General features: G+C 72.4%; 36 protein-coding genes and 1 other RNA gene. 18 read left to right on the forward strand and 19 right to left on the reverse strand.

What is annotated here, in order from left to right:
• The coding region (locus tag EKO23_RS20735) for a carboxyl transferase domain-containing protein (RefSeq protein ID WP_134720282.1) at window positions 1–4,656 on the forward strand (4,656 nt) is incomplete at its 5' end.
• 43 nt (window positions 4,657–4,699) lie between these two features.
• On the opposite strand, the gene rnpB is transcribed toward EKO23_RS20735, so the two are convergent.
• Together rnpB and map are read right to left on the reverse strand one after the other, a co-directional pair.
• Window positions 4,700–5,098, reverse strand: an RNA gene (rnpB, locus tag EKO23_RS20740) — RNase P RNA component class A.
• A 45-nt stretch (window positions 5,099–5,143) separates the two neighbouring features.
• Window positions 5,144–5,992 (reverse strand): type I methionyl aminopeptidase, encoded by an 849-nt coding sequence (gene map, locus EKO23_RS20745; protein ID WP_134720284.1) that lies wholly within the window; start codon window positions 5,990–5,992, stop codon window positions 5,144–5,146.
• Between the two features lie 24 nt (window positions 5,993–6,016).
• Between map and EKO23_RS20750 the strand changes: the two genes are divergently transcribed.
• Together EKO23_RS20750 and EKO23_RS20755 are read left to right on the forward strand one after the other, a co-directional pair.
• A complete protein-coding gene (locus EKO23_RS20750; protein ID WP_134720286.1) occupies window positions 6,017–6,211 on the forward strand; it encodes a hypothetical protein in 195 nt (64 codons plus the stop codon).
• Complete coding sequence (locus EKO23_RS20755; protein WP_134720288.1) at window positions 6,212–6,511, forward strand: hypothetical protein; 300 nt, start codon at window positions 6,212–6,214, stop codon at window positions 6,509–6,511.
• A 21-nt stretch (window positions 6,512–6,532) separates the two neighbouring features.
• On the opposite strand, the gene EKO23_RS20760 is transcribed toward EKO23_RS20755, so the two are convergent.
• The 5 genes from EKO23_RS20760 to panB all read right to left on the reverse strand — a co-directional run bounded on the left by EKO23_RS20760 (window position 6,533) and on the right by panB (window position 10,846).
• Window positions 6,533–7,750 carry a PQQ-dependent sugar dehydrogenase gene (locus EKO23_RS20760; RefSeq protein ID WP_134720290.1) on the reverse strand — a complete coding sequence of 406 codons (1,218 nt, stop codon included), beginning with the start codon at window positions 7,748–7,750 and terminating at the stop codon, window positions 6,533–6,535.
• 30 nt (window positions 7,751–7,780) lie between these two features.
• Complete coding sequence (locus EKO23_RS20765) at window positions 7,781–8,278, reverse strand: VOC family protein (protein WP_134720292.1); 498 nt, start codon at window positions 8,276–8,278, stop codon at window positions 7,781–7,783.
• Between the two features lie 22 nt (window positions 8,279–8,300).
• Window positions 8,301–9,113: a maleylpyruvate isomerase family mycothiol-dependent enzyme gene (locus tag EKO23_RS20770; RefSeq protein ID WP_217702731.1), complete on the reverse strand. Its 813-nt coding sequence runs from the start codon at window positions 9,111–9,113 to the stop codon at window positions 8,301–8,303.
• 149 nt (window positions 9,114–9,262) lie between these two features.
• Window positions 9,263–9,922 (reverse strand): nitroreductase family protein, encoded by a 660-nt coding sequence (locus EKO23_RS20775; RefSeq protein ID WP_134720295.1) that lies wholly within the window; start codon window positions 9,920–9,922, stop codon window positions 9,263–9,265.
• Window positions 9,923–9,973: 51 nt separating this feature from the next.
• Window positions 9,974–10,846: a 3-methyl-2-oxobutanoate hydroxymethyltransferase gene (gene panB, locus EKO23_RS20780; protein ID WP_134720297.1), complete on the reverse strand. Its 873-nt coding sequence runs from the start codon at window positions 10,844–10,846 to the stop codon at window positions 9,974–9,976.
• A gap of 488 nt (window positions 10,847–11,334) precedes the next feature.
• Between panB and EKO23_RS20785 the strand changes: the two genes are divergently transcribed.
• Genes EKO23_RS20785 through EKO23_RS20795 form a run of 3 tightly spaced genes read left to right on the forward strand, consistent with a single transcriptional unit; the run spans window position 11,335 to window position 15,051 of the window.
• Window positions 11,335–12,225, forward strand: a complete 891-nt coding sequence (locus tag EKO23_RS20785; protein ID WP_167880578.1) for an endonuclease/exonuclease/phosphatase family protein — start codon at window positions 11,335–11,337, stop codon at window positions 12,223–12,225.
• Window positions 12,226–12,250: 25 nt separating this feature from the next.
• Window positions 12,251–12,922: a class I SAM-dependent methyltransferase gene (locus EKO23_RS20790; protein WP_217702732.1), complete on the forward strand. Its 672-nt coding sequence runs from the start codon at window positions 12,251–12,253 to the stop codon at window positions 12,920–12,922.
• 29 nt (window positions 12,923–12,951) lie between these two features.
• The gene (locus EKO23_RS20795; protein ID WP_134720302.1) at window positions 12,952–15,051 is read left to right on the forward strand and encodes an NAD(+) synthase; all 2,100 of its coding nucleotides are present in this window, start codon (window positions 12,952–12,954) and stop codon (window positions 15,049–15,051) included.
• 18 nt (window positions 15,052–15,069) lie between these two features.
• On the opposite strand, the gene EKO23_RS20800 is transcribed toward EKO23_RS20795, so the two are convergent.
• Entirely contained in the window at window positions 15,070–15,534 is a 465-nt protein-coding gene (locus EKO23_RS20800) for a hypothetical protein (RefSeq protein ID WP_246051216.1), read from the reverse strand.
• A 115-nt stretch (window positions 15,535–15,649) separates the two neighbouring features.
• Here EKO23_RS20800 and EKO23_RS20805 point away from each other — a divergent pair, with 115 nt between their 5' ends.
• The 8 genes from EKO23_RS20805 to EKO23_RS20840 all read left to right on the forward strand — a co-directional run bounded on the left by EKO23_RS20805 (window position 15,650) and on the right by EKO23_RS20840 (window position 25,636).
• Complete coding sequence (locus tag EKO23_RS20805; RefSeq protein ID WP_246051217.1) at window positions 15,650–16,375, forward strand: helix-turn-helix transcriptional regulator; 726 nt, start codon at window positions 15,650–15,652, stop codon at window positions 16,373–16,375.
• Between the two features lie 389 nt (window positions 16,376–16,764).
• On the forward strand, window positions 16,765–17,346 hold the full coding sequence (locus EKO23_RS20810) for a hypothetical protein (protein ID WP_134720304.1): 582 nt from the start codon (window positions 16,765–16,767) through the stop codon (window positions 17,344–17,346).
• Window positions 17,347–17,461: 115 nt separating this feature from the next.
• Window positions 17,462–18,802 (forward strand): glutamine synthetase family protein, encoded by a 1,341-nt coding sequence (locus EKO23_RS20815; protein WP_134720306.1) that lies wholly within the window; start codon window positions 17,462–17,464, stop codon window positions 18,800–18,802.
• A 10-nt stretch (window positions 18,803–18,812) separates the two neighbouring features.
• Window positions 18,813–19,526, forward strand: coding sequence for a type 1 glutamine amidotransferase (locus tag EKO23_RS20820; protein WP_134720308.1), 714 nt, complete (start codon window positions 18,813–18,815; stop codon window positions 19,524–19,526).
• A complete protein-coding gene (locus EKO23_RS20825) occupies window positions 19,523–22,519 on the forward strand; it encodes a bifunctional [glutamine synthetase] adenylyltransferase/[glutamine synthetase]-adenylyl-L-tyrosine phosphorylase (RefSeq protein WP_134720310.1) in 2,997 nt (998 codons plus the stop codon). Before EKO23_RS20820 ends, EKO23_RS20825 begins: the two co-directional genes overlap by 4 nt.
• Window positions 22,520–22,553: 34 nt before the next feature.
• Complete coding sequence (locus tag EKO23_RS20830; protein ID WP_134720312.1) at window positions 22,554–23,336, forward strand: isocitrate lyase/PEP mutase family protein; 783 nt, start codon at window positions 22,554–22,556, stop codon at window positions 23,334–23,336.
• A 33-nt stretch (window positions 23,337–23,369) separates the two neighbouring features.
• Window positions 23,370–24,098 (forward strand): hypothetical protein, encoded by a 729-nt coding sequence (locus EKO23_RS20835; protein ID WP_134720314.1) that lies wholly within the window; start codon window positions 23,370–23,372, stop codon window positions 24,096–24,098.
• A 125-nt stretch (window positions 24,099–24,223) separates the two neighbouring features.
• Window positions 24,224–25,636, forward strand: coding sequence for a PepSY-associated TM helix domain-containing protein (locus EKO23_RS20840; RefSeq protein WP_134720316.1), 1,413 nt, complete (start codon window positions 24,224–24,226; stop codon window positions 25,634–25,636).
• A gap of 35 nt (window positions 25,637–25,671) precedes the next feature.
• Here the strand turns inward: EKO23_RS20840 and EKO23_RS26540 are convergent, their stop codons facing one another.
• Both EKO23_RS26540 and EKO23_RS20850 read right to left on the reverse strand, forming a co-directional pair.
• Window positions 25,672–28,578 carry a helix-turn-helix transcriptional regulator gene (locus EKO23_RS26540; RefSeq protein WP_134720318.1) on the reverse strand — a complete coding sequence of 969 codons (2,907 nt, stop codon included), beginning with the start codon at window positions 28,576–28,578 and terminating at the stop codon, window positions 25,672–25,674.
• A gap of 87 nt (window positions 28,579–28,665) precedes the next feature.
• On the reverse strand, window positions 28,666–29,769 hold the full coding sequence (locus EKO23_RS20850; protein WP_217702733.1) for a hypothetical protein: 1,104 nt from the start codon (window positions 29,767–29,769) through the stop codon (window positions 28,666–28,668).
• Window positions 29,770–29,897: 128 nt separating this feature from the next.
• On the opposite strand from EKO23_RS20850, the gene EKO23_RS25720 reads away from it, so the two are divergent.
• Window positions 29,898–30,818, forward strand: a complete 921-nt coding sequence (locus EKO23_RS25720) for a hypothetical protein (protein ID WP_175582727.1) — start codon at window positions 29,898–29,900, stop codon at window positions 30,816–30,818.
• Between the two features lie 2 nt (window positions 30,819–30,820).
• Here EKO23_RS25720 and EKO23_RS20860 read toward each other — a convergent pair whose 3' ends face one another.
• Window positions 30,821–32,374, reverse strand: coding sequence for an LVIVD repeat-containing protein (locus EKO23_RS20860; RefSeq protein ID WP_134720320.1), 1,554 nt, complete (start codon window positions 32,372–32,374; stop codon window positions 30,821–30,823).
• A gap of 141 nt (window positions 32,375–32,515) precedes the next feature.
• Here EKO23_RS20860 and EKO23_RS20865 point away from each other — a divergent pair, with 141 nt between their 5' ends.
• The gene (locus tag EKO23_RS20865; protein WP_134720321.1) at window positions 32,516–33,241 is read left to right on the forward strand and encodes a DUF305 domain-containing protein; all 726 of its coding nucleotides are present in this window, start codon (window positions 32,516–32,518) and stop codon (window positions 33,239–33,241) included.
• Between the two features lie 23 nt (window positions 33,242–33,264).
• Here the strand turns inward: EKO23_RS20865 and EKO23_RS25450 are convergent, their stop codons facing one another.
• Window positions 33,265–33,567 (reverse strand): hypothetical protein, encoded by a 303-nt coding sequence (locus tag EKO23_RS25450; protein ID WP_167880579.1) that lies wholly within the window; start codon window positions 33,565–33,567, stop codon window positions 33,265–33,267.
• A gap of 164 nt (window positions 33,568–33,731) precedes the next feature.
• Between EKO23_RS25450 and EKO23_RS20875 the strand changes: the two genes are divergently transcribed.
• Window positions 33,732–33,956, forward strand: a complete 225-nt coding sequence (locus tag EKO23_RS20875; RefSeq protein ID WP_134720325.1) for a hypothetical protein — start codon at window positions 33,732–33,734, stop codon at window positions 33,954–33,956.
• A gap of 180 nt (window positions 33,957–34,136) precedes the next feature.
• Here the strand turns inward: EKO23_RS20875 and EKO23_RS20880 are convergent, their stop codons facing one another.
• On the reverse strand, window positions 34,137–34,778 hold the full coding sequence (locus EKO23_RS20880; protein WP_217702734.1) for a response regulator transcription factor: 642 nt from the start codon (window positions 34,776–34,778) through the stop codon (window positions 34,137–34,139).
• Entirely contained in the window at window positions 34,775–36,574 is a 1,800-nt protein-coding gene (locus tag EKO23_RS20885; protein WP_134720327.1) for a sensor histidine kinase, read from the reverse strand. Before EKO23_RS20885 ends, EKO23_RS20880 begins: the two co-directional genes overlap by 4 nt.
• Before the next feature lie 184 nt (window positions 36,575–36,758).
• On the opposite strand from EKO23_RS20885, the gene EKO23_RS20890 reads away from it, so the two are divergent.
• A complete protein-coding gene (locus tag EKO23_RS20890) occupies window positions 36,759–37,097 on the forward strand; it encodes a hypothetical protein (protein WP_134720329.1) in 339 nt (112 codons plus the stop codon).
• Window positions 37,098–37,291: 194 nt separating this feature from the next.
• Here the strand turns inward: EKO23_RS20890 and EKO23_RS20895 are convergent, their stop codons facing one another.
• The 5 genes from EKO23_RS20895 to EKO23_RS20915 all read right to left on the reverse strand — a co-directional run.
• Entirely contained in the window at window positions 37,292–37,798 is a 507-nt protein-coding gene (locus EKO23_RS20895) for a hypothetical protein (RefSeq protein ID WP_134720331.1), read from the reverse strand.
• Entirely contained in the window at window positions 37,791–38,279 is a 489-nt protein-coding gene (locus EKO23_RS20900) for a DUF1269 domain-containing protein (protein WP_134720333.1), read from the reverse strand. The genes EKO23_RS20895 and EKO23_RS20900 overlap by 8 nt, the downstream gene beginning before the upstream one ends.
• A complete protein-coding gene (locus EKO23_RS20905) occupies window positions 38,276–39,154 on the reverse strand; it encodes a hypothetical protein (protein ID WP_134720335.1) in 879 nt (292 codons plus the stop codon). Before EKO23_RS20905 ends, EKO23_RS20900 begins: the two co-directional genes overlap by 4 nt.
• Before the next feature lie 71 nt (window positions 39,155–39,225).
• On the reverse strand, window positions 39,226–39,942 hold the full coding sequence (locus EKO23_RS20910) for a DedA family protein (RefSeq protein WP_134720337.1): 717 nt from the start codon (window positions 39,940–39,942) through the stop codon (window positions 39,226–39,228).
• 8 nt (window positions 39,943–39,950) lie between these two features.
• Window positions 39,951–41,120 (reverse strand): HAD-IC family P-type ATPase (locus EKO23_RS20915; protein ID WP_134720339.1); only part of this gene is annotated, 1,170 nt, incomplete at its 5' end.

Consider the following 41,120-nt stretch of genomic DNA (forward strand, 5'->3'; position numbering starts at 1 on the left):
GAGGTCAACACCCGCCTCCAGGTCGAGCACTCGATCACCGAGGCCACCACCGACGTCGACCTGGTCAAGGCGCAGATCCACGTCGCCGACGGCGGCCGTCTCACCGACCTCCACGCCACCAAGCCGGGCGAGATCGGCCACGCCGTGGAGGCCCGGCTGAACGCCGAGGACCCGGACCGCGACTTCGCCCCGGCGCCTGGCCGGATCGTGCGCCTGGACCTGCCCGCGGGACCCGGCGTGCGCGTCGACACGGGCGTCGCCGAGGGCGACACCATCCCGCCCGACTTCGACTCGATGATCGCCAAGATCATCGCCTACGGCCGCACCCGCGACGAGGCGCTGGCCCGGCTCCGCCGCGCGATGACCGAGACCACGGTCGTCATCGAGGGCGGCACCTGCAACAAGAGCTTCGTGCTCGACCTGCTCGCGCAGCCGGAGGTCGTCGACGGCACCGGCGGCTGGGCGGACACCAGCTGGATCGACCGGGTCCGCGCCGAGGGCCGCCTGGTCGCCCAGGAGCACGCCGGCGTCGCGGTCGTCGCCGCCGGCATCGAGGCGTACGCCGACGAGGTCGAGCTCGAGGTCGCCCGGCTGCTCGAGACCGCGCACGGCGGGCGTCCGCAGGTCCAGCACAGCTCCGGCCGACCGGTCGAGCTGAAGCTGCGCGGCACCGTCCACCAGGTCTCCACGGTCAACACCGGCCCGTCCCGCTACCGGGTCACCGTGACCTCCGGCGGCACCAGGCAGACCGTCGAGGCCGAGCTGGAGCGGATCGACGAGTTCCACCGCCGGCTGGTGGTCGGCGGCCGCCGGCACCACGTCGTCACCGCGACGTACGGCCCGACGACGCTGGTCGAGGTCGACGGGGTCGCCCACCGGGTCAGCCGGGACGAGGGCGGCGTGCTGCGGTCGCAGGCGCCGGCGCTGGTCGTGGCCACCCCGGTCGCCACCGGCGACGAGGTCGAGGCCGGCGCACCCGTGCTGGTGCTCGAGTCGATGAAGATGGAGACGGTCCTGCACGCGCCCTTCGCGGCCCGGGTGAAGGAGCTGCTGGTGATCACCGGCAGCCAGGTCGAGACCGGCGCACCGCTGGTCCGTCTCGAGCCGCTCGGCGACGGTGACGACGCGGCCGAGGCCGCCGAGACCGGGCCCGAGCTGGAGCTGCCCGCGCCCTCCGGCGACCGTCCGCCCGCCGAGCGGCTGGCCCGGGCCCGGGCGGACCTGGTCGCGGTGGTCCTCGGGTACGACGTCCCGCCGGAGCACCAGGACGACGCGCTGTCCCGCTACCTCGCGGTGCGCGAGGAGGTCCGGTCCGGGGGAGTGTCGGTGCTGGAGGACGAGCTCGACCTGCTCGGCACGTTCGCTGACCTCGCGGAGCTGAGCCGCAACCGGCCGGCCGACGAGGAGCGCCAGACCGAGCTGCGGGTGCACAGCTCCCGCGAGCACTTCCACACCTACCTCCAGAGCCTCGACGTCGAGCGCGGCGGGCTGCCGGAGCACTTCAGCGACCGGCTCGGTCGGGTGCTGCGCCACTACGGCGTCCACGACCTCGAGCGCACCCCGCAGCTGGAGGAGGCGGTCTTCCGGATCTTCCTGGCCCAGCAGCGGTTCGCCCCCGAGGTGGCGATCGCGACCGCGCTGCTCGGCTGCTGGATCGCCGAGCCCGCACCGACCGGCGACCTGGCCGCGCACGTGCGGCAGCTGCTGGAGCGCCTCGGCCGCGCCACCCAGCTCCGGTTCCCGGTGGTCGGCGACCTCGCCCGCAGCGTCCGGTTCCGCTGGTTCGACCAGCCGCAGGTCGACGCCGAGCGCACCGACGTGCTGGCCGGGGTCCGCGACGAGCTCACCGCCCTCGCCGCCAACGGCGGCCTCACCGACCGGGCCGAGCGGATCGAGTCGCTGGCCCTGATCCCCGAGCAGATCGTGAAGTTCCTCGCCGAGCGGATGGTCGACGGCCTGCCCGCCAAGGAGCCGATGCTCGAGGTGCTGGCCCGACGCCACTACCGCGAGTACGACCTGCACGACCTGCAGTCGGTCGACCTGCAGGTCGACGGCGCCGGCCGCCCGTTCGTGGTCGCCGAGTACACCCTCGACGACCGGCCCACGCGCCTGGTCTCCACGATCGGCACGTACGCCGAGCTGGCCGAGGCCGCGGGCGGGCTCGCGACCGCGATCGACGAGCGCCTGGCCGGCCGTGGCGAGGGCCACGAGGCCGTCGTCGACCTCTACCTGCACTGGCCGGAGGCCCCCGAGGACGCCGAGCAGGCCAGTGCGGCGCTGCGCCCGCTGGTGGAGGCGCTGCCGTTCTCCCAGGCCGCGCGCCGGATCTCCGTGGCCGTGTGCGCCGGGGCCGAGCGCCCGGTCGGCTACTTCGCGTTCCGTCCCGACGGCGAGGGCGGCAACGCCGAGGACGACCTGACCCGCGGCGTGCACCCGATGGTCGGGCGCCGCCTCAACCTGTGGCGGCTGCGCGAGTTCGACATCACCCGCATCCCGGCGCCCGAGGACGTGCTGCTCTACGAGTGCGTGGCCCGCGAGAACCCGACCGACCGGCGGCTGGTCGCGCTCGCCCAGGTCCGTCAGCTCGCGATCACCCGCGACGAGGAGGGCAGGGTCAGCGGCCTCCCGCACGCCGAGCGGGCCGTCGAGAACTGCCTGGAGGCGATCCGCCGGGCCCGGGTCTCCCGCGGTGCCGCCGGCAGCAAGCTGGACACGAACCACGTGTGGGTCCAGGTCTGGCCGGTGGTCGAGATCGACAGCGACGGTCTGGCCGCGCTCGGCAACAAGATCCGCCCGCTCACCGACGGCGCCGGCATCGAGGAGGTGCTCGCGCAGGGCCGGATCGCCGGCCCGGACGGCACCCCGGTCCCGGTGTGCGTCCGGTTCGGCGCGCAGCCGGGCGCCGGCGTGGTCACCTCGGTGGAGGAACCGCCGACGGAGGTGCTCAAGCCGCTCGACGACTACGCCGCGAAGGTGCTCCGGGCCCGGCGTCGCGGGCTGGTCTACCCGTACGAGCTGGAGGCGGTGCTCACCGGTCCCGGCGGCTCGCTGGTCGAGCACGACCTCGACGACACCGGCGCGCTGGTGCCGGTGGATCGTCCGCGGGGCCTGAACAAGGCCGGGATCATCGTCGCGGTCGTCACCACGCCGACCCCGCTCCACCCCGACGGTGTCACCCGCGTGGTGCTCTGCGGCGACCCGACGAAGTCCCTGGGCTCGGTGTCCGAGGCCGAGTGCAGCCGGATCATCGCCGCGCTCGACCTGGCCGAGCGGATGCAGGTCCCGGTCGAGTGGTTCGCGCTGTCGGCGGGGGCCCGGATCTCGATGGACTCCGGCACCGAGAACATGGACTGGGTCGCGGCCGCGCTGCGGCGGATCGTGGTGTTCACCCAGGACGGCGGCGAGATCAACGTGGTCGTGGCCGGCATCAACGTCGGCGCCCAGCCCTACTGGAACGCCGAGGCCACGATGCTCATGCACACCCGGGGCATCCTCGTGATGACCCCGGACAGCGCGATGGTGCTGACCGGCAAGCAGTCGCTGGACTTCTCCGGCGGTGTCTCGGCCGAGGACAACTACGGCATCGGCGGCTACGACCGGGTGATGGGACCGAACGGGCAGGCGCAGTACTGGGCGCCCGACCTGGCCGGTGCGTTCGACGTGCTGATGGCCCACTACGAGCACACGTACGTCGCGCCCGGCGAGAGCGGCCCCCGGAGGGCGGCCACCACCGATCCGGCGGACCGCGACATCTCGTCGTACCCCCACCAGGCGGACGGCAGCGACTTCACCACCGTCGGCGAGATCTTCTCCGCGGCCACCAACCCCGACCGCAAGAAGGCCTTCGACATCCGCACGGTGATGAAGGCGGTCGCCGACCAGGACCACCCGACGCTCGAGCGCTGGGCGGGCATGGCCGACGCCGACACCGCGGTGGTGCAGGACGCCCACCTCGGCGGCCACCCGGTGTGCCTGCTCGGGATCGAGTCCAAGCCGATCCGCCGGCGCGGCTTCCCGCCCACCGACGGCCCGGACACCTACACGGCCGGCACCCTGTTCCCGCGGTCCTCGAAGAAGGCGGCCCGGGCGATCAACGCGGCCAGCGGCAACCGCCCGCTGGTGGTGCTGGCGAACCTCTCCGGGTTCGACGGGTCGCCGGACTCGATGCGCAACCTGCAGCTCGAGTACGGCGCGGAGATCGGCCGCGCGATCGTGAACTTCCGCGGCCCGATCGTGTTCTGCGTGATCTCGCGCTACCACGGCGGTGCGTTCGTGGTGTTCTCCAAGGCGCTCAACCCGCGGATGACGGTGCTCGCGATCGAGGGCTCGTTCGCCTCGGTCATCGGCGGCGCCCCGGCCGCGGCGGTCGTGTTCACCGGCGAGGTGGAGAAGCGGACCGCCGCCAGCCCGGCGGTCCGCGACCTCGAGACGCGGGTCGCCGAGGCCACGGGCGCCGAGCGCAGCAGGCTGGTCGTCGAGCTCGCGGACCAGCGGGCGGCGGTGCGCGCGGAGAAGATCAGCGAGGTGGCCGCGGAGTTCGACGGCGTCCACAACATCCACCGGGCGGTGGATGTCGGCTCGGTGGACGCAGTCATCCCGGCGTCCCGGCTGCGGCCGGAGATCATCGCCGCGATCGAGCGGCCCACCTCGCAGTAGACCCGCGCGGCAGGCGGTCCGCACCCCCGGTGGGCCGGGGGTGCGGACGAGCTGGCTCATAGGCCGGGTTCTGTTCGCCGGCCGGCCTCGCGACCGGCCGGTTGGCGACCATCCATCTTGGACGACCGTTGCCGGCCGCCTCGTGCGATCCACCCGCACACTCGGGCGGGCCGCCCTCGAACGTGTGCGCACCGGGCCCGGAGGCCCGGCTTCTCGATCTTGCTCCAGGTGGGGTTTACCGAGCCGCTCCGGTCACCCGGAGCGCTGGTGGTCTCTTACACCACCGTTTCACCCTTGCCCCTCCGGGGAGGGGCGGTCTGTTCTCTGTGGCACTGTCCCGCGGGTCACCCCGGGTGGGTGTTGCCCACCACCTTGCCCTGCGGAGCCCGGACCTTCCTCGACGCACCCGCCAGGGGTGCGCCGCGGTCGCCCGGCCAGCTCGTCCGCGGGACAAGGATAGCCACGCCGGACCCGGCCCGCGCACCGGTCAGGGGTTGGTCAGCACCTCGGCGCCGATGGGCGTCACCAGGATGGTGTGCTCGAACTGGGCGCTGCGCCTGCGGTCCTTGGTGACGACCGTCCAGTCGTCGTCCCACATGTCCCACTCGTGGGTGCCGAGGTTGAGCATCGGCTCGATCGTGAAGGTCATGCCGACCTCGATCACGTCGTCGAACTGCGCCTCGTCGTAGTGCGGGATCACCAGCCCGCTGTGGAACGACGTGCCGATGCCGTGCCCGGTGAACTCGCGGACCACGCCGTACCCGAACCGCCGGGCGTAGGACTCGATGACCCGGCCGATGACGTTGATGCGCCGCCCCGGCCGCACCGCCTTGATGCCGCGGTCCAGCGCCTCCTTCGTGCGCTCCACCAGCGCCCGGGTCTCCTCGTCGACGTCGCCGGCCAGGAAGGTGGCGTTGGTGTCGCCGTGCACGCCGTCGAGGTACGCCGTGATGTCGATGTTCACGATGTCGCCGTCCGCGACGACCGTGCTGTCGGGGATGCCGTGGCAGATGACCTCGTTGACGCTCGAGCACAGCGACTTGGGGAAGCCCTTGTAGCCCAGCGTCGAGGGATAGGCGCCGTGGTCGCAGAGGAACTCGTGGCCGATCCGGTCGAGCTCGTCGGTGGTGACCCCGGGCACCACGTACGAGCCCACCAGCTCCCGTGCCTGGGCGGCCAGCCGGCTGGCCACGCGCATCCTCTCGATGGTCTCGGCGTCCTTGACCTCGGAGCCCGTGAACCGCTCGGGGCCGGGCCGACCGACGTACTCCGGCCGTGGGATGTGGGCGGGCACGGGACGCGGCGGCGAGATGACTCCGGGTACTACTGCGGACATGGGGGCGAGTGTAGTTTCAACGACATGAGCGACAGCGGCGAGTACTGGTTCTGCCTGAAGCACCACACCGTCGAGGGAAACGACGGCTGCCGCAACGCGGACCGGCTGGGGCCCTATGCCACGGCCGAGGAGGCCTCGCGTGCGCTGGAGAAGGTCCAGGAGCGCAACGAGGAGTGGGACAACGACCCCAACTGGAACGACGAGCAGCTCGAGGACTGAGTGGCCGCGCCCGGGCGGTCCGACGGGGTCCGGCCGCCGAGCTCGCGCGCCGTCTCTCCGTGGCCGTTCGTCGGCATGGTGCTGATGGCGTGCGCGTTCTTCCTGTACGCCGCCTCCGGCCTGGTCGCGCCCGTGTGGGGCGTGGTGGTGCTGATGCTGATCTGGCTGGCGCTGTTCGTCCTGTGCTGCGCGTGGTGGACCCCGCACCCACGCCGGCTGCCGTTCGTTGCCGTCGGCGCGATGGTGCTCTGGTTCGCGGCGGTGACCGCGGGCGGGGCGTGGCTGGGGTGGACCGCCTGAGCCGCTGGGCCGACGCCGGGGTCAGCCGCGCGGGCGGACCCGCAGCACGGAGTCCCGCGAGCCGTTGGCCGTGGTGATCACCAGGTCGCCGTTGGGAGCACGCGTGACCGACCGCAGCCGGCCGAACTGACGCAGCGCCGACGGGACGAAGGTGCGGACGAGGCGGCCGTGGGAGTCGAACTTCATGAACACCACCCGGCTGCCCTTGAGCGCGGCCACCGCGAGCGTGCCGTTCAGCGCCCCCCAACGCTTGCCGTAGACGAACGCGCCGCCGCTGGTCGCGATGGTCGGGTTGCCGCTGCGCCAGCGGGCGGCGATCTGGGGTCCCGGCAGCGACTGGTCGGTCATCGGCACCTCTTCGTTGTACGACGGGTCGCCCGGGTCGTTGGGGACCGGGTTCCAGCCGTAGTCGCCGCCCTTGCGGACGATGTTGACCTCGTCGTCACGGTAGGAGCCGTGCTCGATCGACCACAGCGTCCCGTCCTTGCGCCGGGCCAGGCCCTGGATGTTGCGGTGCCCGTAGTTGAGCACGTAGCGCTGGCGGACGCTGGTCGCGTTCGGCCACGGGTTCTCCGGCCACGGCTTGCCCGTGAGCCGGTTCAGCCGGAGCACCTTGCCGTTCAGCGAGCGGCGGTTGCGCGGGTTGGTGCCGACGGCGGCGTCGCCGGTGCCGACGAGGAGCGAGCCGTTGGGCGTGATCAGCAGCCGGCAGCCGCCGTGCCGACCACTGGTGGCCTGGATTCCTTTGAGGAGGGTCCGGACCCGCCGGGCCCGGGTCTGCGCGTCGTTGAGGGTGTAGGCGACCACCCGGACGTCGTGCCCGCCACCGTGCCTGAACCCGCCGTGGCAGGCGTAGAAGCGGCCGTTGCGCCGGAAGTTCGGATCGATCTCCAGGGACATCAGCCCGGTCTCTCCGGACGCCCACACCGACGAGCTCGGGAACGCGATCCGCCGGACCCGGCCGTCCTCGACCCGGAGCAGCCGCTTGCGGTCGCGCTCGGTGACCAGCCACGCGCCGCCGCCGATCGGCTGGGCGTCCCACGGGAGCGCGAGGCCACGGGCGTCCCGGGTCACCCGCAGGCGCGGCACTGCGGCCCGCTGCGAGGGCGCCCTCTCCGGCACGGTCGGCACGGCCCGCGCGGTGGGGGCGGCCGGGCTCGCGTGCGCCGCAGGTCCGGCAGTGGGGGAGAGGGCCGTTGCGGTCAGCGCCACCAAGGTGGCAGCCACGAGACTCTGCATGGAGTCACGGTACGCGCCCCCGGCGCTCCCTCAGAGCACCTTGGTGCCGTACATCTCGCCCAGTGGATCGGCGATCAGCTCCAGCCGGGCGCCGTTGGGGTCGCGGAAGTAGATCGACGTGCCGCTCTCCTCGAGGTACTCCACCCCGGCCGCGTCGAGGTTCGCGCGCAGCCGCTCCCACACGTCGGGCGCGACCGAGATCGCGATGTGGTGCAGGCCGCCGAGCACCTCGGCGTACGGGCCGACGTCGAGGCCCGGGAAGTCGAAGAACGCGATCAGGTTGTCGTGCCCGACGTCGAAGAAGAAGTGGTTCGAGCCCGGGTAGTCCCGGTTCTCGAAGATCTCCGTCAGCGGGAAGCCGAGCACGTCCTGGTAGAAGCGGATCGTCTCCTCCACGTCCGAGCAGACCAGGGCGAAGTGGTGCAGCCCGCGGGCGGTCGACGCCGGACGCTCCGCGTCCGGCTTGAGGTGGGCGGTGCGGATGCGGTCCCGCTCGGCGTCGATCGCGGCGAGGTCGAGGTCGGTCATGGGGCGGTGGGTTCCTCTCGTCTCAGATCCGGAAGAAGTGGTTGAGGTAGCGGTCGGCGACCGCACGCTCACCCCTGATGGTGCCCGAGTTGCTGCGCCCGAACGCGGTGAGCACGAAGCTGCCGGGGTCGAACTCGAGGGTGGTGATGTCGTCGACCGGCCCGCCGGCGTACTGCAGGCCGTCCTGCCCGATCGTCACCCGGGTGTCGCCGGCGTTCGGGCCGGAGGTGATCCGGATGCCGACCTCGCAGTCCTGTCCCTCCTGCGGCGAGGTGGTCGCCTGCCACAGCACGAACATGAACGGCGTCAGGAGGTCGGCGGCCTCGCCCGAGAGGCCGTGTGCGCGGCCGGTGCCCTGCCGGACGTCCCAGGAGTGCACGCCGTAGTCCATGAGCTGGAAGGCCGGGTAGAAGAACGCCGGCAACGGCCCCATGTAGAAGTGCGGGACCAGCAGGTCGGTCCAGTCCTCGGCGGTGAGCGCCTCGAAGGTCCCCATCATCTTGGCGAAGTCCTCACGGGCACGGTCGACGAGCTCGGTCCGCGGCAGGTCCCGGAACGCCTGCGCCTGGGCGTCGACGCGCGCCGCCATCCCCGGCAGGCCGTACGCCGGGTCCACGTCGGCGTGGCTGCGGGCGGCGTCGAAGGAGACGAAGTACGCCTCGGTGGTGTCGACGAGGTGGCCGACGACGTCGCGCACCTGCCAGTGACCCGCACCTGTCGGGGCCTCCCAGCAGTCGTCGCTGTCGACCATTGTGAAGAACTGCTCGGCTTCGTTGCGCACGACCCGGAGGATCGTGTCCTTGCCCTCGTGGGACATGGCGTTCCACTGGCTCATGTCCACCCTCCCGTCGGTGAGAGAGGTCTCGTGGTCCGGGTCGGGGCAGGCCCGGCGTGGGCTGCGCCTCGCTCCGGCGGGCGGACCGCGGCGAGTCTTGGTTGATGCCTAAATTACACCGGCGAGGGGTGGGTGGCAGCGGGCCGCGGTCAGAGCGGCCCGCCGCTCCAGTCCTCGCGGTGGGTGAGCTCCGCGATCGCGACCCGGGACAGCTTCGTGGGCTGGTGCTCCGGCCGGCCGAGCGGCACGACGCAGGCGACGGCGTACGGCGCGGGGATGCCGAGCAGCTCCTTGAGCCGCGGCTCCTCGGCCACCGCCATCGTCGTGATCGTGCCGCCGAAGCCCTCGTTGCGGGCGGCCAGCAGGATGTTCCAGACGAGCGGGTAGACCGACGCCCCGCCGACAATCCCGATCCGGTCGAGGTCCCGGTCCAGTGCGGCCACCACCCGCAGGTCGACCACGACCACCAGCACCACCGGGGCGGTGAGCAGCGGCCGGGTGAAGTCGGAGGGTACGGCGGTCGCGGCGACCTCCTCGTCGGTGACCGCGCTCGGGTCGACGGTGTTCCACGGGTTCTCGCCGGCCAGGCGCTGCGCCATGTAGCGGCGTACCGGCGGCTCGGTCAGCTCGACCAGCGCACGGCGGGTCGCCTCCGCGCGCACCACGACGATCCGGGTGCCCTGGCGGTTGCCGCCGCTCGGGGCGAACCGGGCGTTCTCGAGGATCAGCCGGAGCGTCTCGTCGGGCAGCGGGTCGTCGGTGAACCGCCGGACCGCCGAGGTGGTCCGCATGACGTCGTACAGCTCCACGGGACCTCCTCGGTCGGCCTGGCTCGTTCCGGTGCTCGGGTCAGGCGGGGCTCAGAACGTGTGCTCCGGGCCGGGGAAGGTGCCGGCCCGCACGTCGGCAGCGAAGTCCTGCGCGCCCTTGAGCAGCACGCCGTGCACGTCGGCGTACTGCTTGACGAACTTGGCCATCCGGCCGGTGCGCAGGCCGAACGCGTCCTGCCAGACCAGCACCTGGCCGTCGCACTCGACGCCGGCACCGATCCCGATGGTCGGGATCGCGAGCTCCTTGGTCACCTGCGCGGCGACGTCGCCCGGCACCATCTCCATGACCAACGCGAACGCGCCCGCGGCCTCGACCGCCTTCGCGTCGTCGATGATCCGGCGAGCGGTGTCGCCCCGGCCCTGGACGCGGTAGCCGCCGAGACTGTGCTCGCTCTGCGGGGTGAAGCCGATGTGCGCCATCACCGGGATGCCGCCGGTGGTCATCTTCTCGATCTGCGGCACCATCTCCTGGCCGCCCTCGAGCTTCACGCAGTGCGCGCCGCCTTCCTTCATGAAGCGGACGCCGGTGTGGTACGCCTGCTCCGGCGAGGCCTGGTAGGACCCGAACGGCAGGTCGCCGACGACCAGCGCCCGTCGTACGGACCGGCTGACGGCGCGGGTCAGCGGGATCAGCTCGTCGACGGTCACCGGAAGGGAGGTCTCGTTGCCGTAGACGTTGTTGGACGCGCTGTCGCCGACGAGCAGCACCTCGATGCCGGCCTCGTCGAAGGTCTGGGCGGCGTACTGCTCGTAGGCGGTCAGCATCGCGAACCGCTCGCCACGCTCCTTCATCTCGCGCAGGTGGTGCGTGCGGACCCGCTTGACGGGTGCCGCGGTGGACGGCGACGTCGCTCCCGACGCCGCCTGCGGACCGGTGCCGTACGGCGCGGTCTCCTCGCTCATGTCGAGCTCCTTCGGACGTTGTTCTCGTGGCTCCTCGGTCGGAGTCCCCGGACGTCTCTCAGGCTAGACCTGCACCCGCCCGGTCCTCCCTGTGTCCCTCGTCACCCCACCTCTTGTCCCGACCCCGCCGAGCGGCCAGGTCTTGTGCCCCGCTGGTTGAGGAGCAAGCGCCGGCGAGCGTCTCGAAACCACGGGGGTGTGTCCGGCGGTGCCCGCGTGTCGCACGTCCTGGTCGATATCCGCGCGGATCTCCAGCCGCACAGGGCGACACGCCGTACGGCGGCACAGGTCAGGCGATCCGTGCATTCGTCGGGTGATCCGGCCTCGAGGACATGACGTGCGCACGGCGTCTGGGCTCTGGGGCGGGAGTCGGGCAGGATGTCCGCTCGATCACTTCGCGGATCGCCGTGCGGCCCGCAGATCGGAAAGTTATGCTTGCCGTTAGCGGGCCGGGACCGCCTCGCCCCGCAGCCTTCTCGGAGGTTCCGATGACCCGAAGCCGATGGACGCTCCCCGCTGCCCTCGTGGTGGCCCTGGGCCTGGCCGCGCCGCTGGCGACCGTTCCCGCAAGCCAGGGCGCGGTTGCTGCCCAGACCGTGACGACCCGGATGGGCACCTACAACATCCGTGCCGGGGTCAGCACGGCGACCTTCGAGCGTGCCGTGCGCGACCTGGCGACCCGGGTCGACGTGGCCGGTCTGCAGGAGGTCAACCACCGTGACAAGGAAGCCGTGCTGGCGAACCTGCCCGGCTTCGGCTACTTCCGTCCCGCGCGCGGCTACGGCGAGCAGAACCCCGTCATCTGGGACAGCAGTCGCTTCACGAAGCTCTCCGCGACGCACCGGCGGCTGAGCGCCCGCACCTACATCGGCAACGAGCTCGGCAGGCCCGGGCAGTACGTCGCTCCGATCTTCTCGGCGGTGGTCCGGCTGCGTGACGACACCACGCGCCAGCGGCTGACCGTGGTCAACGTCCACCTGACCCCCGGCGCCGTGTACGGCGGCAACCCGGTGCCCGGGCGACCCCGGGTCTGGCGCCTCTTCACCCGTCAGATCGCGAACCTGATGGACGTCGTGGCGGCCGAGAAGCGCAGCGCCAAGGTCTTCGTCACCGGCGACTTCAACGTGGGGTGGGTCGCCGACGAACGGACCCGGCGCACGAAGCTGCCGTTCATGAGCTTCCGCCGTCAGAGCTTCGCCTCCAACTGGGCGACGCGGCACGACTGGAATCGCGGCACCCACTCGAAGTCGCTGATCGACCAGGTCTGGACGAACCAGCGCGCGGCGACGGCCTCCGTCATCTTCTCGATGGGCTACTCCGACCACTACCCGGGGATCGGCACCTACCAGCTCCCCGTCGCCACCACCACGGCCGGCTGACGGTCGGGTAGGCGACGATGGGGGCATGACTCCGACGAGCGAGCCCCGGGACTGGGACGTCCGGGCCGACGAGCTGGCCACCGCCGCGATCGGGCGGGAGCAGCCGACGGCCTGGTTCGACGAGCTGTACGCCGAGGGGCTTGCCGGCGCGGTCAGCATGCCGTGGGACCGGGTCGAGCCCCAGGTCCTGCTGAAGGAGTGGGCCGGCCGCCAGGGCCTGGACGGGACCGGCCGGACAGCGGTCGTGGTCGGCTGCGGCCTCGGCGCGGACGCGGTGTACCTCGCGTCGCTCGGGTTCACCGTGACCGCCTTCGACGTGGCCCCCACCGCCGTCGAGGTGGCCCGCGAGCGGTTCGCCGGGTCCGGCGTCGACTTCCGGGTCGCCGACCTGCTCGCGCTGCCGCCGGAGTGGCAGCGGTCCTTCGACCTGGTCGTCGAGATCTTCACCCTGCAGGCGCTGCCCGAACCGCCGCGCTCCGCGGCGGCGCAGGCAGTGACCGGGCTGGTCGCGGACGGCGGCACGCTGCTCGCCATCGCGTTCCGGGCCGACGGGTCGTCGCCCGCCGACGCCGGCCCGCCGTTCCCGCTGGAGCGCGGGTTCGTGGAGGGCCTGGCCCGGGACGGGCTGGAGGTGGTCCTGATCGAGGAGCTCGACGGCGCCCGGGCGGCCGCGTGGCGCGCGACGTACCGCCGGTGAGCGGCGCACGCCACCCCTAGACTCGAACCGTGGACTTCTACAGCGCCTACGCCCACGGCTTCGCGCGGGTGGCCGCATGCACGGTCCCCGTCACGGTCGCGGACCCGGCCGCGAACGCCGCCGCGGTGCTTGCCGAGGCCCGGGCCTGTCACGAGGACGGCGTCGCGGTCGCGGTGTTCCCGGAGCTGGCGCTGAGCGGCTACGCCATCGACGACCTCTTCCTCCAGGACACCCTGCTCGACGGGGTGGTCGCAGCGGTGGAGGAGATCGTCGCGGCGAGCGTCGACCTGCGTCCGGTGATCGTGGCCGGCGCGCCGCTGGTGCACGGCACCCGGGTGCTCAACTGCGCGGTGGTGATCCACCGCGGCGCGGTGCTCGGCGTCGCTCCCAAGTCCTACCTCCCGACGTACCGCGAGTTCTACGAGCGCCGGCACTTCGCCCCCGGCGACGACCGGCGCGGGTCCACGATCGTGCTCGGCGGCCGCGAGGTGCCGTTCGGGCCGGACCTCATCTTCAGCGCCACCGACGTGCCCGGCCTGGCGCTGCACGTCGAGATCTGCGAGGACATGTGGGTGCCGGTGCCACCGAGCGCCGAGGCCGCCCTGGCCGGGGCCACCGTGCTGGCCAACCTGTCCGGAAGCCCGATCACAGTCGCGAGGGCCGAGGACCGGCGGCTGCTGGTGCGCAGCGCCAGCGCGCGGTGCCTCGCGGCGTACCTCTACGCCGCGGCCGGACAGGGCGAGTCCACCACCGACCTGTCGTGGGACGGTCAGACCCTGGTCTACGAGGTGGGTGACCTGCTCGCCGAGACCGAGCGGTTCCCCGAGGGGGCACGGCGCAGCGTCGCCGACGTCGACCTCGACCGGATCCGGCAGGAGCGGCTGCGGCAGGGGACGTTCGACGACAACCGGCGGACGCTGGGGATCGGGCCGGATGGTGGTCTCGAGACGCTCGCTGGCGCTCGCTCCTCGACCACCGGGGAGGGCGGCAGGTCGTTCCGGCGGATCGGGTTCAGAGTCAGCCCGCCGGAGGGCGACATCGGGCTGCGGCGCAAGGTCGACCGGTTCCCGTTCGTTCCGGACGACCCGCAGCGGCTGGCCCTGGACTGCTACGAGGCCTACAACATCCAGGTCTCCGGGCTCGAGCAGCGGCTGCACGCGATCGGCCAGCCCAAGGTCGTCATCGGCGTCAGCGGCGGCCTCGACTCGACGCACGCGCTGATCGTGGCCGCCCGCGCGATGGACCGGCTGGGCCGCCCGCGCAGCGACATCCACGCGTTCACGATGCCGGGCTTCGCGACCGGCGAGACCACGAAGTCCTACGCCACCCGGCTGTCCAAGGCGCTCGGGGTCACCTTCGAGGAGCTCGACATCACGCCGGCCGCGCGGCAGATGCTGCACGACCTCGACCACCCCTTCTCCGAGGGAGAGCCGGTCTACGACGTCACGTTCGAGAACGTGCAGGCCGGGCTGCGCACCGACTACCTCTTCCGGCTGGCCAACCACCGCGGCGGCATCGTGCTCGGCACGGGCGACCTGTCGGAGCTCGCACTCGGCTGGTGCACGTACGGCGTCGGGGACCAGATGTCGCACTACGCCGTCAACACCGGCGTGCCCAAGACGCTGATCCAGCACCTGATCCGCTGGGTGATCTCCGAGCGTGAGTTCGACGACGACACCAACGAGGTGCTCGGGGAGATCCTCGACCAGGAGATCACCCCCGAGCTGATCCCCACCGAGGAGGGCAAGAAGCCGCAGGCGACCGAGGACTCCGTCGGGCCCTACTCGCTGCAGGACTTCACGCTGTTCCACGTGCTGCGGCGCGGGGCCCGGCCGGGCAAGATCGCGTTCCTGGCCTGGCACGCGTGGCACGACCCGGAGGCGGGGGAGTGGCCCCCGGGCTTCCCGGTCGAGCGCCGCACGGCGTACGACCTGGCCGCGGTCCGCCACTGGCTCGAGGTCTTCGTGAAGCGGTTCTTCTCCAGCCAGTTCAAGCGATCGGCGCTGCCGAACGGACCCAAGGTGAGCGCCGGCGGGTCGCTGTCGCCGCGCGGTGACTGGCGGATGCCGTCGGATGCCGGCGCGGCGGCCTGGCTGGCCGAGATCGAACGCAGCGTCCCGACCGCCTGACCGCCGCACCCGTGCAGGTCAGGTGGTCTCCTCCCGGTGGTGGAACGTCGCGGCCAGCCGGGCCAGGGCCAGCGCGGCCACGAGCAGGCCGACGTCGCGCAGTGCGATGTCGTAGTACTCGCCGGTCGACACGAGGTTGACGATGATGCCGGCCAGCCACAGGGCGACGACGTACCCGCCGATCCGGGGCGCCAGCGCGACCAGCACGCCGGCGAGGATCTCGACCACGCCGACGGCGTACATCGCCTGCTGGGCGGTGCCCGGGACGAGGTCGTTCACCCAGCCCGCGAGGTAGCCCGCCCAGTTGTCGGTGAGCACCTCGGCGAACTTGTCGACGCCGAACAGGATCGGGGCCACCACGAAGGTCGCCCAGAGCATGAGGAAGGCCTGGCGGGCCGGTGCCACGTGCGTGATCGTCGCGATGTCGTGCATCTCGCCGCGCATGTCCTCGACCATGTCGTGCCAGGTGTGGGTGAGGGCCATCTCTGCCTCCGGTCTATGAGAAGTTGATTTCGACGATAGACCTGCGAGACTCTTTCAGCAACGGGTCTGTCCGTTAGACTTCCGGGGTGGTCCGGGGTCTGTTAGAAAGGGGCCCATGTCCATGGACGAGGCCTTCGGTCGCCGTGTGACCAAGCTGGGGGCGCTCGCGGATCCGGTCCGCCGGGCGCTCTACCGCTTCGTGGCCGACCAGCCGGGCGCAGTGAGCCGCGAGCAGGCCGCCGACGGCGTCGCCGTGCCCCGTCACACCGCCAAGTTCCACCTCGACCGGTTGGTCGACGAGGGCCTGCTGGTCACCGAGTTCCGCAGGCTCACCGGTCGCACCGGCCCGGGTGCCGGACGCCCTGCCAAGCTCTACCGCCGCTCGGGCAAGGAGGTCGCGGTCAGCCTGCCGCACCGCAGCTACGACCTCGCCGGCGACGTGCTCGCCGACGCGGTCGAACGCTCCCTGGCCGGTACGCCGATCGAGGACGCCGTGCGCGCGGCCGCCGGCGACGCGGGCGCCCGGGCGGTCGAGGCGAGCGAGCCCGACCCCGGTGCCACCGATCTGGACCGGGTGGCCGGCGTGCTCGCCACGTTCGGCTTCGAGCCCCGCGTCGACGGTGACCTGCTGCTGCACAATTGCCCCTTCGACCGGCTCGCCTCGGACCACACCGAGCTGGTCTGCGGGATGAACCTGGCCTTCGTCGAGGCGGTCGCCGACGGGCTCGGCTGCACCGGGGTCGAGCCCGGGCTCGACCCCGATCCGGCCCGCTGCTGCGTCCGGGTCCGCGACGGTGCGGCAGGCGGCGCGCCCGAACGTGGACGGGGCGCCACCGCCTGAGGCCGTCGTTGCTGGGACCACTCGCCACTGCAACCAGGCAACCGGGTGGGCCAGCGGCGGGTACTGCCGCCGCGTGGGACCGGGATCGCCGTGGTATCGACCGCGTTGACGGCGCCAGGGCGCCGCAGGACTCTGAACCGGTAGGCAACAGGGCGCTCGCCCGCTGACGGTGGACAGCTCGGAGACTGGGGCGGGAGGCGGATCGAGACGTCCCCCCGGGGCCACCTCTTGCGAGAGCGCGCGGAGGACGACTCGCCGCAGACCCCGGTGAACCCTGTGACTGCGCTGGCCACGCAGTCGCGACGGTCCGTTCGGCGCCCCCCGGAGGCGGCCCAGCCTGGCGTCGACACGAAGGAACACGAAGGAGAGAAGTCAAAGGAGAATTCGACATGACGAACAAGGTGCGCGGAACGTCACTCCGCGGCGCGAGGGTGCTCCTGGCCATTGCCCTCGCATCGACGATGCTCATAGGTGGGAGTGCTGCCTTGGCGGGCGGGGACAGGAAACCTGTCTTCGTCTCCGGTAACAGCACGGCTTCTGACTGCGGACTCCCAGGGTCGGACTTCGCGCTCGCGTTGACCGGAGACCTCGTGGGCTGCTGGAGCGGCTTCGTCCAGAGCTACAAGTGCACAGAGCTCGACGACTACGACCTGTACTTCGAGAAGGGTCGCGAGGTCTTCGCCGGCAAGCTCCGGGGGGAGCGAGGCAGGTTCCGGACGAGATACACGTTCGAAGGGGCCTATGCCAAGGGCTTCTGCCGGTCCTCTGACCCTGCCCTGGAGGTGGGTGGAGGCTGCAGTCACAAGATCATCGGCGTGAGCGGTGTCTTGGCGGACGCCCACGGGTTGGTCAAGTTCATCGATGTGATTGCCGGCGTGAAGGGCAATCCGACGACCGGGGAGTTCCAGGCAGGCAGCGGAGGAAACAACTTCCTCTACTACGGCCGTATCGATCTCGATCACGACGGCTGATCAGCACTGGTTCGCACGTGGTCCCCGGTGGTGACGCTGCGGACCACATGCGGAGCGTGCGTCGCTCCGTGAGTACTTCTCAGCAGCCGAGGGGGATAGCCCTACGCTTGCCCACATGGGTAAGCAGGAAGACTTCGTGCTGCGCGCGCTCGAGGAGCGCGACGTCCGCTTCGTCCGGCTCTGGTTCACCGACGTGCTGGGCTTCCTCAAGTCGGTGGCGGTGGCGCCCGCCGAGCTCGAGGGCGCGTTCAGCGAGGGCATCGGCTTCGACGGCTCGGCGATCGAGGGCTTCGCCCGCGTCTACGAGGCCGACATGCTCGCGAAGCCCGACCCGTCGACGTTCCAGATCCTGCCGTGGCGCAGCGGCGACGGCCCGTCCACCGCGCGCATGTTCTGCGACATCGTGATGCCCGACGGCAGCCCGTCGTACGCCGACCCGCGCTACGTACTCAAGCGGACCCTCGGCCGGGCCGCCGAGATGGGCTTCACCTTCTACACCCACCCCGAGATCGAGTTCTACCTCTTCAAGGACACCCCGCAGCCCGGCGCCGAGCCGGTCCCGGTCGACCGCAGCGGCTACTTCGACCACACCGCCCAGTCGATGGGCGCCGACTTCCGCCGCGAGGCGATCACGATGCTCGAGTCGATGGGCATCTCGGTCGAGTTCAGCCACCACGAGGGCGGACCGGGCCAGCAGGAGATCGACCTGCGGTACGCCGATGCGCTGAGCACGGCCGACAACATCATGACCTTCCGCACCGTGATCCGGGAGGTGGCGCTGAGCCAGGACATCTGGGCGACGTTCATGCCCAAGCCGTTCACCGGCCACCCCGGCTCCGGCATGCACACCCACGTCTCGCTGTTCGAGGGTGACCGCAACGCGTTCTTCGAGGCCGGTGCGGAGTACCAGCTCTCCAAGACCGGCCGCCAGTTCATCGCCGGCGTGCTCACCCACGCCGCGGAGATCACCTGCATCACCAACCAGTGGGTGAACTCCTACAAGCGGCTGATCGGCGGCGGCGAGGCACCGTCGTACATCTGCTGGGGTCACAACAACCGCTCCGCGATGGTGCGGGTGCCGATGTACAAGCCGAACAAGGGCCAGTCCACCCGCATCGAGCTGCGCACCATCGACGCGGCCTGCAACCCCTACCTCGCGTTCGCGGTCACGCTGGCCGCCGGGCTCAAGGGCATCGAGGAGGGCTACGACCTCCCGCGAGAGGCCGAGGACGACGTGTGGTCGCTGACCGAGCGCGAGCGCAAGAGCCTCGGCATCCAGCCGCTGCCGAAGAGCCTCTACGACGCGATCGGGATCGCCGAGAGCTCCGAGCTGCTCGCCGAGACGCTCGGCGAGCACGTCTTCGACTTCTTCCTGCGCAACAAGCGCTCGGAGTGGGACGACTACCGCGGCCAGGTCTCCGTGCACGAGCGGGACCTGATGCTGCCGGTCATCTGAGGCCGTCGCCGTGACGTCCCCCGTCGTCCTGGTGGTCGAGCACGAGGCCGCCTGCCCGCCCGCGCACGTGGGCCGCTGGCTCGCCGACGCCGGCTGCGTGGTCGAGGTGTGCCGCCCGTACGCCGGCGACGCGCTGCCGGCCCTGGCGCCGTACGACGCGCTGCTGGTGCTCGGCGGGTCCGTCGGCGCCAACGACGACCTCGACGCGCCCTGGCTGCCGCAGGTGCGGACGATGATCCGCGAGGCCGTCGACACGATGCTGCCCACGCTCGGCATCTGCCTGGGCCACCAGCTGATCGCGGTCGCCCTCGGCGGCACCGTCGAGAAGAACCCGCGCGGCCAGCAGGTCGGGCTGATCGAGCACGGCTGGCTGCCACCGGCCGCACAGGACCCGCTGCTGGCCGGCTCCGCCCTGCCCCGGCGCGGCGTCCAGTGGAACAGCGACGTCGTGACCGTGCTGCCCGACGGCGCCGCGCTGCTGGCCGCGACCCCCGAGCAGGAGCCGCAGGCGATCCGGTTCGCGGCCACGGTCTGGGGGGTGCAGAGCCATCCCGAGGTCGACGTCACCGTGCTCCAGTCGTGGGCGGACGGCGATCGCGACGACCACCTGGAGAAGGGCATCGACCAGGCGGCGGTGCTGGCCGGGATCGAGGAGGCCGCCACCGAGCTCGAGGCGGCGTGGCAGCCCGTGGTCGCGCGGTTCGCGGCACTGGCCGCCCCATGAGCGCTCCCGGGCAGGAGGACGGCGAGCGGCCCACCAAGGGCGGGCTGCTGCGCGCCGGCTTCCGCAACGCGGAGCACGCGCGCGCCGAGCTCGACGGCCTGGGGGAGGCGGGCTTCGCGCTGCTGCCGATCCTGGGCCGCGCGGCCGACCCCGACCTGGCCCTCGACGGGCTGGTCCGGCTGGTCGAGCGGCTCGGCGACGACGGTCCGGGGATGCTGGCCGCGCTCGCCGACGACGAGGGCACGGCGATGCGGCTGCTCTGCGTGCTCGGCGCGTCCACCGCGCTGGCCGACCACCTGCACCGGCACCCGGAGCACTGGCGGGAGCTCACCGACCCGACGCTCGGCTCGACCCGCCCCGCGGCGTACGCCGTCCGGGATACCTTGCTGCGGGCCGTCGGCGCCGACCCGGCCGACCCCGCCCCGGCCTCGACCCTCCCGGACCGCGAGGCGGTGGACGCGCTGCGCGTGGAGTACCGCCGGATCCTGCTCCGGATGGCGTCCCGCGACCTGACCCACCACGTCGGCGTCGACGACATCGCCGCGGAGCTCGCCGACCTCGCCGCCGGCACCCTCGAGGGTGCGCTCGCGATCGCCCGGACCCGGGTCGGGGAGGCCGCCGACAGTGCCCGGCTGGCGGTGGTCGCGATGGGCAAGTGCGGCGGGCACGAGCTCAACTACGTGTCCGACGTCGACGTGATCTTCGTGTTCGAACCTGCCGACGCCGCGCCCGAGAACGCCGCGATGCGGGCCGCCACCCAGCTCGCCTCGCACCTCATGCAGGTCTGCTCGGACAACACCGCCGAGGGCACGATCTGGCCGGTCGACGCGGCCCTGCGGCCCGAGGGGAAGTCCGGGCCGCTGGTGCGGACCCTGGCCAGCCACCGCGGCTACTACGAGCGCTGGGCCAGCACCTGGGAGTTCCAGGCGCTGCTCAAGGCCCGCCCGGTGGCCGGCGACCTCGACCTCGGCCGGGAGTACGTCGCCATGGTCGCGCCGATGGTGTGGTCGGCCGCCGAGCGCGACGGCTTCGTCGAGGACGTGCAGGCGATGCGGCGCCGGGTGCTCGAGCACATCCCCGCCCAGGAGGCCGAGCGGCAGCTCAAGCTCGGCTCCGGAGGCCTGCGCGACGTCGAGTTCGCGGTGCAGCTGCTGCAGCTCGTGCACGGTCGCGCCGACGAGACGTTGCGGGTGCCGGCCACGCTCTCCGCCCTGACCGCGCTCACCGCCGGCGGCTACGTCGGGCGGGAGGACGGGCAGTCCATGCACGAGGCCTACGCGTTCCTGCGCCGGCTCGAGCACCGGATCCAGCTCTTCCAGCTGCGGCGCACCCACGTCGTGCCCGACGACGAGGACGCGATGCGCCGCCTCGGCCGGTCGCTGGGCTACACCAGGGAGCCCGCCGTCGATCTCGACAAGGAGTGGCGCCACCACCGGGTCGAGGTGCGCCGGCTGCACGAGAAGCTGTTCTACCGCCCGCTGCTCGCCGCCGTCGCCCGGATCCCCGGCGAAGGCGTGCGGCTCTCGCCCGAGGCCGCGATGCAGCGACTGTCGGCGCTCGGCTACCAGGACCCGGCGGCCGCGCTGCGTCACCTCGAGGCACTCACCGCCGGAGTGTCGCGGACCGCCGCCATCCAGCGCACCCTGCTGCCGGTCATGCTCGAGTGGTTCGCCGACGCCCCCGACCCGGACGCGGGGCTGTTCGGGTTCCGGCGGATCAGCGACGCGCTCGGCTCCACCCACTGGTACCTCGCGATGCTGCGCGACGAGGGTGAGGTGGCCGAGCGGCTGGCGCGGGTGCTGGCCACCTCCCGCTACGCCACCGACCTGCTCCAGCGCGAGCCGCAGGGGGTGCGGGTGCTGGGCGGCGACCTCGCCCCGCTCTCGTCGGAGGCGCTCATGCTCGAGATGCTCTCGGCGGCCGGCCGCCAGGACACTCCGGAGGAGCGGGTGCGCGCGATCCGCGCCGTACGCCGCCGCGAGCTGCTGCGGATCGCGGTCGGCGAGCTGGTCGGCGAGCTCGAGGTGACCGCGGTCGGCGCCGGGCTCTCGAACCTCACCGACGCCACCCTCGAGGCCACGCTGTCGGTGGCCGGGGAGGCGGTCGCCGCCCAGCGCGGGCTGGACGCCGTCCCCACGGCGATCGCGGTCGTCGCGATGGGCCGGTACGGCGGCTTCGAGCTGTCCTACGGCTCCGACGCCGACGTGATGTTCGTGCACGACCCGGTCGAGGGCGCGGAACCGCAGGTCGCCTCGACGTACGCCCATGCCGTGGCCAACGAGGTCCGCCGGCTGCTCGCGGCGCCGGGCTCCGACCCGCCGCTCGAGGTCGACGCCGACCTGCGGCCCGAGGGCAAGCAGGGCCCCTTGGTGCGCACCATCGACTCCTACGCGGCGTACTACGCGAAGTGGTCCGCGGCGTGGGAGTTCCAGGCGCTGCTGCGGGCCGACGCGGTGGTCGGCGACGAGGACCTGCGCCGGCGGTTCACCGAGCTGATCGACCCGCTGCGGTTCCCGGAGAAGGGGATCTCCGAGGACGACGTCATCGAGGTCCGGAGGATCAAGGCCCGGGTCGACGAGGAGCGACTGCCCCGCGGTGCGGACCCGCACCTGCACCTCAAGCTCGGCCGCGGCGGCCTCGCCGACATCGAGTGGACGATCCAGCTGCTGCAGATGCGGCACGCCGGCCGGCACCCGCAGCTGCGCACCCCCCGCACCCTCGACGCGCTGAAGGGCGCTCTCGACGCCGGGCTGCTGGCGCCCGACGACGCGCAGGTCCTGGCCCAGGCGTGGCGGTCGGTGAGCGCCGTACGCAACGCCGCCACGCTGGTCCGCGGCAAGCCGGCCGACCAGCTGCCCCGCGACGTCCGGGAGCGGGCCGCGGTGGCGGTGGTGCTGGGCTACCGGCCGGGGGAGACCGACGCGATGGTCAACGACTACCTGCGCACCACCCGGCGGGCGCGGGCGGTGGTGGACCGGGTGTTCTGGGACTGACAGGGTGGGAGCCCGACCCGACGAGAGGACCGTGATGGCCGACTCCACCACCGCCGCCAAGGGCACCGAGCTTCTCCGCCTGCACCAGGACCCGACGCTGTTGACCATGGTGAACGTCTGGGACGCGATCACGGCCAGGGTGGTGGCCGGCGTCGAGGGGACGAAGGCCCTGGCCACTGCGAGCCACTCGATCGCGGCGGCGTACGGCTATCCCGACGGCGAGAACATCCCGGTCGACCTGATGCTGGACGCGGTGAGGCGGGTCGTCGAGGCCACCGACCTGCCGGTCACCGCCGACCTCGAGGGCGGCTACGGCGACGCCGCCGAGACCGTGCGCCGGGCGATCGGCATCGGCGTGGTCGGCGCCAACATCGAGGACCAGATGAAGCCGCTGCCCGAGGCGGCCCGCCAGGTCGAGGCGATCATGAAGGCCGCCGAGTCCGAGGGAGTCGACTTCGTGCTCAACGCGCGCACGGACGCCTACCACCTCGGCCGCGACAAGGACCCGGCCGACAACCTGAAGGAGGCGGTCGAGCGCGGCAAGGCCTACCTCGACGCCGGCGCCCCGGTCGTGTTCGTCCCCGCGATCCTGAAGGAGGAGGGGGTCCAGACCCTGGTCGACGCCTACGGTCCGCAGCGGCTGACCATGATCGCGATCCCAGGCAACCCGTCGCTGGCCCGCCTCGAGGAGATCGGCGTCGCCCGGGTCTCCTTCGGTCCGCTCTCCCAGAACGTCGCCCTCACCGCCCTCCAGGAGCTGGTCGAGGAGGTGCACCGCGGCGGTGGGATCCCGCGCAGCACCCGCTTCCTCAACTGAGGCCGGCACCGGCCTGCGTGACAGGATGACCCGGTGCCCCCGGGACCAGGATCCTCGCTGCGGTGGCCACGCGCGCTCGCGCTGGCCGCGGTCGCGACGACCACCGGCGTCGCGGCGCACGGGTACGCCGGCGGGCTGCTGCCCTCGGCCGCCGTCCAGGTGGTGGTCTTCGGCCTGTGCACGGTCGGTGTCGCGGCGCTGCTCGGCGGCCCGGCCTCCACGCTCCGGGTCGTCCTGCTCACCGTCGGCGGCCAGACCTTCATCCACGCGGCGCTGACCGTCACCGCCGGCCATCGCGGCGACCCCGTCGCCGCCACCCCGCCGGTTCGCCACGTCGAGCCGACGCTCCCGGCCGCCTCCGGGCGGCGCACCGGCTCCCTCCTCGACCAGTACGACGCGGCCCGGACCGCCGCCGGCGGCACCATCGACACCGAGCTGGTGCTCCCCGCCGGGCTCCGGCACCTGGTCGCCGACCTGGCCGGCGCGCACGCGCCGATGATGGCGGTGCACCTCACCGCCGCCGCCCTGGTCGGCCTCTGGCTGGCGGTCGGCGAGCACGCCCTCTGGACGCTGGTCGCGCTCGCCGCCGGGGCGGTCCTGCCGCGCGCCGCCCGGCTGCTGGCGATCGCCGTGACGCCGGCGGTCGGGTGCGCCGTACCCACGGTCGTGCCGGCGCTCCGGTGCCCCCAGCCGCCACCCCGGCTGGTCCACCTCGCGCGCGCCGTCGTACGCCGCGGCCCGCCGGTCCTCCTCGCCGCCTGACCCCCGAGCCTGTCTCTGGCCGACCCGGGTCGGGCGCCCCCGCTTACCCGCGCGACCCGGCGCGGCGCCGTTGACGCGCGCCCGCGCCCGCTCGCGCTCCCCGGCGACCTCTCGAGGAGAGACCCATGACCGACCTGCGCGCACCCCTGCGCGACGAACGACCCGACGCCCGCGACCGCCGCCGCAGCTCCGGCCTGTTCCGTGCCTTCTGGCGCTGGCACTTCTACGCCAGCTTCCTGGTGGTGCCGGTGCTGCTGGTGCTGGCCACCACCGGCCTGATCTACCTGTTCCGCTTCCAGATCGAGCCCCTGCTCCACCCGGACCTGATGAACGCCGACCAGCCCTCGGCGGCCTCCATCCGGCAGCCGTACGCCGCCCAGCTCGCCGCCGTCGAGCGGGCCCACCCCGGCGCCGAGGTGCTCTCGATGGCCGAGCCGCGCGAGGAGGGGCGGCCGACCGTGTTCTCGGTCGTGACCGCGGCGGGCGAGGCCCGCGACGTCTACGTGAACCCGTACGGCGCCAAGGTGCTCGGCGACCTCGACCTCGACGCGACACTGTCCGGGACCGCGGTCCGGCTGCACGCCGAGCTGATGTCCGGCACCCTCGGCGACCGGGTGATGGAGCTGGGTGCCTGCTGGGCGATCGTGATGGCACTGACCGGCTACTACCTCCTCGTCAAGGGCCGCCGGGCCCGCCGGCGCAGCCGGGCTCCGGGGGCCCGGCTGCGCTCGCGGCACGCCGCCGTCGGCTCGGTGGTGGGCATCGGCCTGCTGATGCTGCTGGTCTCCGGGCTGCCGTGGACCGGCGTCTTCGGGGAGCGGGCGCAGGAGATCGCCTCCGGTCGTGGGTCCTCGCTGTGGAGCACCGACCCGGGCGCCGCGTCCGACCCGCACTCGACGCTGGACGAGTCGCTCCCGCACAGCCACGCGCACGAGGTGCCGTGGGCGCAGGGCGGCAGCGAGGTCCCGTCGTCGGACGGGGACGGGCACGAGCGCAGCGTGGCCAACCTCGACACCGCGGTCCAGGTCGCGGACGGCGAGGGCCTGCGGCACCCGATGACGGTCGCGCTGCCGGCCGGCGACGACGGGGTGTTCTCGGTGATCGGCTACGCGTTCGACGCGCCGTCCGACGAGCGCACCGTGCACGTCGACCGGTACGGCGGCGAGGTGGTGTCGGCGTACGGCTTCGACGACTACCCGACGCTGGCGAAGGTGGTCAGCCAAGGGATCGGCCTGCACGAGGGCCGCAGCCTCGGCCACTGGTCGTTCTGGGGGTCGGCGCTGATGTGCGTGCTGGTGATCGTCTCCTGCGTGACGGGCCCGCTCATGTGGTGGCGCCGCCGCCCGCGGGGCACGGGTTCACTCGGGGCGCCGCGCGGCCGGATGCCACTGCGGTCCTCACCGCTGCTGGCGCTCGGGATCGCCGCGCTCGGCGTCCTCCTGCCGCTGTTCGGGCTGTCGCTGCTGGTGGTGCTGGCGCTCGACCAGCTCGTGATCAGGCGGGTGCCGGCGCTGGCGACGTTCTTCGGCACCGCCTGAGGGTCGTCCGCCTGAGGAGGGTGCACAACCCCTCCTCAGGCGGACGACTGCCCGTCGAGGACCCCGCTCGCGTAGGCGGCGGCCGCCGCTTCGACGCGCGTGGCGACGCCGAGCTTGGCCAGGATGTGGGAGACGTGCACCGACACCGTCTTCGGCGAGATGAACAGCTCCCGGGCGATGGCCCCGTTGCTGGCGCCGGTCGCGAGGAGTCGCAGGACCTCGAGCTCGCGGTCGGTCAGCCCGAGCTCGGCGGCCGACACGCTGGTCGGCGCCAGCCGGAGCCTCGCCCGTCGTCCCGTCGCGAGGACGGCCTCGCGGAGCGGGACGGCGCCGAGGCCGTCCGCGATCACGAGGGCCTCGGCGAGCCGGCGACGGGCCTCGGTCGGGTCGCCCTCGGAGGCATGGGCGGCACCTGCACGGAGCAGGGCCCAGCCGAGCCGGTGGGGGAACGCGAGCTCGCGCCACTGTGCGACGACGTCGTCCCACGTCGTGGCATCGTCCTCGCCGGCGCGGCGTGCCAGCTCGGCGCGGACCGTTGCGACCGACGCCTCGTCGCGGGCGCATCGGGGCGGCGCGACCTCGAGCAGCCGCAGGACCCGGTCGACGATCCACTGTCCCGCCTCGGGTTCGGGGTCAGCGCCGCCGGCCGCGGCATCGGCCTCGGTGCGTGCCGCAACCACGAGAAGCGGGTGGAGGAGCCCCGGGAGCATCGCCGCGTGGTCAGCGGCCAGCGCCCTGGCGATCAAGGGCCGGGTCGTGACGATGTCCCCGCGCAGGGATGCGATGTCGGCGTAGGTGTAGAGGAAGGCCAGCAGGTCGTCGACGTCGGTGTTCTCCATGGAACCCCGGTGCGGGGGCCGCGGATTCTGAGAGCGATCGGGCTCCGGCCGCCCGCGCCAGGCGGCAAGGTGGTCACGGAGCCTGGCAGCGGCCCAGAAGGCGTACTCGGGCAGGTCTCGATGGTCGGCGACCCGCTGGATGAGGAGCTCGGCCTCGTCCCAGCGGCCGTCGTCGATGCAGGCCTCGGCCAGGTTGGCGACGGCCATGCCCCACCATGCCGGGAGCGGGCCGGGTCGGTCGCCGCCGAGCAGGTCGACGAGCCGCGCTGAGAGGGCAGCGCTCTCCTCGTCCTCACCCGCGTTCCACAGCACGATGCAGAGGACCTGGAGGGCCTCGGTCAGGGCATCCAGGTCATCGAGCTGCTCGGCCACGCGGACGGCCTCGCGGGCGGTAGAGATGCCGACGTCGTGGTGACCCAGGGCGGACTCCACGTAGGACAGGGTCGTGTTGGCGCGCACGACGAGGGCGGGAGCACCCGTCGACCGGGCGAGCGCGATGGCCTCGGCGGCGTACCGCTGCGCCTCGTCCAGCCGCGCCTTGCGCCGGCAGGCGCGGGCCACCCACAGACAGGTCAGGATCCTCCGCTTCGGTGGGTCCGGAGGGATGTCGCCCGCCGTGGCGATGGCTTGCTCCCAGTCGAGGTGGTCGTCGTCGTGCCACAGGCTCTGGTCCCAGAGGACCGTGAGCCAGGCGCGTCGAGCGTCCTCTGCGCCGTCGGGGAGGGCCTTGCGCGCGTCCTGCACGAGGTCGCGCACGACCTGCTGCCGGGCCATCCCGAGCAGCGCACTCTCCGCCGCCCACGTGAGCACGTCGGCGAGGTCGGCCCCCTCGGGACGTTCGCCGTCGGGCACCCGGGGCCACAGGTCGGCGGCCTCCCGGAGCATGCGGACCTGCTCGGGGTAGGCGGAGATCCGGCCGGCCTCGTCGGCAGCGCGCAGCCACGCACGCAGCGCTGGTCCGGGTCGGTCCGCCTCGGTCAGGTGGTGGGCCACGGCGACGGCCTCCAGGAGGGACCTCGTCACCGGCTCGAGGCACCGGGCCCAGCCGAGGTGGATCCGGCGTGCCTCGGAGAGGGGGAGGTCCGCGATCACCGCCTCCCGCAGCAGCGCGTGGCGGAACTGCACGGTCGGGCCTCTGCGGACCAGCACTCCACCGGAGACGGCCGCGGCCAGCCCGCGGTCGAACTCGTCAGGCGCGAGGTCGACGACGTCCGCCAGGTCGCCCGGGCGGGCGTCTACCGAGGCCAGCGCCGCCGCGCGCACCACTGCCTGCCCGGACGGGGAGAGCCGGGCCACCCGGTGGCCGAGCAGCCGGACCGCCAGCTCGTCGACGTCCGTGGAGTCGGCCGCGACGAGCTCCTCGACGAGCAGGGGGATACCGCCGGACAGCGTCAGGATCCGGTCCACGTCCGCGGCCGCGCCGCCGGCGCCGTCGGACAACAGGTCCTGCACCTGGGCGGCGACGTCGTCCGCGCCGAGCCGGGGCAGGTCGATGCGCTGCATGCTCGGCAGGCCGGCGAGCTCGGCGAGGAAGCCGCGGACCTCGTCGTACGCGGGGTCGTCCGTGCGCACGGTGATCACCACGGCGAGGCGCTCGCTCCGCATGCTGCGGACCAGGTGGTCGACCACGTCGCGGCTCGACTCGTCAGACCAGTGCAGGTCCTCGATCACCAGGGCCATCGGTCGCGCTGCGGCGGCTTCGCGCAGCAGGCCGGAGGTGGCCGCCAGCACCTGCGCGGCGCCCACCCCGGGACCGTCCTGCCGTGCGCGGGGAGCCAGCTCCGGGAGCAGCCGCTGCACCTCGGGCAGGCGGCCGCCGGCGAGCTCAGCGAACGCCTGGGGGCCGAGCGAACGGCGCAGGTCCCGCAGCGCGTCGAGCAGGGGACCGAGGGGGACGGCCCGACTCCCCGCAGTGCACTGCCCGCGGGCAACGAGGACGTCGCGGTGCCCGAGCTCGTGCACCAGCTCGGCGACCAGGCGGGTCTTGCCGATGCCCGCCTCGCCGGTCACGAGCGCTGCCGCGGGCTCCCCGGCCAGCGCCGCCGACGTCAGCCGCCGCAGCGCCTCCAGCTGCCCGTCGCGCCCCACCATGCGCGAGCCCACGCCTTCATGCTGGCACGCACCACCCCGCGGAGGAAGCCGGTCCTCCGCCTGAGGAGGGTGCCCACCCCCTCCTCAGGCGGACAACCCTCAGGCGGACGACGCGGCCTTCTCGGCCCGCTCCGCCATGACCCGCACCGCGAGCACCGGCCGCCAGCGGTCGTGCAGGGTGGTGATCAGGCTGATCAGGCCGAGGAAGAACAGCAGGGTCGGGGCGTCGACGTCGCCCGGGCGGCCGGCGCCGACCAGGAGCTCGGCGGCCACCACCAGCGCCACGTTGGCAGCCAGCCGGGCCAGGAACGCCCAGCCGAGCGAGGCGATGGTGCGGGAGCGGCGGGCCATGAAGAGGGTGAAGCCGGCGTTGACCACGACCACCGCGCCGACGCCGATGAACAGCTGCAGCGGTGAGGAGTCGATGCCCGGCAGGACCTGGCCGTAGACCACGGAGATCAGCCCGACCAGCACCACCTTCTCGACCGTGGCCCACGACCGCATGCTGCCGAAGCGGGCGTGCCACTCGGCCTGCTCCTCCGCGGTGTCCATCGAGGGCGGCAGCGGGTCGGCGGCGATCTTGAACGACCAGTCGGCCGGCAGCAGCCGCGGCCGGACCACGAACCACAGGATCAGGGCCGCGACCACGATCAGCGCCAGCAGCAGCGGCGGCGCCCACGCGTTGTCGGCCATGAACTCGGTGAAGTCGAGCTGCGCGACGTGGATCCACCACTCCTGCGGCAGCTTCACGAACACCCAGATCAGGCCGGCGCACCACAGCCACCAGCGGAACGAGAAGCGCCGGTTGTTCCAGCGCGTGCGCACCGCCTCGTAGGCGATGTAGAAGTACTCGAACGTGTTGGGGAAGATCAGCAGCAGCGCCCGCACCTGGCTGAGCTCGAACGACACCACGCCGACCAGCCGGTAGAAGTACAGGAACCGCCCGATCCGGAACGCCCCGAGCTGCTGCCAGTTGCGCAGGGTCGAGATGTAGGCGATCGCCAGGTAGAAGACGTCCATCGCCTTGTCGTAGCCCTGGTAGCCCGGCGGGTCGTAGCCCATGCTCTGGAAGATCGTCTGGTCGACGCCGTCGAGGACCAGGCAGGCGATGATCGCCGGCAGCGGGAAGCGCGGGATGAACAGGGGCAGCACGAAGCGTCCGCCGATCACCAGCAGGAAGACCAGCTGCTCTCCAGTGCTCACGACCGGAATTGTCGCGTGGCGGTTGCCAACCCGGACCCCCCGAAACGGGTCATTTGACAACCGCCGCGCGGACCACTGGCCCTTGTCGGCATCGGTGAGCCGGCCGAGCGTGGAACCGAGGAGCAGACATGGCAGGCACCAGCGGAAGCGACGTACGACGGCGACCGCCGCTGGGCTTCGGCGTGCTCATGATCGTGCTGGCCGCGCTGCTGGTGGTCAGCTCGGTGCTCGGCCCGCTGGGCCTCGACGTCGTGGACTACCCGGTCTCGGAGTCGCTGGTGAACCAGATGATCGGGCTCGAGGTGGTGACCCTGCTGCTCGTGGTCCCGTGGGCCGTCTGGTCCGGGATCCTCGCGCTCCGGGACCACCCGGCCGCACCGCTGCTGGCGTTCGGCCCCGCGGCGTACGCGGCGTACATGTTCGTCCAGTACGTCGTGGGGCCGGAGTACCCGACCTACTCCGCGGTGGCGCTGTTCCACGTGGCCGTCAGCGGCCTCGCCGGCGGGCTGGTGCTCCGTGCCTGGTCGCTGGCCCGGGACCGCCCGACGCCGGCTCCGACGCCGTCGCGGCGACGGTGGCTGGCATGGCTGTCCTTCGGCCTGGCCGCCTTTGTCGTCTCGCGGTACGCCGACCTCCTCGCCGGCGCCGGACAGGGGCACCGCCTCACCGCCGAGTACGCCGACGAGCCCACTTTCTTCTGGTCCATCGTGCTGCTCGACCTCGGCTGCGTGGTGCCGCTGACGGTGGCTGCCGGCGTCACCACGCTGCGCGACACCCCGGCCGGGCGGCGCGCGCCGTACGCCGTGCTCGGGTGGTTCGCCCTGGTCCCGCCGTCGGTCGCGGCCATGGGCGTGGCGATGCTGGTCCGCGACGACCCGCTCGCCTCGACCGGCACCGTCGTGATGCTCTCGCTGGTGTCGGTCGCGTTCGCGGCCGTGGCGGTGGCCGTCCTCCACGCTCTGTTCGCCTCGTCCGCAGAGGGTGCGGACGCGCGGAGGCCCCCGGGCGCTCCCGGGGGCCTCCGCTCGGTGGGGCTGTTCCGTCGCTGACGTCAGCCGTTGTACGACGGCTGCGACTGCGGGTTGAAGAGGTCCATCCGGACCTTCTTCGCCGGGGCCGTGCGCGGGTCACGCAGGTCGAAGACGTCGAACCCTCGCTGGATCTCGTTGGAGTAGATGTAGCCGTTGTAGTAGTACGTCGACCAGGCGCCGGCGATGGTCAGCGCCGCCTCGTTGTAGGGACCGCGGTCGAACCAGCCGATCTCCTTCGGGTTGGCGGAGTCGGTGAAGTCCCAGACGGAGATGCCGCCCTGGTACCACGCCTGGACCATGATGTCCTTGCCCTTGACCGGGATCAGCGAGCCGTTGTGGGCCACGCAGTTCTCGGTGTTGGACTGGGTCCGCGGGATCTTGAAGTAGCTCTTGAACACGAGCTGCCCGTCGACGATGTCGTAGATCCCGTCCGCGCCCTTCTCCTGGCCGGTGGTCGGGTTGCAGGTCGGCGCACCGCCGCCGCCGAGCTCGTCGGTGAACACCACCTTGGTGCCGGCGTTGTTGAACGTGGCGGAGTGCCAGAACGCGAAGTTGGTGGTGTCGCGGACCTGCTCGGTGACCACCGGGTGCTCGCGGTCGGAGATGTCCATCAGGATGCCGTCACCCATGCAGGCGCCGGCGGCGATGTCCTTGGAGGGGTACGCCGTGATGTCGTGGCAGCCGCTCGTGGTCGACGAGCCGTTGCCGCCCGGGTTGCCGCCGTCCGGGAACAGGACCGGGGTGCCGACCAGTGCCGCGTCGTCGGGCGAGGCGGTCGGGATCTTGATCACGCTGATCTGGTCGTGCGGGGGCTGGCAGTCCGGGAACGCCGCGTTGGGCGAGTACGACGAGACGTAGACGTAGAGGTCCTTGCCGTTCTTCGTCGGCGCGAGCGTGTGGGTGTGGGAGCCGCAGCTGGTCTCGACGGAGGCGGCGTAGCGCGGGGCGGCCGGGTTGCTGATGTCGAAGACCCGGATGCCCTCCCACGAGCTCTTCTCCGAGGCCGGCTGGGCGACGCTGTTGCAGGAGTCGTCGCTCCGGCTGGAGTCGACGCTGAGCACCAGCAGATCGCCGTACACCGACACGTCGTTCTGCGAGCCGGGGCAGACGACCTGGGTGACGATGCGCGGCTTCTGCGGCTGGGAGATGTCGTAGACCATCAGGCCGTTGTAGTTGCCGGCGAAGGCGTACGTGCCCTTGAAGGCGAGGTCGCTGTTGAGCGCCGAGTCGTTCGCGAACGCGCCCTGCTTGGGGATGTTCGCGATCAGCTCGATGTTCTTGGAGCCGGCTGTCTCGCCCTGCGCGAGGGCCGCATTGCTGTCGTCGAGTCCTGCGAAGTCGTTGCCGGGCTGGCACGCCGCGGCGAACCGGTCACCGGCGTCCTTCAGCCGCTTCTCCTTGGCCGGCGGGCAGAGGGTCTCCTGCTGGGTCGCCTGGGTGGACTCCTGGCTGTCGTGCTTCCCGTCGTGTGCGTCGACCGGGGCGGTGGTGGCACCGAGGGCGACGGCGAGGACGGCTGCGGCCGCTATGCGGGCTCCTCGTGAGCGCCCGGGCACGGGGGATGTGGGTCGCATGGATGAACCTTCCCGAGATGAGGTGTCATGTCCGTGTTCCGGGACTGTCGTACCGTGTTCCGGGTGCGGCTGTAAAGCGCTTACGCAAACGCTTCCACTTCTGCACGGTAGAACCGTCCACCGACTCCAGGAGACACTCGGGTGCTTCTCACGTCGTTCCACCAGGCACGTCGCCGACCGGCCCGCCGCGCCGTACGCCCTTCCCTCGCCACTGTCCTCGTCACTGTCCTCGCCGGGACCCTGCTCATCACCGGGTGCACCGCCGACGCCGACCCGGACGACCGGTCCGCGAAGGACGGGGACGAGATCACGATCCTGCAGCCCGGAAAGCCGGGGGACGAGCCTTCGACGATCGGGCCGGAGGACGTCCCGGAGGGCGCCGACTGGAACCACCCGGACGTGGCGTTCGTGCAGATGATGGTGCCGCACCACGCGCAGGCGCTGGAGATGTCGGCGCTGGCGCGCACGCACGCGAGGAGCCCGGCGGTGAAGGCCCTGGCCCGCCGGATCGAGGGCTCGCAGGGCCCGGAGATCCTGACCCTGAGCGCGTGGCTGCAGACCCGGGACATCGAGGTGCCGAAGAAGGGCGAGGACGCCGAGCACTACGACCACGGCAAGCACGGGCACATGGAGATGCAGGGGATGCTCACCCACGAGCAGCTCGAGGCGCTCGGCCGGCTGCACGGGACCGCGTTCGACAGGATGTTCCTGCGCCGCATGATCGCCCACCACCAGGGTGCGGTGAGCATGGCGCAGACCGTCGCCGTCGACGGCAGCGACGTGCAGGTCAGCGAGATCGCCGCCGACGTGCAGACCGGGCAGCAGGCCGAGATCGACCGGATGCGGGCGATGCTGCGCCGGCTCTGAGCCGGCGAACCCGGTGGGTCGGGTCAGAGACCCGGGTTGTGATGACCCATCACGCGGGCCCAGGTCACCTGCGGGACGGCCGAGACGCCCCCCGTCCCCATCGCGGGACCCAGGCGTGAGCTCATGAAGTCCGCCTGGGCCTGCTGCGACTCCCAGACCTCGACCACGTAGCCGTGGCCGGCGTCCGAGACACCCGCCACGTGGGTGATCAGGCCTGCTGGCCAGTCACCGGCACCGGTCTCCGGGTCCAGGCCGAGCGCGCTGTTGACCTTGGCGTAGTCGGCCTCGTCGACGCCGTCGAAGTCGAGAATGAGAAGTTCGGCCATGAGGGCTCCTTCGGGCCGGGCGGCAGGGTTGCCGCGTCCCCGATTTTCAGTGTGGTCGCGGCCCACGGGGGTGACAAGGAACGGCCCGGCAGGTCGATACCTGTCGTGGCGGCCGTGGCCGAGGTCACGTGGCCTGATCGGGGGATACGTCAGCCGGGTGGGCGGTGGGAGCCACGCACCTGACTGCCCGGACCGACGATGACGGCAACACCATCCCGGCGTTGCGCTTCCAGGAAGTGGTCAACGGTGCCGTGGTCGCGGTGCCTCTGGACGGCAACGGGGTCTCCTGCACCGGAACCTTCCACAGCTTCGACCTGGAGACGATCCGGAGCGTTCGGCAGGGCGACGTGAGCGCCCGGTTCTCCATCGACTACTCGACCACCTGTTGAACGCGGAGTCCCACCAGTTGACGGCCGTCACGAGATTCCGGGCCGACTGGGCTGCCTCGCCCCGAACTGGACTTCGATCGGTCACCGAAGAAGGCCCACCGTCGCCACCCGACATCGGCCATGAGCGGGCCCACCGGTCGCCGCGTGGGTCGTCGTCTGCACCCGGCGACGTCGGCCGGGTCAGCCTCTTCCGAGGCCGGCTTCGCGGGCTTTGACGATCGCTTCGGTGCGGTGGGAGACGTGGAGCTTGTCGAGGATGGTGCTGAGGTTGTTGGCGATGGTCTTGGGCGCCAGGAAGAGCCGCTGGCCGATCTCGGCGTTGGTGAGGCCGGCTGCCACGCCGTCCAGGATGTCGCGTTCCCGGTCGGTGAGCTCGGGGAACGGGGGTGCGCCGGCGCGTGGTCGTCCGTCCATCCAGCCACGCACCCGCTCGGTGAGGTCAGCGCCGAAGACAGCCTGGCCGGCTGCGGCCGAGCGTACGGCGGCGAGGATGTCGGCGCCGCCGGAGCCCTTGAGCAGGTAGCCGGCGGCACCGGCGGAGATGGCGGCGAGGACCGTGTCGTCGTCGTCGAACATGGTGAGCACGAGCACGACGGTCTCGGGTGCGCCCCGACGGACCTGCCGGGTGGCCTCGATGCCGTGCAGGCCGGGCAGCTGCAGGTCCATGAGGACGACGTCGGGACGGTGCTCCACGCACAACCGGACCGCGTCATTGCCGTCCTCGGCCTCCGCGACCACCTCGATGTCGTCGGTCGTCTCGATCACGGCGCGCAGTCCCTGCCGCACCAGCGGATGGTCGTCGGCGAGGACCACGCCGATCACGCCGGGACCCTCGTCAACGGGTACGCGGCGCTGATGCGTCCACCCTCGGGGGTCGGGCCTGCCCGGAAGGTGCCGCCGAGCTCGGCGGCACGCTCCCGCATGCCGGTGAGCCCGACCCCGGGCCGCCAGGGCTCGGTCGTGGCGCCGTCGTCACAGACGGTGACGGTCAGGTCATCGGGGCCGGGGACGATCTCGACGGTGATGCGGCTCCCGCTGCTGTGCCGGACCGCGTTGGTGACGGCCTCCACGACGGTGCGGAACGCCGCGACCTCCACGGCCGCCGGTAGCGCAAGCCGGTCGGGGGCCTGTAGCTCCAGGGACACTCCAGCGTCGCCGGCGATCCGGTTGACCTGCAGCCGGAGCGCGCCGACCAGGCCCAGGTCGTCGAGCGCGGGGGGCCGCAGCCCGTAGACCACCTCGCGCAGGCTGCCGATGACGAGCGCCGATGCTTCCTTGGCGTTCCCCAGACAGCTCGCGGCGCGGGCCGGGTCCCGCTGGAGGTAGGACTGGGCGGCGTCGAGGTTGAGGCCGAGGCCGGTCAGGAGCGGCCCGAGCCCGTCGTGCAGCTCTCGCCGGAGCCTGCGGCGCTCTTCCTCACGCGCGGAGACCATGCGTTGCCGCGCGTCGAGCAGGTCGGCGGTGAGCGCCTCGGCCCGCACGGACCCGGCGACGAGCTGGGCCACGGTCGCCAGGACCTGCCGGTCTCGCGCGTCGAGCGCGCTCAGGCCGCGGCGGGGTGCGGCGACCAGGGTGCCGACCTGCTCACCGTGGTCGACCAGCGGCCACCGCTCCAGCCGACCGCACTCGTAGCCGTAGGAGGCCAGCACCCGGTCGCGGTGGAGCACCGCGACGAAGGGGAGCCGGAGCATCTCCGCGACCGCGCGCACCAGGTTCTCGAACACGGTGCCGGAGGCTCCCGCGCCCAACGTGTAGGACGCGGAGCGCCGGATCAGGGTGTCGATCGCCCACAGGTCGTAGCGCAGCACCGGAACCGCCAGGGTCGCCACGAACAGCAGCGGCTCGACGCCGGCCACCCAGTCCGGGAGCCCGTCGGTGACGGCGAACGGGAACATCACCAGCGCGGCGACCACGCCGGCTGCGCGCCACTCCAGCTGCTTGCGCTCCAGGCCCTCGGCCCGCACGCACCGGACCACGACGCCGAGCCCGGCGAGGACCCCGAGCAGGATGACCACCGGCACCGCCAGGCTGAGCGCATTGCCGACCGCCACTACCGGGGTGCCGTCGACGAACCGTTCGGCGCCGCCGGGCACGCCGTCGGGGTACACCGCCCCGATGGTGGTGTCGCCGAGCATGCCGGCGACGAGGACCAGCACGATGCCCCAGCACAGCACCCGGTCGAGGAGACGTCCGGCCCGGCCGCTGGGCCGTCCTGACGGGAAGCGCACGTTGATCAGGCCCTGGAGCGCGACCGGCACGAACGCCAGTGCCCCGACGGTGAGTCCCCAGACCGCGAGCTGACTGCCGTGGCCGGTCTCCAGCGCCCAGATCGCCGGCCCCATGACCGCCACCATGATCACCAGGCTCAACGCCGCCAGGGAGAGCAGCCAGCCGAACGGGAGGTCCGGCCGCTTCGCCACGAGGACGGCGCCGACCAGGCCGTAGGGCAGCACCTGGCAGGCGGCGTAGAGGATCTCGACCCTCGGCAGCCCGTCGGCCGGCGCGGCCCGGTACAGGGCGAGGTAGGCCAGGAAGGCGGCGCTGCTCAGCGTCATCACCAGCACCGCCCATGCGGTGGCGTGACGCAGGGCTTGGTCCCTGACGGCCTCGGCTCGCACGATGATGCGAGCCTGCCCTGTAGACCACCCGGTGGCAATGCTCCGCGTTCCTCGACCCCGGGAACCGGTTCCCGGGTTGCCGGGATCTCGGGCACACCCCCGGTGACCGCGACCCCTGTGCGCGGGTGCCGTTCAGGCCACACGTTGGTGAGGTCCGAACCCACTCCTCACAGGAGGCATCCCCATGAACCTCATCCGTTGGGCCGCCGTGGCGGTCACCGGTCTCTTCGTCCTCATGAACCTCGGCACCGCGCTGGCCGAGGACCAGACCACCTGGATCCGGATCGCCGGCGTGACCCTCGCGGTGGTCGGCGCCGCCGCGGCCGCGGGTCTCGCCCTGGACCGGACCTGGGGCCGACCCGCCGTGATCGGGGTCGGCGCGGCCAACGTCGTGGCCGCATTCATCGCCCTGCTCACCGACGAGTCGGGTTTCGTCGTGGGCCTGGTGATGGGCGGGCTGGCCGTGCTGCTCGGCGCCCTCGCCAGCACAGGCGCCGATCACAAGATGGCCCCGGCACGCTGACCCGGTCCACTGACCACCCGCGTGACCGCTTGGTCGGCAGGGCGCCGCAGTCTCCGCTCCGGCGCCTGCCAACCAAGCATCGTCTGACCGACGGTGTCGGCGATCCTCGTCCGCGGTCGCTCAGGCCGAAGTCCGCTCATGCTCGCCGCAGCTCCCGACGGCGCGGGCGCTGAGGCGGTCGTCGGGCTCGGGTCTCAGTGCAGGGCGACCTTGAGCAGCATCACCAGCAGGCCGAGGGCCAGGCCTGCGGAGGCGCTCGCGATCCGTCCCCAGGTGTCGAGGCCGGCCCGGGACCCAGCCAGGTAGCTGTAGAGCGTGAGCAGCCCGATCGTGGCGGTGAGCGCCGTCCAGGCCGAGGCCTCGAGGTCGGCGCCGAGCAGGTGGGTCACCAGCAGCACGAGCAGCGGCAGCACGGACGCACCGGCCACGTGCCAGGTCTCCCGCAGGCCGACCCGGAAGGCGACCAGCGGGTGGTGGCGGTGGGTGACCGCGCTCCCGATGGTCGCGGCGTGCAGGTGGGCGAGCCAGTAGACGAACGCCGTGCCGAGGATCGCGATGCTCAGCTGCCCCGTGGTCTCGAACTTGCCCGCGCCGTACGCGATGACGGACGCGCACACCACGGTGCCGGTCAGCAGTCCCTCAGCGCCGCTGACCAGCCCCAGCGGGTCGGACGTCTGGGCGTCCGGCCGCGCCTCAGCCACCGCCGAACGTCTCCAGCAGGGTCGCCCGCTCGGCGTCGGTGAGGTTCGTGGTCAGCAGCTTCGAGTGCACGCCGCGGAGCCGCTCGCCGAGCCGGTCCAGGTCGGCGTTCTCGGTGACCAGGAACAGCGCCGAGGTGCCCTCGGTCAGCTCGGAGCGGATCGTCTGGAGCTGCTCCTTGGTGATGCCGGCGTCCTCGGTGGCCTTGGCCAGGGCACCGATCGCCGCTCCGGCGGCCACGCCGACGAGCGGCACCATGAAGAGCGCCCCGCCGATGAGGCCCCAGAGGGCTCCCCAGCCGGCGCCGCGCGCGGTGTCGTCGTGGTGGTGGTCGATGTCCGGACGGGACTTGCCCTCCGGCCACTCGGCGACGGCGTGGTCGACGATGGTCACCAGGCCGTCGGTCTGGGCACGACGCAGCTCCTTGGCTGCGTGCTTGGCCCCGTCGACGGTGTCGAACTTCCAGACCGTGAAGGTCGTCATGCTGGGCTCCTCCCTGAGGCGGTCCCGTGCCGCCGTGTGTTTGCGGGCTGTGGGGGACCGGGCGGCTTGGGCCTCCCGGCGAGGGCGGCCAGGGCCGACCGCGTGGTGGTCTCGGGCGCGGGCGTCGGCACCACGCCGTGGGCGGTCAGGTAGGCGTCGACGCGGGTGGCGGTCCGCAGCACCTTGGCCGGCCTGCAGCGCGCCGACAGGTGCAGGCACCGCGACCCGCCGGGCAGGAACCAGCGCTCGGCGACCAGGCCCCGCTTCAGGCCCGGCGCCGCCAGCCGGTGGGTGAGCACGTGGGTGGGACCGAGCACGGCCAGGCCGTACGTCGCGACGTCGACCGGGGCGTGTGCGGAGACGAGGCGGCGCTGGTGCGCTGTCAGCACCTGGTACGCCGGGAGGTCGCCGCTCAGGACCGCCTCCATGGTGCGGTCGGAGACCGGCACCTCGAGCGAGCACGAGCAGGCGTAGCCGCGGGGTCGCACGTCGACGTCGACCCGGAAGCCGGGGAGCCGCCGGAGCTCGGGCGGCAGCGAGGCGGGGTCCGCCCAGAGCAGGGTGACGGTGAGGTCGGCCGGACGGTCCTGCGTCCGGCGGGCACGGACCACCACGCCGCCGCGGAGCAGGCGCAGGTCGGGGGTGTCCACGAACGCGACCTCGCTGACCTCGGGCTCGAGGGCGTCGAGGCCGAGGGCGTCGCTGGCGGGACGGCGGTCGCGCACCGGGAGGCTGAGCTGGAGCTCGATGGTCCGCACGTCGCAGAGGGCGTCGAGCAGGCTGCCGAGCGCGGGCGCGGCGAGGGGCGCGGCCGGCGCGGGCGCTCGGGACGGTTCGGGTGGTGGGTCGGGTGCCGCGGTGACCGGTCCGGGCATGGCGCCACCTCCTCCCTCGGAGCGAGCGTGCCGTCGGGGCGGGTGGGGGGACGCCACCCCGGGCAGGGTGGTCACGTCGCCTCCCGGGCGCTGGCCGCGAGCTCCCGGATCCGACGGCGTCCGATGAAGAACACGACGGTGAGGGCCACGGTGGTGACCAGGCCGGAGACCACGATCGCCATCAGGGGGTAGCCGGTGAGCACGGTCGCCACGGCGTAGGCCAGCCCGCAGGTGAAGATCGACCAGGTGGTGCCGCCGACCGCGGACCAGAGCAGGAAGTGTCGGTAGGGGTGCGCCGAGATCCCGAAGGTCGCGTTGACCACGAACCGCATCCCCGGCACGTAGCGACCGAAGATCAGCAGGGCGGGGGCGCTGGAGCCGATCAGCCGCAGCGCCAAGTCGATCTGGTCGTTCCTGCGGGCGGCCTCGAGCTTGGGGGCGAAGTAGGAGCTGGTGGAGCGGGCCAGCCAGTAGAGGCTGGAGTCGCCGCAGATCGCCCCGGCCGCGCCGGCCACCATGATCCAGCCGAGCACGAGGTTGCTGTCGACCGCGAGGGTCGACGCGGTGTTGAGCGTGGTCTCGCCGGGGAAGACCGGGCAGACGCCGTCCGCGGTGACCAGCAGGAAGACCGAGAGGTAGACCCACCAGCTGTCGGAGGAGTCCGGCGACTCGGGGCCCGCGAGCGACACCACCGTGCCGAGCAGCAGGAACAGCAGGAAGCCCCCACCGGCGATCCACAGCCCCCAGCGCCGCGGTCGGGCGGTCTCGGGCGGGGCGGTCGTGGCCACGTCGGTCCTCAAGCCGCCAGGGCCGGCTGGGCCGGTGTCGGGGCCGGACGGGTCTCCTCCGCGGGACGCGAGCCGCGACGCAGGAAGAACTTGATGGCCTCCTCGACCACGAGCAGGCTGGCGGCCAGGGCGAGGCAGATGCCCCACTGCTGGCCGTCCATCTCGGTGGTGCCGAAGATCTTCTCGAGCAGGTCGATGGTGGTGATCGCGATGATGGCGAGCACGGCGATGCCGTAGCGGCGCAGCTGGGCGAGGCCGGGCATGGCGTCGCGGTCGAAGATGGTGCCGACCTGGTCGCGGGACATGAGCCCGGCGACGACGTGGAAGATGGAGAGCGTGGTGAGCAGCATGGTCGCTGCGACCACGGCGCCGTCCAGGTCGTCGCCGACCTGGTAGGCCACCAGCGAGCCGATCGTCATGATCGCGCCCTGGACGCACAGCCGGATCCAGTTGGAGCGGGAGAGCACGGGGGCGGCCACGGGTCGGGGCGGGCGTTCCATCAGGCCCTTGGTGGCCTGGTCGAACCCCAGCGCGATGGCGATCGGGATGTCGACGACCATGTTGAGCCAGAGGATCTGCAGCGGGTTCAGCGGCACCCCGCCGGCGATGTCCAGGATGCCGGCGGCGAGGAAGATCGCGATGTAGGCGACCAGCGTGGACATCTGGAACCGGAGGTACTTCACCAGGTTGTCGTAGAGCGTCCGGCCGTAGGAGACGGCGTTCACGATGGTGGCGAAGTTGTCGTCGGTGAGGATCATGACCGCGGCCTCCTTGGAGACCTCGGTGCCCGTGATGCCCATCGCGACGCCGATGTCGGCGGCCTTGAGCGCAGGGGCGTCGTTCACCCCGTCGCCGGTCATCGCGACCACGTTGCCGGAGCGCTTGAGCAGCTGGACCAGCCGGATCTTGTCCTCGGGCGCCACCCGGGCGATCACCCCGATGTCGTCGAGCTGGGCCAGCAGGTCGTCGTCGCTCATCGCCGCGAACTCGGTGCCGGTCATCGCCCGCCCCTCGATGCCGAGCTCCCTGGCGATCGCGGCGGCGGTGGTGGCGTGGTCGCCGGTGATCATCCGGACCCGGATCCCGGCCGAGTGGCACTCGGCGATCGCGGCCCTCGCCTCCGGCCGTGGCGGGTCGACGATGCCGACCATCGCGAGCAGGGTCAGGTCGGTGACCAG

Source organism: Nocardioides guangzhouensis (genome assembly GCF_004519545.1).
Taxonomy (GTDB): domain Bacteria; phylum Actinomycetota; class Actinomycetes; order Propionibacteriales; family Nocardioidaceae; genus Nocardioides; species Nocardioides guangzhouensis.

Coding starts and splice junctions, on each gene's coding strand:
- panB (WP_134720297.1), bottom strand. CDS start 10,846: ATGAGCGAGGAGACCGCGCCGTACGGCACCGGTCCGCAGGCGGCGTCG.
- EKO23_RS25720 (WP_175582727.1), top strand. CDS start 29,898: ATGGCAGGCACCAGCGGAAGCGACGTACGACGGCGACCGCCGCTGGGC.
- EKO23_RS20770 (WP_217702731.1), bottom strand. CDS start 9,113: ATGAGCCAGTGGAACGCCATGTCCCACGAGGGCAAGGACACGATCCTC.
- EKO23_RS20760 (WP_134720290.1), bottom strand. CDS start 7,750: ATGCAGAGTCTCGTGGCTGCCACCTTGGTGGCGCTGACCGCAACGGCC.
- EKO23_RS20825 (WP_134720310.1), top strand. CDS start 19,523: ATGAGCGCTCCCGGGCAGGAGGACGGCGAGCGGCCCACCAAGGGCGGG.
- EKO23_RS20900 (WP_134720333.1), bottom strand. CDS start 38,279: ATGACGACCTTCACGGTCTGGAAGTTCGACACCGTCGACGGGGCCAAG.
- EKO23_RS20790 (WP_217702732.1), top strand. CDS start 12,251: ATGACTCCGACGAGCGAGCCCCGGGACTGGGACGTCCGGGCCGACGAG.
- EKO23_RS20830 (WP_134720312.1), top strand. CDS start 22,554: ATGGCCGACTCCACCACCGCCGCCAAGGGCACCGAGCTTCTCCGCCTG.
- EKO23_RS20800 (WP_246051216.1), bottom strand. CDS start 15,534: ATGGCCCTCACCCACACCTGGCACGACATGGTCGAGGACATGCGCGGC.
- EKO23_RS20810 (WP_134720304.1), top strand. CDS start 16,765: ATGACGAACAAGGTGCGCGGAACGTCACTCCGCGGCGCGAGGGTGCTC.
- EKO23_RS20750 (WP_134720286.1), top strand. CDS start 6,017: ATGAGCGACAGCGGCGAGTACTGGTTCTGCCTGAAGCACCACACCGTC.
- EKO23_RS20905 (WP_134720335.1), bottom strand. CDS start 39,154: ATGCCCGGACCGGTCACCGCGGCACCCGACCCACCACCCGAACCGTCC.
- EKO23_RS20890 (WP_134720329.1), top strand. CDS start 36,759: ATGAACCTCATCCGTTGGGCCGCCGTGGCGGTCACCGGTCTCTTCGTC.
- map (WP_134720284.1), bottom strand. CDS start 5,992: ATGTCCGCAGTAGTACCCGGAGTCATCTCGCCGCCGCGTCCCGTGCCC.
- EKO23_RS25450 (WP_167880579.1), bottom strand. CDS start 33,567: ATGGCCGAACTTCTCATTCTCGACTTCGACGGCGTCGACGAGGCCGAC.
- EKO23_RS20765 (WP_134720292.1), bottom strand. CDS start 8,278: ATGACCGACCTCGACCTCGCCGCGATCGACGCCGAGCGGGACCGCATC.
- EKO23_RS20785 (WP_167880578.1), top strand. CDS start 11,335: ATGACCCGAAGCCGATGGACGCTCCCCGCTGCCCTCGTGGTGGCCCTG.
- EKO23_RS20860 (WP_134720320.1), bottom strand. CDS start 32,374: ATGCGACCCACATCCCCCGTGCCCGGGCGCTCACGAGGAGCCCGCATA.
- EKO23_RS20805 (WP_246051217.1), top strand. CDS start 15,650: ATGTCCATGGACGAGGCCTTCGGTCGCCGTGTGACCAAGCTGGGGGCG.
- EKO23_RS20840 (WP_134720316.1), top strand. CDS start 24,224: ATGACCGACCTGCGCGCACCCCTGCGCGACGAACGACCCGACGCCCGC.
- EKO23_RS20815 (WP_134720306.1), top strand. CDS start 17,462: ATGGGTAAGCAGGAAGACTTCGTGCTGCGCGCGCTCGAGGAGCGCGAC.